We start from the raw sequence: 54358 nt of genomic DNA, 5'->3' as shown, positions 1-54358 counted from the left end.
CGTGAGATCCCGGCGGCCTCCGAGGGCCGGGGCGCGCTGCCGCCCGGCGGAGCCGCCGGAGGGGTGAACGGCCTGGACGGCGTGCCGCGGGGCGACGCGGACGCCGTTCCGAGAGGCGGCACCGAGGGGCGTGAGGCGTGAAGCTGCTGCGACGCAGGACCACGGTCTCCCTGGACGACCGGCTGGACGCGCTGGCCGAGGCGGCCGACCTCGCCGACGGACGGCTGGCCCCCGTCGCGGTCGCCGGGGCCCGCTCGGTGGTCGCCCGCGCCGGGGTACGGCGCAGCCTGTCGGTCGACCACACCGCGGTCGCGCTGGCCGGCGCCACCGGAAGCGGCAAGTCCTCGCTGTTCAACCTGCTGTCCGGTACGACGCTCGCCACGGTCGGGGTCACCCGGCCGACCACCTCGGCCGCGCAGGCGGCCCTGTGGGAGGGGGCGGGCGCGGGGCCGCTGCTCGACTGGCTGGAGATCCCCCGCCGCCACGAGGTGGACGCCGGGGCCACCGGTGACGCCGTCACCGGCGGCTGGGCGAGCGGGGAGGTCCCCGGGCTGGTCCTGCTCGACCTGCCCGATCACGACTCGATCGAGGCGGCGCACCGGCTGGAGGTGGACCGGCTGGTCGAGCTGGTCGACCTGCTGGTGTGGGTGCTGGACCCGCAGAAGTACGCCGACGCCGCCGTGCACGACCGCTACCTGCGCCCGCTGTCCCGCCACCGCGACGTCACGGTGGTCGTCCTCAACCAGATCGACCGCCTGTCCCCGGCCGCCGTGGAACGCTGCCTGAAGGACCTGCGGCGGCTCCTCGACGACGACGGCCTGACCGGGGTGCCGCTGGTCGCGGTCTCGGCGCGCACCGGGGAGGGCGTGGACGAGCTGCGTTCCCTGCTCGTCTCGCGCGTCGCGAGCCGGCGCTCGTGGGCCGCCCGTCTGGCCGCCGACGTCGGCACGGCCTCGGACGCGCTCGCCCTGGCCTCCAGCGGCGCCGGTCTCCACGACGGGGAGTCCGTCATGGCCGGCGGGGCTCCCTACGGCGGCTCCGCGCCCGGCCCCGGCGCGGCGGCCCGCGAGAGGAGGTCCGGATCCGGCGCGACGGCTGGGAAGGAGACGTCCGGGCCCGGTTCGGCGGCCCGGGACGGGACGCCCGGCCCCGGCGCGACGACGCGTCCCGGAGGGGGCGGCGCGGGCCCGGCCTTCGGGGTGGTGCGCGACGCCGGCGCCTCGGCCGTCGGTCAGGTCGAGGTCGCCCCGCCGCCGGAGGTCCCCCTGGACGACCTCGCGGGGCCGCTGACCGGCGCGTTGTCGCAGGCGGCGGGGGTCCCGACGGTGGTCGCCGCGGTGGCCAAGTCCCACCGGCACCGTTCCGTCGCCGCGACCGGCTGGCCGCCGACCCGCTGGATCCGCCGGCTGCGGCCCGACCCGCTGCGCCGCCTCCGCCTCGGCACTCCCGTCCCGTCCTCGACCCGGGAGGCCGGGGCCACGCCGGGAGAGGGTGGTGGGCCCGTGGGCCGTACGTCCATCCCGGTCACGTCCGCCGTGCAGCGCTCGCGGATGGACACCGCCGTCCGTGAGGCCGCCGGAACCGCCTCGGAGGGACTGCCCGAGCCGTGGGCGGCGGCCGTACGGCAGGCCGCCCGGTCGCGCGCGGACGAGCTGGAGGACGGCCTCGACCGCGCCGTGGCGACCACCTCGCTCGGCGCGTCGGGACGGCCCGCGTGGTGGAAGGCGGCGGGGCTGGCGCAGTGGCTGGTGCTGCTGGTGGCGCTCTCCGGGGCGCTCTGGCTGCTCGGCCTGATCGTCCTCGACTATCTCCGGCTTCCCCGGCCCTACATGCCGACCGCCGGAGAGCTGCCCTGGCCCACCGCGCTGCTGCTCGGCGGGGTGCTCCTCGGGCTGGTGACCGCGCTGCTCTGCCGGGTGGCCGCGTGGCTGGGCGGGCGCCGCCGGGCGCGCCGGGCGTCCCGGGCGCTGCGGGCGAGCGTGGGGCAGGTGGCCCGGGAGTTCGTGCTGGACCCGGTGGGGGAGGAGCTGACCCGCTACCGCCGGTTCGCCGAGGTGATCACGGTGGCCAGGGGCACGTCCCGCTGAACCGGCCGGCCGGGGACTCCGGCGCTCGGCGGATCGGAGGGGCGCCTCCCGCCGGGGCACGGGACCGGCGGCCGTGCGCGGGTCGGCGTGCGGGGCGCTAGGTTGATGCTGCCTCGCCGAACGGCGCCGCCCGGCATGACGGGCGGTGAAGCCGCGGGGCGGAACCCAGGAGGAGGATCGTGAACCGCAAAAGGCTCGATATCGGCGTGCCCCTCGTCTTCGCCGTCGCGATCGTGCTGACCTCGCTCTTCGGCGCGGAGGGGACCACCGTCGGGATGGTGGCGCTGGTGGGCGCCATCGCCATCGGGTTCTACTTCGCCGCGCTGCGCAAGAACATCGAGCCCTAGCCGGCGTCGGCGGGTGGCTTCGGGGTGAGCGCCTCCCGGTCGGAGGGGGACGGATCAGCGGAAGAGACCGGGGTCCGGACGGACCTCGGAGCCGTCTCCCAGGAGGCGCTCAAGGGGGCTTCCTCACCGCGATGCCGACCGGCGGTGCCGGGGCGGCGCCCGGTGAGGGGCCTCGTCAGGCGACGAGGTTCACGTAGTAGCGGGAGTAACCGTTCATGTCGACCAGGCGGGTGCCGACGAGCCTGGCGGCGGTGCTGCCGATGTTGAGGCAGGAGTCGAAGGCGGTCTGGTAGACGTACATCGGGCCGTAGGGGCCGGTCCAGACGGCTCCGTTGGCGGCTTCGGCGTAGAAGGCGGCGTAGCGGTTGTCGGTGTTGAGGACGAACGCCTCGCCGCCCGGGTCGATGGCCCACCAGCCACGGGTGCCCCACTGACCGTAGTCACGGCAGGTGACGGGGCTGTAGAACATGATCGAGACCCACACCCTGGACACGTAGCGGTTGCGGAAGTGCAGCTCCACGGCCTACTCCTCCGGTTCCGTGAATCGCAGGGTCAGCGGCCGGTCGTCCAGCGCCTGCTCGGCCAGGGGCGGGAGGTGCTCGTCGGCGGCCGCCGTGATGACGGCGCGGTCGGCCGTCCCGGGACGCTCGTTGCGCTCCCCGGCGTTGGCCTCCGCCGCGCTCGCGAACGCCACCCGTGGGTCGGGAGGGCGTTCGCTGCCGTTTTCGGGCATGGTCTCACCTACATTCCTTGAATGCACAGGGTGATTTGATGACAACGTACAGTCATGTCAAAGGGCTGTAAAGGCTTCTCTTCCCCTGGTCAAGGCGTAAATGATCGAAAGAGCGCGTCGTGGGTGGAAAAACCTGGAAAAGGCAGGAAATGACGAACAGCCGGGACGTCCCGCCCGTTCGACACCGCCGGCGCCGGAGGGTGGCGGTCACCCCTCGGCGACGACGCGGACGCTCTCGACCTTCGGATCCGCCGCGTCCGGCACGACCATCCCGGCGTCCACCCCGGTGCGCAGGTAGTCCAGCATCGCCTCGGTGAGCCGCTCACCGGGTACCGCCGCGGGGATGCCCGGCGGGTACGGCGTGAGCATCTCCGCCGATACCCGGCCCGCGGCCTCCCGCCACGGCGCCTGCTCGACGCGGCCGAAGAACGCGTCCCGCGGCAGCATGACCTGCTCCAGCCGCAGCTCCCGCGGGTCGGGGACGACCATCGACGGGCCCGGGGGCAGCTCGCCGGCGTGCTCGGCCAGGTCCCTCAGCCCGGTGAGCAGCCTGGCGGCGGACTGCTCGTCGTCGGCGTGGGTGAGCTGGACGCTGATCCGGCGGTGGTCGGAAAGGTGCAGGTTGAGCCGGTGGTGCTCGCGGAGCCAGTCGGACGCGTGATAGCCGTTCGGGCCCAGCCCGGAGATGTCGATGATGATCTGGAGCGGGTCCATGTCGGACGCCCGGCCGGGCCCGCAGAAGTCGTCCCGGGTGTGGACGTGCATGCCCTTGATCCCGGCGATCCGCTCGCGCAGGCTCCCGGCCAGCGCCAGCGCGCGGTCGTACAGCTCGCGGCCCTGCTCGGCCATCTGCCGCCGCCAGCCGTCCAGGGCGGCGTAGACCAGCACCGACGGGCTGGTGGTGCTCAGCAGGTCGGCGCGCGACTTGAGCGCCTCCGGGTCGACGAGGTCGCCCTGGAGGTGGAAGACGGAGCTCTGTTCCAGCCCTGACCCCATCTTGTGGACGGAGGTGACGCAGACGTCGGCGCCCGCGTCCATCGCCCAGATCGGCAGGTCGGGGTGGAAGGGCAGGTGCGCGCCCCACGCCTCGTCCACCAGCAGGGGCCTGCCCCGCTCGTGGCACATCCGGGCGAGCCCGGCCAGGTCGCCGCAGGTGCCGTACGGCGTCGGGCTGGTCACCAGCGCGCCCTTGGCGTCGGGATGCTCGTCGAAGGCCGCGGTGAACGCCTCGACCGACGGCGGGTGGGCCAGGTGCAGGTCCGGGTCGAAGTTCGGGTCCACCCAGACCGGCCGGACGCCGGACAGGATCAGCCCGGCCACCATGGACTTGTGCGCGTCCCTGCCGAGGATCAGCTTCTCGTGCGGGCCGGCCACCGCCAGCATGGCGGCCTTGACCGACAGGGAGCTGCCGCAGGTGGAGAAGAAGGTGTGGTCCGCGCCGACGGCGTCGGCCAGGAGCTCCTGGGCCCGCTGCAGGATCCCCTTGGAGGAGGTGCGGTCGTCCAGGCCGTTGACGGAGAGGACGTCGGAGTGGAAGACGGCGTCCCCCAGCACGGCGCGGACCCTCGGATCGGCGCCGCGCCCCTGCTTGTGCCCCGGCGGGGTGAACGGCAGTTGCTTCTCGGCGTGGTAGGCGGCGAGCGCCTCCAGCACCGGTGCTTCTGAATGGTCCATCCCTGCTGGTTGCCCGGGTGGGAGAGGGGAAAACGACCGCCTTCCCCGCGTCGCGGTCCGCGGTCGCGGCGCGGGGCCGTCCTACTGGCTGAGGCCGCCCATGACCTGTTCGAACCGGGCCCGGGCCTGTACGGGGTCGAAGCCGTCCAGGCCTTCACGCATCAGCTCGTGGATCCGCCGTTCGGCGTCGCTCCGCGCCTCGCCGACGGCGGCCAGCACCTCCTCGGCCAGTGTCCGGCTGTCCAGCCGCAGGGCGCGGGGGTCGAACACGACCTCCAGCACCGTCCCGTCCGGTCCGACCGACGCCCTGACGTGGCCGGACGGGCCTTCGCCCGTTCCCACGACCTCGTCGAGCTCGTTCTGTGCCTCTTCGATCCACGCCATCATCCGCTGTGAGCGTCTCAACTCCTCATCGAGATCCTCGTCACGGATGTTGCCCGGATCCACGCGAAAGTCGTCCAACCTTCCACCCCCAGGGAAAGAATCCACGTCGGCCGTCGGCCGCTCAGAACAGTTCGCGAGCCACCTGCTCGACCCGGTCGCGGATGAAGGTCTCGTCCAGCGGTTCCGGCATGGACGCGGCGAGGGCCCGCACCTCATCCAGGATCTCCTGCGAACGCCGCCCCGCCGCCTGCTGGGCCTGCTGGAGCGCCGCCGTCACCTCCCGGCCGAGAGCGACGTGACCGAGCCGCAGTGCGCGTGGGTCGAGGTGGAGCGTCAGGATGCCGCCCCGCCCGTCGGCGGCGGCCCTCACCAGCCCGTCGGCGGCCTCGCCCTCCTCGGCGAGACCGCTGATCCTCTCCTCGCTCTCCTCCAACGTCCTCATCGCCTGGAGGGCGTGGCGCAGCGCCTCGTCCAGGTAGTGAAGATCGTCTCCCGGTGCTGGCGTCGGCGGCATGTCGTACTCCCGGAAGTGACCAGAGGGCGGGCGACGGCCAGTCTAGACGGAACTCAGAAGCCGTTAGGCAGCTATATGTAGCTATATGTAGATATGAAGGCGGCGCTAAGTAGCTATAGGGAACTTTGCGCGAATTTCTGGTGGTTTGCGTTAAGGTCACCGCCATGACTTTCGGGTTTGAGATCGCTCCTGATGCCACAGGGCAGGACGCCTCCCGGATACGAACTCACGGGGAAGAGTACGACGCCGCGGTGCAGCGGCTGCGGGACCGCGGCGTGGGCGGCGGGTCCTGGGGTGACGACGGTCTGCTCGGGCCGCTCACCGGCGTGTACGCCGACTGCTCCGCGGCGGCGGTCGAAGCCTTGACCGGCCTTTCCAACGTGATCACCGGGGTCGGCGACGGCCTGCGGGCCGTGGCGGCCAACAGCGCGACGACGGAGACCGACCGGACGAGGGAGATCGGCACGTTGGGCGACACGTCATGGGCGTGACGCTCCCGCCCGAGGTCGCGGGAATCGTGTCGATCTTCGCACCGTGGCCGAACGTCGATGAGGACGAGATCAGGAAGGACGCGGACGCCTGGCGCACCGTGCTCGCGGGCGCCCAGCCGGCGGGCGAGGCGGCCGACGGGAAGGTACGGCGGACGCAGGACCACTACCGGGGAGACTCGGCGACCGAGCTGGCGGGTCTCTGGCAGGAGAGCGGCGGCGACGGAGGGCATCTGAGCACCGCCGCAGGCGCCGCCCGGTTCGCTCCGGCGGTGCTCGACGGCACCGCGATGGTGGTGACGGCCACGAAGGTGGCGGTGGCCACACAGGCCGTAAGGGCCATCGTCATGATGCGGGCCCAGATGCTGGCGGGCGGAGCGTTCGGCGTCGGCGCGGCGGCCGCGACGATGTACGCCACCCGTCACGCGACGGGCCGGATCCTGCGCGAGACCACCGAAGGCGCCGGCCGGGTGCTGGCCCCGGCGGTCAGCCGCCGGGTCACCCAGCCGCTCCGGCAGGTCATCGAGAAGTTGCGTGGTCCCGGAGGCGGTGGCGGGCCGGTGCTGGCCGGGGCCGGCGGCCCCCGGGTGCCGATGGGACGGTCCCCCTTCCCACGGGCCGCCGGCCGGGCCGACGAGCCGCCGGGCATGATGCTCTTCGGGAGGAAGAAGGGCGGGGGCGGTTCCTCCGGTGGGGGCGGTTCCTCCGGCGGCAAGGACGGCAAGGACGGCAAGAACCCGCTCAACCAGGCGGGCAGGAAGCCCCACGAGTCGGGGGGCAAGAGCAAGTCCACGAAGGACAAGCACGAGAACGCCGCGAGCCACGGGGGCCGCCGGAACATCCCGCCGAATCCCAACAAGCGCAAGAAGAGTTGACGGCGTCGTCGTCGACGGTTGACGTACCCCGGGGAGGAAGTGCCTGATGAGTGCCGACGAGAGGCTCGACCGGGCCAACCGGCTGGCCGCGCTCGGCCTGCACGAGGAGGCGGCGGAACTGTACGAGCAGGCCGTTCGGGAGCGAGTGCCCGGAGCGGCGGTGCGGTACGGCCGGATGCTGTTCCTTGAGGACGACCACCCGGCGGCGGAACGGGTGCTGCGCGTGGCCCTGGCCGACGGGGACACCGACGCCTATGGCTGGCTCTCCGACACCCTGGTCGCCGTCGGACGTCCCGAGGAGGCGGCCCGCCTCATGGAGACGGCCGCCGGCCAGGGGATCCCGGGGAGCGTGCTGCGGGCGGCGACCATCTGGGCCGACGCCGTGGGAGATCGCCCCAGGGCGGAGGAGTGGTACCGGAAGGCGGTCGAGCGGGACGAGCCCGGTGCGGTCAACGACTACGGGGTCTTCCTCTCGGAGGACGATGACCGCCAGGAGGAGGCCGAGCGGTTGCTCCGGAGGGCGGCCGACGAGGGGGACACCCTGGCGTTCGGCAACCTCGGGGGGATGGAGCTGGACCGGGGAGACCCGGAGGCGGCGATCGACTGGCTGCGGCAGGGGCTGGAGGCCGGGAGCGAGCCCGGATCGTCGGCGATGCTGCACCTCGCCGTCGCCGAGGAACAGCTGGGACGCTTCGACGAAGCGCGTACCCATTTCGACCGCGCCGTCCAGGCGGGCGTCCCTGGCGCCCTCGTCAAGAGAGCCCAGTTCCTGGCCGACCACGGCGCCATCGAGGAGCGGGCCGCCGCCGAGGCCGACTTCCGGGCCGCCGTCGACAACGATGAGGAGGGCGCCCTGTACTACTACGCGGTGTTCCTCGATCGCGAGGGCCGTACCGACGAGGCGGCCGACCACTACCTGAGGGCGATCGAGGCCGGCTCCGACGGCGCGTACGAGGATCTCGCCCTCATCGAGCGGGAACGGGGGAACACCGGGCTCGCGGAGGAGTACCTCAGGGAGAGCATCGCCGCCGGCTGGCTGAGCGCCGTGTTCTCCTACGCGGAGCTCCTCCGGGAGTCGGGCCGGGGCTCCGAGATCGCCGCGCTGGTGCCGCGGGCCGAGTCGCTGGGCGCCACCGCCGAACAGCTGCGGACCCTGACGGACGGTCCGGAGCAGGACCAGGGGGAACAGGGCGCGACGGAGCAGGGCGCTACGGAGCAGGACCAGGTGGTGCAGGACCAGGTGGAGCAGGACCGCCGGACCGGCTCAGGCCGCCAGGCCCTCCCCGAGTGAGGCGATGACCTGCGGCCCGTAGCCGCTCGCGGTCAGTGGGGCGCGGATGTCGCGCTCCAGGTTCGGCAGGTAGCCGACCAGCAGGTCGGCCGGCCCGGTGACCCGTACCAGGCCGAGGGCGGCGGGCAGCAGCAGCGTCCGCGCCGGTCCGAGGACCTCGCACCATCCGCCGGCCTCGACCGCCACCGGGGCGCCGACGTTGCTCACCACGAGCGCGGTGTCGAACCGGCACGCCGGTGTCACGCCGGCCGCCACCCGCCAGCGTTCCAGGGCGAAGTACGGCCCGGCGCAGCAGATCACCCGCTCGACGTCCTCGCCCGCGGGGACGCGCAGACCCGGCTGGAAGTCGGGCCGCGGCTCCGGCCGCCACTCCTCCAGCAGCCGTTCGATGCCGGCGTGCCATTCGTCGGTCTCCAGGGCGGAGCCGTCCTCCATGCGCCAGGGCATGGCGTGCTGCTGGATGTCGGAGGTCTGCTCGATCTCGTAGACGAGGGTGCCGGGACCGAAGCCGTGCAGCGTCCCGCCGGGCACGTACACCGTCTCGCCCGGCCGCACCGGGAGCCGCCGCATCACCGCGTCGAAGTCCTGCTCCAGGAGGGCCGCGCGCAGCTCGTCCCGGCCCACGCCCTCCTTGACGCCGACCAGGGCGGTGGCGCCGGGGACGGCGTCCAGGACGTGCCACGCCTCGGTCCTGCCGTGTGGCTGGGCCTGCAGCCGCCGCGCGGTCGCGTCGTCGGCGTGCAGGTGCACCGGCAGCATGCCGGTGGCGTCGACGAACTTCGTGAGCACCGGGAAGTGCGGCCCGCTCCAGCCGCGGCACACCAGCTCGCCCGGTCGGTCCTCGACGAGCTCCCGCAGCGTGCAGCCGGCCAGGGGGCCGTTGCTCACCACCGCGCTGTCACCCTCCAGGTCGCTCACCTCCCACGTCTCTGCGACGGGCCCGTCGGGAAGGCCGGTACGGCCCAGCCGCTCGGCGATGGCCCGGCCACCGAAGACGTGGTCGCGGATCGGGCTGCTGAGACGCAGTGGATACCAGTTCATCGGAAACCTCCGGGAAGCCCCCGCCTCCGGGCGGGGGCCGGAGTCGTCAGGTGGCCTTCCGGAACGGCGTCCGGTCGAGCCCCTCGATCAGGTCGGGGATCGACTCGAAGACGTGGGCGGCGCCGGCCTCGCGCAGCTCCTCGGGTGAGAACCCGCCGGTGCGGACCGCGACGCCGGGCAGGTCCAGCTTGCCCGCGGCGAGGAAGTCCCAGGTGGAGTCGCCGACCGCCACACCGGACGCGCCCTCGGCCTTGGCGAGCGCCACCTTCATCAGGTCGGGCGCGGGCTTGGTCTTCTCGACGTCCTCGGAAGTGGTCCACGCCTTGCAGTGCTCGCGGCCGTCGATGAGGTCGAGGAAGCGCTCCACGTGCTGCGGCTTGCCGGAGGAGGCCAGGACCACGGCGAACCCGCGCCGGCCCAGCTCGGCCAGCAGCTCGGTCGCGCCCTCGAAGGGCCGCACCTCGTCGATCATCTTGTCGAACTCCTCGGTCCACGCCTCCCGCAGCGCGTCGCCGTGCTCCCGCTCGACCTCGTCCCCGGCGAGGGCGGCCACGATCTGGTCGCCTCCCATGCCGATGTGCCGGTGGATGCGCCACACCGGCAACACCACGTCATAGCGGATGAAGGCCCGGTACCACGCGAGCGCGTGCTGGTAGTTGGTGTCGACCAGGGTGCCGTCGACGTCGATGATGGCGGTGTCGGCCATGCGGTCCTCCTTCGGCGGTGCGGACGGGCGCCCGTACCACGGCGGTGCGGGCGGGTGCCCGTACTCCGGCGGTGCGGACGGCCGTCCGGACCTCGCTGGTGCGGACGGGCGCCCGTACCCCGGCGGTGCGGACCGGCCGCCCGGACCTCGGCGGTGCGGGCGGGTGCCCGGACTTCTGCGGTGCGGGCGGATGCCTGGAAGGACCCTGCCCCCGTGCGCGGCGCTCATCCCCGGCGGAGCCGGTCCGCCCCCTCGCGGGCCCCCACCGGGGACGGACGGCTCCTCCCTCGTTCCTCACCGCCTCCCACCTGCCGAAACCCCTTCCGCCCGCCGGCGAGCCCCTTCCGCCTGCCGGTGGATCCTTTCCGCCCGCCGGTGAACCCCTTCCGCGCGGCCCGCGTGCCCCGCGGTACGCCTCGCGGACCGTACGGCGGGACCCGCCCGGCCCCGGACGGCGTCAGCCGACGTCGCGGCGACGGAAGCCGTAGAGGCCGGCGGCCACGAGTGCGGCGGCGATCGCGGTCAGCGCGAGCAGCGGCGTCGCCGTCACCTCCCCGCCGGGGAGCTTGGGCAGGTGGCTGAACGGCGAGAGGTCCAGCGCCGCGGGCGGCAGGTTCAGCAGCGCGCCGACCTGGCCGAGCAGCAGGAACAGCGCGAGGGCCGCCCATGCCAGCGCGGTCAGGCGCGGCAGCAGGCCGGACAGCGCCGCCGCGAGCGCGGCCAGCGCCCACACCGCCGGGAGCTGGGAGAGCGCAGCGCCCGTCACCCTGGGCAGCTGCCCGGCGAGGTCGCCGCTGCTCGCCCCGTAGGCGGCGCCGACCGCGAGCCCCATGACCGCCAGCACCACGGCCGGGCCGAGCAGCGCGAACACCAGGTGGCTCGCCATCCAGCCGATCCTGCTCACCGCGCCGCTCAGTACCGGCTCGGCGCGGCCGAGGGTCTCCTCCCCGCGTGACCGCAGCGCCGCCTGCACGGCGTAGCCCGACACCGCGATGCCGAAGATGCTCACCACGCTCGCGATGAAGACGTCTGAGACGTTCGACCCGCCGCCCAGCCTGGCCATCATCTCCATCAGCTGCGCGTTCCCGGCCATCGCGTCGGCGGCGCCCTTCGCCGCCCCGCCGACCACCGCGCCGAAGAGGGCGAAGCCCACGCTCCAGCCGAGCAGCGCCCCCCGGTGCAGCCGCCAGGCCAGCGCGAGCGGCGACCCGAATCCGGGGGCGGCCTCCGCCGGGCCGAGGCGCGGCGGCAGTACGCCCACCGCGACGTCCCTGCGCCCGGCCAGGGCGTAGGCGACGGCCGACAGCAGCGCGGCCACCACGACCGCCAGGACCGCCGGCCACCAGACCTCGCCGGCGAAGGGACGCATCCGCTGCCCCCAGGCGATCGGCGACAGCCAGGACAGCCACGAGGCGCCGGTCGAGTCGCCCGCCATCCGCAGCAGGTACGCGCCGCCGAGTGCCGAGAGCGCGATCGCCCTGGCCCCGCCCGCGCTCTCGGTGAGCTGTGCGGCGACCGCGCCCACGGCGGCGAACACCGTGCCCACCACGGCGTAGCCCAGGCCGAGGGCCGACGCGCCGGCCAGGCCGTACCCCTGCCCGGCGAAGGAGACCACGAGGATCAGCGCCACCGCCAGGTTCGCCGCCACGGTCACGGCCAGGGCCGCGGTGAGCCCCGCGTTCCTGCCGACCACGGTCGAGCCGATCAGCTCGCGGCGGCCGGTCTCCTCCTCCACCCGGGTGTGCCGGATCACGGTGAGCAGGCTCGCCAGGGCCAGCAACACGGGGGTGAACCCCGCCCGCCACACGCCCATCGCAGCGGCGTTCCAGTGCGTGACCGGGCCGTAGAGCGCCTCCAGCGCCGGGTTGGCTCCGAAGGAGGCGGCGAACCGCCGCAGCCCCTGCTCGGTGGGGTAGAGCTCGGCGATGCCGGTGGTCTGGGTGATCGGCAGCACGGCGAGCACCAGCACCCACAGCGGCATGATCAGCCGGTCCCGGCGCAGCACGAGCCGGGCGAGCGAGCCGGCGCCGGTCATCGCGCGTCTCCGCTCATCGTCCGGGCGTCTCCGTCCGGCTGCCGGGAGTCTCCGCCCGCCTGGGCGTCCCCGTCCGCCCGCCGGGCGCCGCCGTCGGCCGTACGGGCGTCCCCGCTCGCCGTACCGGCGCGCTCGTCCCGGTAGTGGCGCAGGAACAGCTCCTCCAGGGTCGGGGGCCGGCTGGTGAGCGAGCGCACGCCGACGGCCGACAGCCGCCGCAGCGCGTCGTCCAGCCGGTCGTTGTCGACCTCGAAGGCCACCCGGTCGCCGTCGGCCCGCAGGTCGTGGACGCCGGGCGCGTCGCGCAGCCCGTCGGGCGGGGCGGCCAGCTCGGCGGTGATCGACGTGCGGGTCAGGTGGCGCAGCTCGGCCAGTGTGCCGGTCTCGACGGTGCGGCCGTCGCGGATGATGCTCACCCGGTCGCACAGCTTCTCGACCTCGGCGAGGATGTGGCTGGACAGCAGCACCGTACGGCCCCGCTCCCGCGCCTCGGTGACGCAGTCGGTGAAGACCGCCTCCATCAGCGGGTCGAGCCCGGAGGTCGGCTCGTCCAGCAGCAGCAGCTCCGCGTCGGAGGCGAGCGCGGCGACGAGGGCGACCTTCTGCCGGTTGCCCTTGGAGTAGGCCCGTCCCTTCTTGCGCGGGTCGAGGTCGAACCGCTCGATCAGCTCCTTCTTACGGGCCCGGTCGAGACCGCCGCGCAGCCGGCCGAGCAGGTCGATGACCTCGCCGCCGGACAGGTTGGGCCACAGCGTGACGTCGCCGGGTACGTAGGCCAGACGGCGGTGGAGCTCGACGGCGTCCTTCCAGGGGTCGCCGCCCAGCAGGCGGACCGTGCCCGAGTCGGCGCGCAGCAGGCCGAGCAGGACGCGGATCGTGGTCGACTTCCCGGCGCCGTTCGGGCCGAGGAAGCCGTGCACCTCACCGGCCCGGACCTCCAGGTCCAGGCCGTCCAGCGCGCGGGTCCGGCCGAATCGCTTCGTGACGCCGGACACCGAGATGACGTTACTCATACTTTAGAATGTACAGAGCCTTCAGAGAAAAATGAAAGTACCTGCCCGGGTCCTTGACGCTGGAGAATGCCGGAGAGAACCGGAGGGGGAGAGATGCGCGACGAGGAGGCCGTACGCCGGTTCGTGGAGCGGATGGGCCGGATGCTGGCCGCCATGGGCGTCCCGCCGATGGCGGCCCGCGTGCTGCTCACCGTGATGACCGCCGAGGAGGACGCGCTCAGCGCCGCCGACCTCGCCGAACGGCTCGGCGCCAGCTCCGGCGCCATCTCGGGCGCCGTGCGCTACCTCGTGGACATGGATCTCCTCCGCCGGGAGCCGGTCCCGGGCTCCCGGCGCGACCTGTACCTCCTGAGCGGCAAGAGCTGGTGGGAGGCGACGATGAGCAAGATGAACCGGCTTCAGCTCATCGCCGACACCGTCGACGAGGGCATAGCCGCGGTCGGCGGCACCGACAGCCGTCCGGGGCACGGCATGGCCGAGATGCGCGACTTCTTCGCCTTCTGCCACGACGAGATCCTGCTCATGATGGACCGCTGGGAGCAGCGCAAACCCACCCGCGACTGACCCGCCGTACGCCCGCCCGTCAACGGCCGCCCGGAGTCCACCGCCGTTTCAGGTGCCGCCGGGCAGTACCGGCAGTCATGATCTGACCCGTGGCACCCCGCCCCGGCGGCCGATGGAGAACGCGACGCGATAGACGTCCGGGAGGTCGATGCGGCCATCCTTGCGGCGTCGCATCACGCCCAACTCGATGAGCTCCTGAACGAGCTCCGGATAACGGTCGGGAGAACGCGGGCCGGTCCGGACCTTCTCGTCCTCGACGAAACGGGTGACCTGCCGCTGCAACACCTCGGTGAGACGGTGCTCGGTCCACAGGTCGATCACGGTGCTCTCGTCGATCGGTACCTGCTGACCGGCGAGGGGGGCGATGACGGCCTGCACCCAGGGCAGGTCTTCCCTGATCTCCCCCACCCGGGTGGTGGAGGCCGCCTGCACGCCCCGTCGGATGCCCTCGTAGTGGATGGGGTACCGGTGCGTGGCGTACTGCGCGGTCGTCTCCTCCGCCGCCTTGGCCAGGGCACTGAGAAAACTGCGTGGACTGACCTGCTCGGCCCCGTCCATCAGATGGTTGGGCAGCCAGGTGTAGGTGTGCCCCTTGCGGAAGTTGGCGCCCATGTACGGTCCGGCGATCTCCGCGAACAGCTCCGCCTGCCGCGTCTCGTCACCGAGAAGGGACGGTGGAGGAAGATGGCGGCCGGGCGTGGGCTCGGTCCACCCCGGTACAGCTTCGCGGAATCGTTCGGCCGGCGGCGACGGGTGATTGCCGAGATGGTGGAAGAGCAACCCGTACAGGTTGGGAGGCGACCACCTGAGACTCGCCGCGTTGGAGACGAGTTTCGATGCGTCGGGGAAGGAGAGCAGCGCCCCGTCCAGCATGTCCGGCCGAATGAATATCTTGAAGCGGACGGTGCGGGTGCTGAGCCGGGTTTCCAGGGCGAGTTGCAGGATTCCGGCGACGAGTTGGTCGGCCTGACGGCGATCGCGGTGGAGGTGCTCAAGAGCGTCGAAGAGGATCAGCTGCGCTGTGCCCGCGTCCCTGCCTCGCCGGTCGGCTTCGGCGATGGCCCTGTCCCGCTCACCGGGATGGTCGCGTACCCATTGGATACGGTCCTTCCAGGTGGGCATTTCGCTGATCTCCGGTGTTCCCAGTGCGACGAGCAGAACCGTGTTCCACAGATCCAGGGGAGTCGCACCACCGTCCACGAGGCTGCGCAGCTCCGCTGAGCCTGGATAGCTTCGGGGGGCGTTGTCGGCGCCGTAACCGGAACGGACGGTCATACGGGTGAGCCGGCCGATGCGGTATTCGTTGGCCGCCACCGTCCGCAGCCGGTCGTCGAGCAACGAGCGGAACCAGAACGTCTTGCCCACCCCGCGCCCGCCCTTGACGACCGTGGCGTCCACATCCAGCGCGAGACGATGACTGTCCGGAGTGAAGAGCGTGTTCACCGTCGGCTCGATGGTGTCGGCGTCCTGCGCGCCGGGCAGCGCGTCATGGAGCAGGGTACGGAGATCCTCCACATCGAGGGCGATCGTCATCACACCCCTTCGACGATGAGACGGGCGGCGGTGTCCAGGAACTCTCCGTATGCGGCCTGTACAAACCTCCGGTCGCTCCACCCCGGGCTCGTCGCCCCGTCGAGGCCGACGAGCTCGTGGGTGAAGAGTATGGGAATGGGAGAGTGCGGAGCGGAGACGTCGTCGGGGCTCGGATTGAAACCCGTCAGGTCGTCGGCCGTCAGGTCGTCGTAGAGCACGGAGAAACAGGTCCAGGAATGCTCGCGGAACGATGCCAGGTAGTCGGAACGATGCTCGTCCGGAACCATCGAGGCGACCATCCGTAGTTTCTCGCGGATCGCGGCCCCCTGACCGGAGGCGCGCCACGCGGTGAACAGGTCGCGGTAGCCGTGCCACGTCTGACCGCTGTCGGAACCGAAGAGCAGGGCGAGGTCGCACAGCCGCGAGATGGCGATGGCGGCGATGTCGTGGATGCCGGCCCGGCTGTCGAGCAGGACGATGTCGGGTCGGCGGCTCCGTTCGGCGACGGCCGACTCGCAGGCGGCGACCGCCGCCTCCAGTCGGTCGGCGAAGGTGGAGGGCGCGATACCCGGAACGTCGGCGTAGACACGGTTGAGCTTGCCGACGTATGCGTACGGGACGCCTTCCCGCCCCCGCCCCCGTGCCGGGGCGACCCACAGCTCGCCGTTGCCGAGGCTGGGGACGGACGCCCGTGCCACCAGGTCCAGCCCTTCGGCGTTGTCCAGGGCGGATTCGACGAGATGGTCGATCAGGCCGTACTGCGGCGTGGCGTCCTCGCCCAGGAGAAGGGGACCCGAGCCCGGTGATTCCAGGTCGAGGTCGACGACGAGGACGCAGTGTCCCCGGTCCGCCAGGTGTTTTCCGAGCATGAACGTGGCCGTGGACCGGCCGACGCCACCTTTGAACCCGTAGAGCACGGTGCGCGTGGCTCCGGTGGCGGACGTCCTGGCCGGTGAGACGGTGACATGGGCCCAGTCCTCGCCCACCACGGTGTTGTCGAGTGCGAGGATGCGCCCTCGACCCGGAGCGCTCTCCCATCCGGGTTCGTCGACCGCATGGGGGGAGCCGAAGACGGCTTCCGCCGCGAAGAGCTCGCGGGCCAGCAGCACCGGCTCCGGGGCGGCGTATCGCCCGAGGCGTCCGGCCAGCTCCTCCCGCCACCGGGTGACGGTGTCGGCCGGTAATTCCCGCTGCCGGTCGTCGAGAACCAGGGACAGCCGTCCGAGAATGTCTCGCACCACCACGCAGTCGACGCCCTCTTCCGCCACCTCCTGGGCGATTTCGAGAGCTGGTGGGCGCGCATCATCAAAACGGACGATATTGGAAGAAACACTCACTGAAGGACTCCGTTGATGAGCGCCTGCTCATGGAGAGCGAGGATGAGATGGGCCGCTGTTTTACGTTCGCTCATTATGGTGGCGCTCAGTGGCGGGTTTCCATGGTAATGGTGGGTGACATCCCAGGTTCCGAAGGGTTCGGCCGCATTGAGCGCGGTCATCAGGGCGCTTCCGGACCGTCCTCGAAGGAGGATCCTGACGTCGGCCCACAACCCCGGGAGGTGCCCGTACTGTTTCGTGCCTTCAGGCCCGGACGTCGACGGCTTGCCGTTGCCTGCCAGCGTCGCGTTCAGGAACGTCAGCAGAACGCTCTTCAGTGCGCATTCCACCGCGAAGCCGTAGTGATGGTCGGCGTTGGGCAACCGGCCGTCGTCGTGCAGATATACGGCGTCCGCGTAGTGGCGGCGAGCGGCTCCGGTGAAATCCTGATTCTGGGGGGATGTCGAGGGCACGCCCGGATCTTATGGGCTCGGTGCGGCCTGAATAGGGGATCCCTGAGAAAATATGGGTTTCCCGCCCTCCATTGCCCGAGTCGCCTGACGCGCTCCTTTCTCCGATGGTTGCTACTGCCCATGATGAAAAGCGAGAAATGATGAAATGGGCAAGAGGGGGGTGCCGCATTCGTGGTTACGGTGGGGGCGGGTCACCGCATCGTCGACGGCGGCTGATCGGATCGTGGGTCTGACGGGGTCCGGAAACGGAGCCTTCCCCGTCGGGGGTGAGGAGCCTGCTCGGGAGTCGACGGCGAGGCGCTCCGGATAGGCTCTGGCGAAGGTCGGAAACCACGAGGAACGGGGACGCCGCGATGCCGGTGCTCATCGACAAGGTGGCCTGGATCAGGCTGGAGGGCGGCAGGGTCCTCAGCACGCGCTCCCGGGGCAAGGACGCCTACTACTTCCCCGGCGGCAAGCGTGAGGCCGGGGAGAGCGACGCGCAGACCCTGGCCCGCGAGGTCACCGAGGAGCTCACCGTGGCGGTCCTCCCCGGGACCGTCGCACTCCTCGGCGTCTACGAGGCCCAGGCGCATGGCCACCCGGAGGGGACGGTGGTCCGCATGACCTGCTACACCGGTGACTACCGCGGCACCCTCGCCGCGGCGGCCGAGATCGAGGAGGTCGCCTGGCTGTCATACGCCGACCGCGACCGCGTCTCCCCGGTGGACCAGCTCATCTTCGACGACCTGAAGGCCGCGGGCCGGCTGCTCTGATCGCGCGCCGGCCGGGCGCTCCGGCTCGGCGGCGGTCAGTGGAGCTCGGAAGCCGTCACGGCGTCGACCTCCCCGGGGGACGACCCGGACGGTCAGGCCCAGCCCTCAGTAGTAGCCCTCCACCGGGACGCGGGCCTCGTCGAACAGGGCCGGGCCCTCCTCGGAGAAGGAGAAGACGACCGGCACGGCGTCGGGTGACTTGAGGCTCGCGAGCTGCTCGGGGGAGAGCGCGTAGACGACGCGGCCCAGGCCGGACCGCTCGATGGCGCCCGCGCACATGCCGCACGGCCGGCAGCTGGTGTACATGGTGGTGGCGGCCGCGACGGCCCGGTCCAGCTCCCGGGCCGCCCACCTGGCCAGCTTCAGCTCGGGGTGGGCGGTGATGTCGGCGTCGGTGAGGCTCGTGTTGCGCTCCTCCACGAGGATCTCGCCGCCCGGCCCCGCCAGCAGCGATCCGAACGGCGGGTTCCCGCCCGCCCTGGCCTCGGCGGCCAGCTCGACGGCCCTGCGGAGCAGCCGCTCGTCGTCACCCGTCATGATCACTCCGTTCCCGTGTGTGTGATGGTGTTCTCCGTCGTGAGCGTCCGCCGCAGGTCGGCGACGGCCGCGAGCGCCCGCCATGCCACCTCGGGGTGGAGGGTCTCGGCGGGGTCGCCGCCGAACGGGTCCAGTACGACGGTCCCGGCGCCGAGCAGGCGCAGCCGCTCCAGGTCCTCGGTGATCTGGTCGATCGTCCCCTCGCCGGCGAGCCGGTCCGGCCCGGTGACCGGCGCCTCGGTGAGCCGGAGGACCATGCGGGGGACCAACGCGGGCGCGGGCCGTCCCTCCTCGGCGGCGACGGCCTTCAGCCGGTGCACCGCCTCGGTCAGCCAGGGAAGGGTGAACCGCAGCGGGTGCCAGGCGTCGCCGAGCCGTACGGCGCGGCGCATCGCGGCGGCGCTGTGCCCGCCGACCCAGAACGGTATGTGCCCGGCGCGGTAGTCGTCGTCGTCCTCCCAGGCGGCGCGGATCGCCCGCAGATGGTCGTCGGTGAGCTTCCCGCGCCGCTCGAACGGCACGCCGAGCGCCTCGAACTCCTGGCGCGCCCAGCCGGCCGCCACCCCGAGGACCAGCCGTCCCCCGCTGAGCCGGTTGAGGTTGGCGGCCATCCGGGCGACGAGCAGCGGGTGCCGGTAGGGAACGATCAGCACCGTGGTGCCGAGCCGGATCCCGTCGGTGACGCCGGCCAGCCAGGAGAGCGTGGTGAACGGCTCGTAGAAGGGGGCCGGGTACTGCTCGGCGACATCCGGGGTCACCGCGACATGGTCGGAGACCATCAGCAGGTCGAAGCCCAGCCCTTCCACCGTCCGTGCCCAGCGGCGCAGCGTGTCCGGGTCGGTGCCCGGCCCGAAATTCGGGACATTGACTCCTATTTCCACCTGTTCGAGGCTAGTTGTCCAGGCGGTTCGTCCGGAAGGGAGTCCTCCCGGCATGACGGGGGATTCGCCGGGGATGTGACGGTATTTTTGGCGAATGGCCGAGAATCTTGACCAGACCGACTGGGCGATCCTCGCCGAGCTCCAGCGGGACGGCCGGGTTCCGCTCACCGAGCTGGCGCGGCGGGTGAGCCTCAGCGCCTCGGCGACGACCGAGCGGGTCAGGCGGCTGGAGTCGATGGGCGTCATCACCGGCTACCGGGCCGAGGTCGATCTGGAGAAGGCGGGCTTCCCGGTGCTCGCCGTGGTGCGCCTGAAGTATCCCGGCAACCGGCACGAGCCGCTGCGCCGGTTGTTCGGGGAGCGCCCGGAGATCCTGGAGTGCCTGCGCACCACGGGCGAGGACTGCTACGTGCTGAAGGTCGCCGCGACGTCCATGCCCCACCTGGAGCAGGTCGTCAACGAGCTGACGGCGTTCGGCAGCACCACCACCAACATCGTCTACAGCCGCACCCTGCCCTACCGCGGCCCCGGCGGTCCCTTCACCGCTGATTCGTAGGATCCGGCTCCGGCGAGCCGTCCCTCATGCCCCGTCCCCCTCCGTCCTTGCCGTGCGCGTCGAATCCGGATACCTTCATCATCTGAATGTTGAAGAAATCTGAACTGGAGAGTGCGATGGCCGACTCCGGCCCCGACATGAACGGCGTCCCCGAGATCGATCTCACCGATCCCGAGGTGATCCGCGATCCCTTCACCGCGTACGGCGACGCCCGGGAGCGCTCACCGCTGGCGCGGCTGCTCATCCCCGGCATGCCGATGTGGGCCGTCACCCGGCACGAGGACGCCCGCGCGCTGCTCGCCGACCCGCGGTTCGAGATCACCGAGAGCAGCTTCATGCGGCCCGACGTGCCCGCCGACTGCCTGCCGTACATGCGGACGATGAGTGAGACGGAGGGGCGGGAGCACGTGCGGCTGCGGCGGCTGGTGGCGCCCGCGTTCACCGCGCGCCGCGCCGCCGCGTTCCGGCCCCGGATCGAGCGGATCGTCGAGGGCCTGCTCGACGAGCTTCCCGCCCACGCCGAGGACGGCTCGGTGGACCTGCTGTGGCACTTCGCCCGCCCGCTGCCGATGGACGTCATCTGCGAGCTGGTCGGCATTCCCGAGGCCGACCGCCCGAGCTGGCGCGAGTACGGCGCGACCATCGCCTCCGGCGCGGGACAGGCGTTCGCCGCGGCGATCCCGGCCATCATGCGGGGCGCCGAGGCGGCGGTGGCGCGGCGGCGCGAGGAGCCCGGCGACGACCTGCTCTCCGACCTCGTCCGCGTCCGGGACGAGGACGGCGACCGGCTCAGCGAGATCGAGCTGGTCATGCTGGTCTGGCAGCTCGTGCTGTCCGGTCAGACGCCGACCAACCTCATCACCAACGCCGTGGCGGCCCTCCTGGACCATCCGGAGCAGCTCGCCGCGCTGCGCGAGGACCCGGCGCTCACGCCGCGCGCCGTCGAGGAGCTGATCCGCTGGTGCGGCCCGACGCTGCTGACGATCCCCCGCCACGCCCGGGAGGACACCGAGCTGTACGGCGTGCCGATCGGCAAGGGGGAGCCCGTCACCGTCGCGGTCGCCGCCGCCAACCGCGACCCGCGCGTGTTCGCCGACCCGGACCGGCTCGACGTCACCCGGGTCCCCGGCACCCCCGGTACGGCGAGCCACCTGGGCTTCTCCCACGGGCCGCACTTCTGCGTCGGGGCGTCGCTGGCCCGCGTGCAGACCGAGGCCGCGCTCACCGCCCTGCTGCGCCGCTTCCCCGGCCTGACGCCGGCCGCGCCGCCGGCCGGGCTGCGAGCCCCCGACCCGGGCACCTGGCGGCTGACCGCGCTGCCCGTGACCGCCTGACCTTCCCACCGCGAGGGCCCTCGGCCTGGGCCCTCGCGCTTTCCGGGGTCCACCGGCTTTTCAGTCCCCGCATTCGGGGAGTCCGCGCGGCCGTCGTTCAGCCCAGGGCGTCGGTTCTGAGGGCGTCGGCGAAGGCGGTCCACTGGGCTGGGGTGAGGGTGAGGGTGGGGCCGGTGCGGTCCTTGCTGTCGCGTACGGCGCGGCGTCCGCCGGCCAGGGTGGCGATCTCGACGCAGTTGCTGCCGTCGTCGCCCGAGAGGGAGGACTTGCGCCACCGGACGTTGGAGGGTTCGCAGGTCACGTGGTCCATCTCTGCACCGTCTCCTTGATCATTGAGAGTGACTCGTGTCGTGGCAGGGCGTCCGTTCGGATCATTTCGTACCTAAATGCTAGACCTTTCACCTCTTCTGATCGATCGGTTACTCGGTCTTCAGTGCTCTGCGAGTCGATGTAGGCAACAGAGGGAGCATTCCGTGGCATTTCGGCGATGACGAAACCACCCATGAGACCGAGGACGCTGCATGCTCGGTAGGGAAGTATCTGAAGAGAAATATGGGGATTATCCGCCGAGTGGAGAAGGTGCTCGAACTGCGCCCTCATGATCTCCGATCCTGCGATAGGTCGATGGAGGACGCTCTCCTCCAAGACGATCCAGAGCATCGGAGGCGTTGGCCGTCGAAGAATGGCCTGTCGATCCATCCGGGCTGTGACGTTTTCCTCTGCCTGCTCGGGGCCGACGCCGGGGCTGCGGCTGAGGATGGCTCGCGCGTAGCCCTCGGTCTGGAGAAGGCCGGGGACCATCAGCGGCTCCCACATTCGCAGGGCCTCTGCCTCGCGTTCGAAGTCGAGCCATGGGCGGAACCAGCGAGGCAACTGGGCCGCCGCGCGGTTCAGCCGATCGAGCAGGCCGGTGAGGGCGGTCCCGAGCCCCAGGACCTCGTCCACCCGCTGCGCCAGGTCCAGGGTCGGCGCCCGGTGGCCGTTCTCGATCATGCTGACCTGACTGTCCGACAGGTGGACCGCTTCGCCGAGCTTCTTCTGGGTGAACCCTGCAGTAAGCCGGAATTTGCGTAATTCCGTCCCGAATTGTATGTGCGAGGATATGGACGGGTCGGGCTCCAGAGGGGGAATCATTTCCGGCTCCTCCCGGTGAACGGCGATGGATGGGCCTGATTGTCGCCATTCTTTCCCGGTCCTGCCAGGGGGTTCACAGGTCTGTGGACAAAGGGTGGAGGCCGTTCGTCGTTCCCGGCGCGCGTTTCTTTGCGACCGTATGAGGGCCGCGCCGTCGTGGCGCGGATTTCGCGACGGCACCTCGCGCGAAACGTCGAGAAGGAAACGGGAATCCAGCCGGATCGGATCGGGAAAGGCGGGCCAATGAAGCCGGACACGTTACGGGAGTCACGTCTGCCGGGCGGCCCCGAGTCCGCCTCACGCGCCCGCGCCGAGGTGCGCGCCTGGCTCGGGGACGGCCACCCCGCCTACGAACCCGTACGGCTGGCCGTCTCGGAGCTGGTGACCAACGCCGTCCGGCACGCCCGCCACGGCGTCGCCGGATGCCGCACCTGTCCCGGACGGTGCGGATGTCACGGTGGGGACGCCGCCGAGCCGCCGCTGCTGCTCCGGCTGTCGGTGCGCGGTGACCGGCTCCGCGTCGAGGTGGCGGACGCGGGCCTGGCCGTCGGCGATCCCCGCGTCCGCGCCGACCCGATCTCCGCCCTCGTGGAGGGCGGCCGGGGACTGGCGATCGTGAATCTGATCTCGGGCGGGTGCTGGGGCTTCCACTCTCATCCCGGACGACCCGGCCGGACGGTGTGGTGCGAGATCCCGGCCGATCCCTCCCCGGAGGACGACGTGTTCTCCAAGGCGTCCGCCTCACCCCGCTCGCCCGGGTGAGATGACGCGCCGTTCCCGGTGCGGCCCGGGGACCCTTCGACCGCCCCCGGCGGGAACGCCGCGGTGCCCGGTTCGTCCCCCGCGAACCCCGGCACCCGTGCCGCCCCGTGCTCTCCGTCCCCCGTGGGAGCGCCCCGCCGGGGGCTTCGCCGTACTTCCGTACGGAGGCACGGCGAGAAACGCGACACGCCATGCCTGAAGGCGGCGACAAGGGGCATTGTCGGTGTGAAACAAGGGATATAGTCTGTCGCGTGTGGTAGAACGAGACGACTACGCGGCCATCCGTGACCGGCTCGTGGTCCTCGCGCGTATCCACGGGCTGCGCTGCGACTGGGCCGAGACGAGCAGGCGGCAGCGCTTCCTGCTGTTGTGGGACCCGGCCGGGCGCGTCGTGGCGCGCGCGATCGTCCCGCTCTACCCGGGTGAGACACCCGAACTCGTGGCAGCCCTCGAACGCGGGCTCGCCGCCCTGTTCGGTGACGACTGGCTGGAGGACTGATGGCCGACGACAGCGTTGACGTTCACGTCACCAAGAACGGCACGCTGTGGCTCGCCGCCGTGGACGGCGTCGCCGGCGGCATGTCCGCCCGCTCGCTGAAGGAGCTGCACGCCGACGTCGCCGAGGGGCTGCCGTTCCTGTTCGGCGACCGCGCCGAGCCGCCGGCGCCCGTCTTCCACTACACGCTGCCCGGCCTGACCGGGGAGGATCTCAGCGCCTTCGCCGAGCTGCAGCGCCGGGCCGCCGCGATCGCCGAGGACTACAGCCGGACCGCCAGGGCGCGCGTCGAGCACCTGTCGAGCCTCGGGTTGTCCGACGCCGACATCGGCGAGCTGCTCGGCCTGACCAAGCAGCGCATCCAGCAGATCCGCACCAGCAACGCCGAGGCCCGCCAGAGCGCCTGAGCTCCTGGCCGCCGGGGTGCTTCGGCAAAAGACCCCGACGGCCACCTCGCCGGCCTCCGTCTACGCGGAGCCGTCCTGTGGATCCGGAACCTTCAGGTCAGGTGAGGATCCGTACTCCTTACCGGCCCTGGAACGGCTCAGCCGCAGTGCCTGCGGTAGTACGTGGCGCCGTTGCCGCCGATCTTTCCTTCGATGTCGATGCACTTGCCCGGAGCGGAGACGTAGACCGGGCCCGCGTACTCGTTGAAGGTCCCCGCGTCGACGGTCCACTTCAAGGTGCCCGAGCGGCGGAGTTTCACGGCCTTGTAGCCGCGCTTGGCGGGCGTGGCGTAGGTGACGGCGCAGTTCTTCTTGGTGGACCTGGAGTAGTAGAGATGAGTGCGGCCGACCGTCTTGCCCGCGAGGTTACTGATGCTGTACACGTCGATCTGGTAGTAGCCGCCACCGCAGGGGCCGGCCGCGCTCGCCGGCGTGGCGCCGGCCACCAGGCAGGTGGAAACCATCGCGGCCCCCGCCACTGCCGCGAACTTGGTCCGAATGTTCATGCCCTTCCTTTCACTGAGCAACACCGTCCCCACAGAACCCCGTAACGCCTGTGAAGGATGGGGAGATTGTTACGATTCATGATCGTACAGGCGATCATGCTCCACGCTTTCGGGGGATGGGCGGGTCGCCGAGTCATCGCCACACCTGCCCGGGTCGCCATCCGGGCCGCGGGAGAAGACCGTCGAGTGCGGCTGGAACCCGCCCCTGGGGGAGGTTCCACACTGGTCGCATGATGAGCATCGGCGAATTCGCGGGGCTGACCCGCCTGCGCCAGATCGGGCTGATGGAGCAGGGGGAGAGCGTGGGGATGGAGGTCGCCCTGGCCGTCCGTTAGGGGACTTCACTTTTTGTGGGTTTCGGGTATTGAGGTATACGCCGTCCCTGCGGGATCATCATGTTTCCGCGCCGTGTACGGCCCGGCCGTGTGTACGCACGGCCGGGCCGTACGCATGTACGGACGTACGGCTCGCCCGGAGGGTCTCCCCGGCCGCGGTGCCCCCGTCCCGCCGTCCCCGGACGATCCCGTACGGTCGCGGTGACGCGCGGGTCAGTCCACGTCGACGTTGTCGAGGTAGGCGAGCATCGCCGTGAGGACCCGCACGCAGCCCGTCACGTCGGCGTCGGTCAGGCCCCCGCCGACCTGGCCCAGCAGGGCGTACTCGCGCGTCATCACCGCGGTGATGACGGCCCCGCCGTCGTCCGTCAGCCGGATCAGCGAGGACCGCTGGTGGGCGGGGTTCGGGATGCTCTCGACCAGTCGCAGCGCCGCGGCGTCGTTGACCATGCGCTGTACGAACTGCCGGCTCAGCGCCTGCGCGCGGCCCATCTGCGGAACGGTCATGGGCCCGTTCCGGTGGAGCAGGTTCAGTACGGCGCGCACCCCGACGGACAGCCCTTCGATCGGCACGCCCTCCTCCACCTTGCGCTGCGCGCGCCGGTACAGGGGTCCGACGAGGTCGAACACCTCGGTGAGCCGGTGGGCGAGGTCGTCGGGCCCGAGAGGGCGTTCGGTATCGGTCACCACACCATGATGACACCTTAGTTGTCATATCACTGCAAAGATGGCACCTTGGTTGTCATGACCGTTACTTCCGACACATTCTCGTTCGCGGACGGCGAGGGCCGTCTCTCCTACCGCGAGGCCGGAGCGGGGCGGCCGGTGGTGCTGCTGCACGGCGGCTTCCTGAACAGCGACATGTGGGATGACCAGCTTCCGGTTCTCGCGAAGAACCACCGGGTGATCGCACCGGACGCCCGCGGCCACGGCGGGTCCTCGAACGCGGCCGGGCCGTTCCGCCACACCGACGACCTAGCCGCGCTGCTGCGCCGTCTCGACACCGGTCCCGCCGTCCTCGTCGGGGTGTCGATGGGCGGGGCCGTCGCGGTCGACACCGCGCTGGAACACCCCGAACTGGTGCGCGCCCTGGTCGTCAGCGGCGCCGGGACCAGCGAACCGGAGTTCCGCGACCCCTGGATCGAGAGCGTCCAGGCCGAGCAGGCCCGCGCCATGACCGCCGGTGACGTCCGCGGCTGGGTCGAGGCATTCACGCTGTTCGCGGCCGGTCCGCACCGCACCCTCGACGACGTCGACCCGGACGTCGTACGACGGCTGCGGGAGATGACCATGCGGACCGTCGCCAAGCACACCGGCGCCGAGCCCGACTGGCAGGTGCCCGTGACCGACACCTGGGCGCGGACGGCGAAGATCGCCGTCCCGGTGCTGGCCGTCAGCGGCGACCTCGATTCGAGCGACCACATCGGCATGGCCGGCCGTCTCGCGCGCACCGTCGCCGACGGCCGCGAGGCCACCGTCGACGGCACCGCGCACTACCCCAACATGGAACGCCCGGACGCCTTCAACGAGATCCTCGGCGACTTCCTTCGCGCCCTGCCCGCCTGACCGGAACCGGCGGTCTCACTTCGCTCTCCTGAGCCGGAGCGCGGACGGGTCCCATGGGAGACGAGGGCGATCCCCCGGGGAACGGCCGGACGGGACCCGGCCTCCCGGATCCGGCTCTCCCAGAGCCGGCCCTTTCGCCGGTGCGGGATCCTGCTCTTCCGGACCCGGTCCTTTCACCGGTGCGGGATCCGGCGCAGGGCCGTCGCGGCGTCGGTGAGGGCGTCCAGCAGGGGGACCAGCAGGGGGTGCCGCTCGGCGCCGCGCCGTACCGCGGCGAAGACCCGGCGCTCCGGGCCCGCGACCGGGCGGACCACCACGCCGGACAGGTCGGCCGTGCGCAACGCCAGGCGCGGCACCATCGCCACGCCCGCCCCGGCCGCCGCCAGGGCGATCACCGCGTCGAAGTCGTCGGAGGAGTGGGCGAACTCCGGGGTGAACCCGGCGTGCTCGCAGGCCAGCGCGATCACGTCGTGGCAGGGGTTGCCGGGATAGGGGCCGATCCACGTCTCCCCGGCCAGGTCGGCCATGGCCACCTCCCGCCCCGCCGCACCGGCCTCGCCGGGATCCCCCCACTCCCCGGATCCGTGGGCGAGACGGTGGTCGCCGGGCAGCACCACGTCGAACGGCTCCGAGTAGAGCGGGATGCGCGACAGCCGGCGGTCGTCCTCGGCCGGGGCCCCGCGGTACTCGACGGCCACGGCGACGTCCACCGCGCCGTCCAGGACCATGGTGAGGCTCTGGTCGCCCTCGGCGTCGAGGACGCGGACCTGGATGCCCGGCTCCTTGCTCCGCAGCGCGCCCACCGCCGGAGCCACGACGAGACCGATCGCGGTGGCGAAGGAGGCCGCCTTCACCTCGCCCGCCGTACCGGTGGTGTAGGCGGCGATGTCGGCCTCGGCGCGCTCCAGCTGGGCGAGCACCTCGTTGGTGTGGCCGAGCAGGATGCGGCCGACGGCGGTCAGCCGCACGCCCCGGCCGTCGCGCTCCAGCAACCGGTGCCCCACCTCGTGCTCCAGGGCGACGAGCTGCTGGGAGACCGCGGACGGCGTCAGGTGCAGGGCCGCCGCGGCGGCGGTGACCGTACGGTGGTCGGCCACGGCGCGCAGGGTCCGGAGCCGCCGGGTGTCTATCACCCGCCCATTCTCACCGAGGCCGCCCCGTGGCCGGGACGTGCTCCAGGCGGCCGGGGCGCCGTCCGTTCTCCAAGGTCGTCCGCGTGCGAGGAACCCGGGCCGGGGCCCTTCGGGGCGAGGAGCTCCGGGGCGAGGAGCAAGGGACGAAGGGGTCGGGGCGAGGGGCGAGAGGGCCGGGAGTGAGAGGTTCGGGGCGGGAGGCCCGGGGTGGGAGGAAGGTCACGCCAGGAACGACGCGACCGTCGCCACGAACCGGCCGGCGTCGTCGAGCCACGGGAAGTGGCCCGCGTCCGGCTGGACGACGAGCTCGGCGTCCGGGAACAGCCCGGCGTACTCCGTCACGATGTCCGGGGGCGTGTTCGGGTCGGCCTCTCCGGCGAGCAGCAGCACCGGCGCGCCGAACGCCCCGAGTGCCGCGCGGGTGGCGGGCGGATCGAAAGCGCCCTCGGAGGCGAAGACGGCCGCTGCCTCTCCGTTCCGGCGGTCGTCCTGAGCGGCCTGGTGGGCCCGCGCCGCCGCGTCCCACCGGCCGTAGAAGAAGGGGTCGATGGCCTTCCAGTCGTCGTCGGCGGCGTTGCCCGCCACGATCGACTCGAAGGCGGCGTAGGCCGCCGGGAACCATGATTCGCCCTCATGGAGCCGTGCGGCCTTGAGCCTGGACTCCCCGGTGACCGTGATGCCGACGGCGTGGAGGCTCGGGGTGACCAGAACGAGCCTGCCGACGCGTTCCGGATGCCGGGCCGCGTACAGCACCGCGAGGTTCGTGCCGGCCGAGTGCCCGAGCAGGTCGATCCGGTCCAGGCCGAGGTGCTCACGCAGGGCTTCGACGTCGTCGACGAGCCGGTCGCAACGGTAGGAGGCGGAGTCCGCGGGCACCGCGGACCGGCCCGTCCCCCGGGGATCCGCCATGATCAACCGCCGGCGCGCCGACAGGCCGCCGAGCTCACCGAGGTAGGCGGAGTCCTGCATCGGGCCGCCCGGCAGGCAGATCAGCGGCACGCCTTCCCCGAACACGTGGTAGGCGAGTTCGGTCCCGTCATGTGCGGAGAACGTCGGCATGGCGAAGATCCTGCCAGTGATGTCCCGGCCGGGACAACGGCGCCCCGCCGGTCATACCGGCGGGGCGCCGTACGGCCGGCCGGGCCGGGCGGCATCCGGTGCGCGGGCTCGGCGGACCGGCCCGATCAGTGGACCGGCCCGATCAGTGGACCGGCCCGATCAGCGGGTCAGCCCGATCAGCGGGTCAGCCCGATCAGCGGGTCAGCCCGATCAGTGGATCGGCCCGGCCAGTGGACCAGATCGATCAGCGGACCAGGCTGAAGCCGCCTCTGCTGAGGGAGATGGTCTCGGGGCCGACGGTGCCCTGGTCGAGGGGGGCGCGGGTGTCGCTCGCCAGCGTGGCGACGACGTACGCCTTCCCCTTGGCGGTGCGCCCGAGGAACGTCATGTCGAAGACCCCGACCTCGGAGCCGCCCTTGTACCAGACCTCGGGCCACGTGGCGCGGTCGAGGCCGAGCCCGGCGTCGTTGGCCGAGAGCACCTCGCTGAGGCGCTTGTCGCTCCGCTTGAGCAGCCCGGCGTAGGCGCGGCAGACGTCGCGGGGGGAGCCGAACCACTCGATGGTGTCGAGCTCGCGGGGCTTCTCCCAGACCTTGATCTGCGACAGGGACAGGCCGGCGACGACGTCGCGGAGGTAGGCACGGCGCCCCTGCGTGTCACGCGCGAGATAGGCGCGGGCGTGCCGGGGGTAGTCGACGCCCTTCAACAGGAACAGCTCGCGCGTGGTGATGAGGGGGAGGTTCCGCTCGGCGTGGCCGGACCACTGGCGGACCTTCTTCTCCACGGCCTTGCGGCCGACCGTCTTGAGCAGCAGATCGGCGGCGGTGTTGTCGCTGATCGAGATCATCAGCTTGGCCGCCTCGTGGACCGTGACGGTGCTGCCGTCCGGCCGGGCCCCGAGACCGTCCGCGGCGGGGATCTTCACCCCGGGCGTGACGGTGAGCTTCGTCTCCCAGCTGAGCCCGCCCGCGTGGATCCGGTCCGCCACCGCTCCCAGCACGTAGAGCTTGAAGACCGACCCCAGCGGGCGGGCGGTGTCCGCGCCGACGCCGTGGACGGTCTCGCACCGGCCCCGCCGGTCGATCTCGGCGGCGAGGAAACCGGTCCGGGGGGCGAGCTCGCGGAGCCTGGCGTCGAGCTCGGACCAGCTCTTGGGGGCGGGCGGGAGCGACGGCTTCACCAGCAGGCCGTCGATCTTCCCTGAGGCGTCCACGGTGAGCTGGACGTCGGTCTTCTGCCCGGCGACGGTGGCCGTGCCGGCCAGGAAGCCCGGGTCGGTCCGGGTCAGTTCGTCGAGCCGGATGCCGGCCAGGCCCTTGAGGAACTGGTTGAAGCCGTCGGCGGTCACCTGCTTGAGGAAGTCGGCGCTCAGGTGCTGCCCGATCTCGTCTGCGCTGAGCGGCACTCGCCCGGTGGCGTCCAGGAACCAGCGGAGCTGCCGCCCGGCCGGAGTATCGGGGATCTCGGGGGCGGTGGTGGCGGTGGGGGTGGGAGCGGCCTCCGTGGAGGCGGTGGGGGCGGCCTCCACGGCGGTCTGCCGTACCGGTGCGACGGCCGTGGTGGCCTGCCGTACCGGTGCGGCGGCGGGCCGTGCGGTGTCCGCGGTGGGGTTCATGATGTCCGCGGCGGCCGGGAGCGTTCCGCCGAGGGCCAGGGGAACGGCCACGGCGATGGCGGCCAGGGCCGGTGCGCCGGTCGTTCGGGGGCGGAGGTTCATGGATATCTCCTTCGTCGTCCTGTGTCTGCTCGGCGGGGCCTTCTCGGCTTGTGCCTGTTCGGCGGGGTCTCCTTGACGGGCTGCTTCAAAGGCCGTGGTCCACCGCCACTTCGGCGGTGGCGGCCGGGTTCTCCACGCTAGGAAGAGCGCGGCGGGCGGGGTATCCGGCGAGCCGCCGCCTTCCGGGGTGCGGCCGTCCCCCGGCGGATGTGCGGTCAACCTCATAGACGCAGGTCGCCCGGGGGGACCACACTGCCTTCTGTGCTTCCCCCGACCTCGTCCCGAGTCCTCGCCGCGTCCATGGCGGCGGTGGCGATCCTCGGCAGCGCGGTCGGCACGGTGCTGGCGGGCGGAGCACCGTTCAACCAGCTGACGTTCAACGTGCTGGCGCTGCCGCTGCCCGCGCTGGGCTGGCTCGTCGCCCACCGGCGGCCGGGCAACCTCTACGGCTGGCTGCTCCTGGCCACCGCGGACTGCCTGGGCGTGGGCAATCTGGGGGCCGGGCTCCTCGTCACCGCGGACGCGGGATGGCCTGTGCCGCTGCTCGTTCTCGCCGCCCTGATGGCTTCGGTCTTCGCCCCTTTCTATGGGCTCTCCTGGGTTTTCGTCCCGCTGTTCTACCCGGACGGAAGGCTTCCCTCGCGACGCTGGCGCGTGGGGGGCTGGATCGCCGGAGCGGCGATCACCGTGCACTGGCTGGGGGTACTGCTGTTCCCCGACGACGCCTCCCCCCTCCTGCCACACGACAACCCGCTCGCCCTCACCGGGCCCGCCGCGCTGGTCATGGCGGGCCTGGCCGGGCTGGGACAGCTCGTCGTCTTCGGCACGGCGCTGGTGGTGCTGGGCTCGCTCGTGGCGCGCACCCGCCGCGCCTCCGGACCCGAGCGCCGCCGGCTCGGCTGGATGACCGCCGCGCTCGCCGTCACCCTCGGCGGGTTCCCGATAGCGGCGTTCTTCCTCCTCACGGGGTCACCGGCGGCGGCCTGGATCCCCTTCATGCCCATGCTGAGCGCGCTGCCCGCCGCGATCGGGGTGGCCGTCTTCCGGCACAACCTGCTCGACATCCGGGTGGGCGTCCGCGGATCGCGCTTCTTCCTCGTCTTCGACCTGCGGCCCACGGTGGACGAGCTGCTCTCCGAGCTGGCTCCCGATCTGGAGGAGGCGGAGCCGGGCGAGCTGCTCGGGCGGCTGGCCGAGGCGGTGCGGGCCGGCCTGGACGTCCGGTGGGCGGCCGTCACGCTCGCCGACGGCACCCGGGTCGTGGCGGGTGAGGAGAAGGGCGAGCCGGAGCTGACCGTCCCCGCCGGGCAGGGGTGCATCGCCTGCGGGCCCCGGGACGGCGGTCTCACCCGCGACGACCGGCGGCTGCTGCGTGCGCTGGCCGTACCGGTCGGGCTGGCGATCCAGAGCGCGGGGCTGGCCGCCCGGCTGGTCAACGCGCAGGAGGCCGAGCGGCGGCGGATCGAGCGCAACATCCACGACGGCGTGCAGCAGGAGATCGTCGCGCTCATCGCCGGACTGGAGCTGGCCAGGGCCACCGGGGCGGACACCGAGACGATGACGCTCCTGCGTGACCAGGCCAGGCAGACCCTCGACGACCTGCGGGAGCTGGCGGCGGGCATCCACCCGTCGGTGCTCAGCCAGGGCGGGCTGGCCGAGGCGCTGGAGGAGCGCTGCTCGCGCCTGCCGGTGGCCTCGAAAGTGCGTGCCGACCCGGAGTCGCGGGCGAGACGCTTTCCCGACGAGGTCGAGGGCGCGCTGTACTTCACCGTGAGCGAGGCGCTCGCCAACGCGCTCAAGCACGCGCGGGCCTCCTCCGTGGACGTACGGTTGACGCTGTCCGGCGGACGGGTGGGAGTCACGGTCTCCGACGACGGAGCGGGTTTCGACCCCGGGGCGGTCGCCCGGCGCGGGCTGATGGCCCTCGCCGACCGGCTGGCCGCGCTCGGCGGCGGTCTCGACGTGGCGAGCGCGAAGGGGGAGGGGACGACGGTGAGAGCCTGGGTGCCGGTCCATGACTGAGTCTCCGCCGACGATGCCGGGAACGCCGAAGCGGCCGCGCGTCGTCATCGCCGACGACCACTACCTGGTCCGCGAGGGCGTCCGGAGGCTGCTGGAGACGTCCGGGGAGGCGGCCGTCGCCGGGGCCGTGGGCAGCGCCGGGGAGCTGCTGGACGCCGTGCGCAGGCTCCGGCCGGACGTGGTCATCACCGACATCCGCATGCCGGGCGGCCCGTTCCGGCCGGGTTTCGAGGGCATCGACGCGGCCCATCGGATCCGCGCCGACCACCCGGCGACCGGCGTCGTGGTGCTCTCCCAGTTCTCCGACGCGCTCTACGCCTTCGAAGTGTTCAAGCACGGGGCTGAGGGCTTCGCCTACCTGCTGAAGGACCGCGTCGGAGACCTGGAGGAGCTGCTCGGCGCGGTACGGGCGGTGTCCGGCGGCGGTTCGGTCATCGACCCCAAGGTCGTGGAGGCCCTGATGGCCCGCCGCGCCGTGCGGGGCGACCGGGGGGAGGAGCTGACCCCGCGCGAGCGCGACGTGCTGCGCGGGATGGCCCACGGCAGGTCCAACGGCGGCATCGCCCGCGCGCTCCACCTGTCGGTCTCCGCCGTCGAGAAGAACGTCAACTCGATCTTCATGAAGCTGGGGCTGGAGAACAGCCCCGACATCCACCGGCGGGTCGCGGCGGTCCTGGCCTATCTCGGCACGTGATCGGCCGTTTCCCCTGGCCGGCCGTCCTTCGCCGTTCCGGAACGCCGGTCACGGCCTGCCCACGGCTCCGGCCTGAAGCCCGTTCCCGAACCGGGGCGCGGAAACGGGCCGGGGCGCGGAAACGGGCCGGCCGCAGGTCAGCCGCGGGCGGCGACGAACGCCTCGACCGCGCGGTCCACGTCCTCGGCCGAGTGGGACGCCGAGAGCTGGACCCTGATGCGGGCCTGGCCCTGCGGCACCACCGGATAGGAGAACCCGATCACGTAGATGCCCCGCTCCAGCAGCCGTTCGGCCATCGCCGCGGCCTCGGAGGCGTCGCCGATCATCACCGGGACGATGGGGTGGTCGCCGGGCAGGATGTCGAAGCCCGCCTCGGTCATCTTCGTGCGGAACCGCGTCGTGTTGGCGCGCAGCCGGTCCCGGGCGTCGCTGTCACCGCTGATCATGTCGAGGATGCGCAGCGAGGTGGCGGTGATCACCGGGGCGAGGGAGTTGGAGAAGAGGTAGGGGCGCGAACGCTGGCGCAGCAGCGCGCAGATCTCGCGGCGGGCGGCGACGTAGCCGCCGCTGGCCCCGCCGAGCGCCTTGCCGAGGGTGCCGGTGATGATGTCCACCCGGTCCATCACGCCGTGCAGCTCGGGGGTGCCCCGGCCGCCGGGGCCGACGAAGCCGACCGCGTGGGAGTCGTCCACCATGACCATGGCGCCGTACTTCTCGGCCAGGTCGCAGATCTCCCGCAGCGGGGCGACGTAGCCGTCCATGGAGAAGACGCCGTCGGTGACGACCAGCTTGCGCCGGGCGTCGGACGCCTCCTTCAGCCGGGCCTCCAGCTCGGCCATGTCGCGGTTGGCGTAGCGCAGGCGGCGGGCCTTGCACAGCCGGATGCCGTCGATGATGCTCGCGTGGTTGAGCGCGTCGGAGATCACCGCGTCGCGGTCGTCGAGCAGCGTCTCGAACACGCCGCCGTTGGCGTCGAAGCACGAGCTGTACAGGACGGTGTCCTCCTGGCCGAGGAACTCCGACAGCCGCGCCTCCAGCTCCTTGTGCACCTCCTGGGTGCCGCAGATGAAGCGGACCGACGCCATGCCGAAGCCCCAGCGGTCGAGCGCGTCCTTGGCGGCGGCGACCACCTCGGGGTGGTCGGCCAGGCCGAGGTAGTTGTTGGCGCAGAAGTTCAGCACCTCGCCGCCCCCGGCGACGGCGATGCCGGAGCTCTGCGGGGTGGTGATGACCCGCTCGGGCTTGAGCAGCCCGGCGGAGGCGATCTCGTCGAGGGTCGCGCGCAGGTCGTCGCGGACGTTGTCGAACATCAGGCGGTCCAATCCAGGATGATCTTGCCGGTCTTGCCGCTGGCGGCGGTGTCGAAGGCCGCGTCGAAGTCGCGGTGGGAGAAGCGGTCGGTGATCACGGGGGAGAGGTCGAGGCCCTTCTCCAGCAGCACGGACATGGCGTACCACGTCTCGTACATCTCCCGGCCGTAGACGCCCTTGAGGGTGATCATCGAGGTCACGATGGTCGCGAAGTCGACGGAGAACTCCTCGGCGGGCAGCCCGAGCATGGCGATCTTCCCGCCGTGCGTCATGTTGGCGATCATGTCGCGGAGCGCCTGCGGGTGGCCCGACATCTCCAGGCCCACGTCGAAGCCCTCGCGCATGCCGAGCCGCCGCACGCCCTCGGCGATCGGGGTCTGGGCGACGTTCAGCGCGAGGGAGACGCCGAGCTTGCGGGCCAGCTCCAGCCGCTCGGGACTGAGGTCGGTGACGACCACGTTGCGGGCGCCCACATGGGTCGCCACCGCCGCGGCCATCAGGCCGATCGGCCCGGCTCCGGTGATCAGGACGTCCTCGCCGACCATGGGGAACGTCAGGGCGGTGTGCACGGCGTTGCCGAACGGGTCGAAGATCGCCGCGACGTCCGGGTCGACCGGCGTGCGGTGCACCCAGACGTTGGACGCGGGGAGCGTCAGGTACTCGGCGAACGCGCCGTCGCGGTTCACGCCCAGTCCGACGGTGTTGCGGCACAGGTGGCGCCGCCCGGCCATGCAGTTGCGGCACCTGCCGCAGACCAGGTGGCCCTCGCCGCTGACGAAGTCGCCGACCGCGACGTCCTCGACCCCGGGCGCCACCTCGACGACCTCGCCGCAGAACTCGTGCCCGACGATCAGCGGGGTGCGCAGCGTCTGCCGCGCCCAGGCGTCGAAGCTCCGGATGTGCAGGTCGGTGCCGCAGATGCCGGTGCGCAGCACCCTGATCAGCACCTCGCCCGGCCCCACCTCGGGCACGGGTACGTCCATCAACCACAGTCCGGGCTCGGCCTCCGCCTTGACCAGCGCTTTCATACGGATCCCCCCTCGGTTACGACCTTACGCACTGTGCCCGGCCGGCTCCGGAGGTGTCCATCGCGCTTTTCTTAAACCCGCTCACAGCGCTGCTTCACGCTCGGAGAAGACGGGGTCTCCCTGCCCGGTGTCGCCCCGGCCATTCCCGCCCGCCGCCCGCGCCCGCCGCGCGCTCGCCGTGCGCGCCCCGCAGGCCGCGCCGGCCACCGTACGCGCCCGCCGTACGGCACCGCCCGCCGTACGGCGCTGCGGTGCCGTACGGCGGGCGGGAACCCGGAGAGGGGAGAGGGGCGGGCGCGGGATCAGACGCCGGGGCCGGCGGGACCGGTCTGACCTCCGGTGCCGTTGGCGCCGGTCCCGTCGGTCCCCCCGCCGTCGCGGCGGACGGCGGCGGCCGGACGCTCCTCGTTCAGCCCGGTCAGCGGGTCGGCGGCTGCCGGGGCGCCGGGGCCGAGCTGGCGGGGACCGGTGTCGGCCTCGGACGCCTCCGCGACCGCCTCGGCGGCGGCCTTCTGCGCCTCGGCCATCTCCCGTTCGGCGGCCTCGTTGACGGCCGGGGCCTGCCGGGTGGCGGACGACTGCGGCAGCGCCTCGGTGAACGCCTTCGACACGCCCTGCAGGGCGGACGTCACCTCGCTGGGGATCACCCAGAACGTGTTGCTGTCGCCCTTGGCCAGCTCGGGAAGCACCTGGAGGTACTGGTAGGCCAGCAGCTTGGGGTCGGGGTCGTTGCGGTGGACCGCCTGGAAGACCTCGTCGATGGCCTGCGACTGTCCCTGGGCCTTGAGGATCGCCGCACTGCGCTCACCTTCGGCGCGCAGGATCGCGCTCTGCTTGTCACCCTCGGCGGTGAGGATCTGCGACTGCCGCTGGCCTTCGGCGGTGAGGATCGCGGCGCGCTTGTCCCGCTCGGCGCGCATCTGCTTCTCCATCGCGTCCTTGATGGTCTTGGGCGGATCGATCGCCTTGATCTCGACCCGGTTGACCCGGATGCCCCACTTTCCGGTGGCCTCGTCCAGCACGCCGCGGAGCTGGCTGTTGATCGTGTCGCGGGAGGTCAGCGTCATCTCCAGGTCCATGGAGCCGATGACGTTACGCAGGGTCGTCACGGTGAGCTGCTCGATCGCCTGGATGTAGTTGGCGATCTCGTAGGCGGCGGCCCGCGGGTCGGTGACCTGGAAGTACAGGACCGTGTCGATCTCGACGACCAGGTTGTCCTCGGTGATCACGGGCTGCGGGCGGAAGGAGACCACCTGCTCGCGCAGGTCGATCATCGGGTAGACGCGGTCGATGTACGGGATGACGAAGTTCAGACCCGGCTTGAGAGTGGTCTGGTATCGGCCGAGCCGTTCCACGTTGCGGGCTCTGGCCTGCGGGACGATGCGCACCGAGCGGGCCACGGTGAACACCACGAACAGGACGATGAGAAGGCCGACGAGCAACAATGGGTCCATGGTCACATCCGGGAATCTGAGTCGGTCAGAGGATCACTCTCGGGGATAGACGAGTGCGGTCGCGCCCTCGATCTCGATGACGTCCACGACCGCCCCCTGTGGGATCACCAGTGTCTCGTCGTAGGCCCTGGCCGACCACTCCTCACCGCCGATCCGCACCCGGCCGTCCCGGCCGCTCACCTCACGCAGGACGTAGGCGGTCTTACCCACGAGGGCCTGGACCCCGAACCGCTGGCTCGGGGGGAGCTGCCGGAGATGGCGTCTGGCGATCGGGCGGACTCCCAGCAGCCCCGCACCGGAGGCGGCCGCGAAGACCAGGAGCTGGAGGGCCACCGGCAGGCCGAGCCCCGCGGCGGCGGCGGTGAAGAGGGCGGCGGCGCCGAGCAGGCCGAGGACGGTGGTCAGAGTGAAGATCTCGGCGATGCCCAGCACCACCGCGAGGATCAACCAGATGGTCCACTCGTCCATACGCCAGCCCTCCTACCTGTTACAACGCCTGGGACGCCCGAGAGGTTCCTTCATTTACGGTATGACGAGCCTTTACGGTATGACGAGACCGACGGATCGTCAGGACCGTGATCGCTGGAAAATCCCACGTGGGCGGCGATCGGGGCGTGCCGCCGGAAGGACCCGATCCGGGCGCGAACCTGCGGGTACGGCCGTCCGGCCGGGCGGGTCGTCAGGAGTCCCTGTTGCGGGCGCGGAACGCCGCCGTCTTGACGCGGTTCTGGCAGGCGGTGCCGCAGAACCGGCGGGTGCCGTTGCGGGAGACGTCCACGTAGACCCGGTCGCAGTGCGGCGCCGTGCAGACGCCGAGACGGTCGTGGAACTCGCCGCCCAGCACGATCGCGAGGCCGGTGGCGCAGCTCGCCCCCCAGTCTCCGGCCACGGTGCCGCCGGGACCGTGGAAGTGCAGGTGCCACGGCTCACCGTCGTGCCGCTGGAGCAGCGGCCGGGCGCGGGTCTCCTCCAGCAGGGCGTTGACCTGCCGGGCCGCGGCGTCGATGTCGCCCGCCGCGACGGCGACGAAGACCTCGCGCAGCCGGGCGGCGATCCCGGCCAGTTCGGCGGCCTCGGCCTCGGTGACCTCGCGGTGGCCCGGGTGACCGGTGCGCACGCCCTCGGTGGCGGCGGCGGCAGCGGCGGCGGGATCGGCGGGTGCCGGGTGGGGGCGGCCCCGTGCCTCCCCGGGGGTCAGCGCGTTGACCAGCCCCACGGCCACCCGGACGATCGCATCTGTGTGACTGTTGAAATCCAATTGACGCCGCCCGGACCACCGCGGGCGCCGGCCACCACGGCTCGGAGTCCTCCCTGCTGTCGGAGCACGCCGGCGCCCTGCGGGACGCGGGCTTCACCGAGGTCGGCACCCTCTGGCAGCGCGGCCACAACCGCCTCGTCTGCGCCGTCCGCGGCTGAACCCGCCCCCTGTCCGCCGGGCGCCTGCCCGGACCTGCCGGGGGCCTACCGGGCCGGCCGGATCGTGCCCGACACCTCTCCGAGCGAGATCGCCTCGCCGCCCGGCCCCGGGGCGGTCGCGGAGATCGTGACCGTGTCGCCGTCCTCCAGGAACGAGCGGACCGAGCCGTCGGCCAGCTTGAGCGGCTCGGCGCCGTTCCAGGTCAGCTCGATGAGCGACCCCCGCTGGTCCGGCTCCGCCCCGGAGACCGTGCCGCTGGCGTACAGGTCGCCGGTGCGCAGGCTCGCGCCGTTCACGGTCATGTGGGCGAGCATCTGGTCGGGCGTCCAGTACATCTCCCGGTACGGCGGGCGGGAGACGACCTCGCCGTTCAGCCGGACCTCCAGCGTCAGGTCCAGTCCCCAGGGCCGCTCGCGGCGCAGGTAGTCCAGGGGCTCGGGGTCCTGCTCCCTCCCGGCGACCCGGGCCTCCGACAGCGCCTCCAGCGGGGTGATCCACGGCGAGATCGAGGTGGCGAAGGACTTGCCGAGGAACGGGCCCAGCGGGACGTACTCCCACGCCTGGATGTCGCGGGCGCTCCAGTCGTTGACCAGCGTCACGCCGAACACATGGTCCTCGAAGCGCCCCGCCCGCTCGCCCATGCCGGTCGGCGTTCCGACGACGAACCCGAGCTCCGCCTCGATGTCCAGCCGCGCCGAGGGACCGAACACCCCGGCGCCGCGCTGGCCGGAGGGCCGCACGACCGGGGTGCCGGACGGCACGACGGTCCCGGCGCGGCCGTGGTAGCCGACCGGCAGGTGCCGCCAGTTCGGCTTCAGCGGCTCGTCGTCCGGGCGGAAGATCCGGCCGAGGTTGGAGGCGTGCTCCAGCGAGCAGTAGAAGTCGACGTAGTCGGCCACCTCGAACGGCAGGTGCATCCGCACCTCCGCGAGCGGGACGAGGTAGGCGTTGACCGCCGGGTCGTCGCTCAGCCGGTTCTGGATCAGCGCCCGGGTCTCGCGCCAGGCGGTGACGCCGCGGGCCATGAACGCGTTGAGCGACCCGGTGGCGAACACCTCGTCGTGCAGGGCCGCGGCGAGGTCCAGCACGTGGTCGCCGTACCGCACGCCGACGCGCGGGGTCTCGCCCTCCCTCCGGGTGAAGACCCCGTAGGGCAGGTTGGAAAGGCCCCAGGACATTACGCTTTCTCCTTTTCCTTCGTCATCGGACCCGTTTCCTTCGTCATCGGACCCTTTTCGTCGTCGGACCGGCGGTCGCCGTCGTCGGATCGGCGGCCGCGCCGGCCGTTCCTCCGTCGCCGGCCATCCCGGTCCCGTACCCCGTCGCGGCCGGTGACGCGCCGATGAGCCCCAGGGCGGTCAGGTCGTCGATCGGTGTGCCCGTGCTGCACGAACCGTAGGAGACCAGCAGCCTCCGGGCGCGCTCGGCGGTGCCGTCCGGTACGGCCAGCGCGAGCCGTACCAGCTCGCCCACGTCGGTCGAGGTCAGCACCGGGACCGGGTCACGGCCCTCGGCCGCCGCGCAGACCCCGAGCACCAGGTTGAGGAAGCCGTGCCGGTCGACGCCCAGCGCCGGGTCGAAGTGGCGGACCGCGTTGTGCAGGCCCGCCGTCGCCTTGAACGGGATGCCGCGCTCGGCGCAGTGGGTGATGAAGGCGCCCAGCTCCTGCGGGGTGGGGAAGGCCGCCGCCGTCGCGCCGCCGCACCTGATCTTCAGCCCGACCCCGGGAGGCGGTTCGATCGGCGGCTGCGCGGCGGTGACCTCGACGAACTGCCGCGCCGGGATGTCCAGGGCGACCGGTCGGCCGCCCGGCACCTCGACCAGTTCGACGGTGAGTCCGTCGAGGCCGTCGTGCGGCGGGACCTCCGGGACGTCCAGGATCAGCCCGAGCCGGATCGGCTCCGTCGCCGGTTCCGCCCGCTCGGCCTGGTCCGCCCGCTCGGCCTGGTCCGTCCGTCCGGCCTGGTCCGCCTGCCCGGACGGACCCGCCCGCCCCGGCCGGTCCGTCGGCTCGGCCCGGTCCGCCCGCCCGGTTCCGCCCGCCGGGGAGCCCGCGGCGGGGAACCCCGCCCCCTCCAGATGGGCGCGCAGCTCGGCGAGGCGGCTCGCCGGGCACAGGAACCGGTGGGTGAGCACCGGACTGCCCGCGGCCAGGTCGTCGCGGTGCCGCCGGAGCGCGTCGGCCATCGGCAGCGCCGTGGGCGGGAACAGTCCCGCGTCGTCGACGAGGTCCGCGAAGAGCCTCATCGCGCCCAGGTCCACGCGTAGGCCGGATCCTCGACCGACAGGGCGGCCGGGCCCAGGTCGAGGGGACGGAAGGTGTCGACCATCACGGCCAGCTCGCTGGTCCGGGTGTGGCCCTGCCGTACGGCCTCGATGACGGCCTCGACGGCGCCCGGCTGCGGGCCATGGGTGAACCCGGCCGGATGCAGCGAGATCGAGCCGACGTCGATGCCCGAGCCACGGCGCGCGGTGTAGTCGCCGCCCGCGTAGAACATCAGCTCGTCGGAGTCGACGTTGTGGTGGTTGTAGGGGATCGGGACGGCCTCGGGGTGGAAGTCCAGCGGCCGCGGGCAGAACGAGCAGATCACGAAGTTCGGGCCCTCGAACGTCTGGTGCACCGGCGGCGGGGCGTGGATGCCCTTCACGATGGGCTCGAAGTCGTTGATGTTGAACGCGTACGGGTACAGGCAGCCGTCCCAGCCGACCACGTCGAACGGGTGGTTGCGGTAGACCAGCCGGGTCAGCCCGCCGCGGGTGCGGACCAGAACCGGCACCTCCTCACCCTCGACGATCAGAGGCTCCCGCGGGCCGCGCAGGTCGCGTTCGCAGTAGGGGGCGTGCTCCAGGAACTGCCCGTGCTTCGACAGGTAGCGCTTGGGCGGCCGGATGTGCCCGGCGGCCTCGATGGTGAAGGCCGTGACCCGGCCCTCGGGGACCCAGCGGTGGATGGTCCCGGTCGGGACGACGACGTAGTCGCCCTCGCCCGCCTCGATGACGCCGTAGGTCGACTCGAACCGGACCCGGCCGCTCGCGATGTAGACGCACTCGTCGCCCATGGAATTGCGGTACAGCTCGCTGGGAGTCTCGGTCGCGACGTACGACATGCGGACGTCGGCGTTGCCGGCCAGCAGCCCGCGCCCGGTCACCAGGTCGCCGCCCACCGGGAGGTCCTGGGTGCGGAAGTGCCGGGGCGACAGCGGCAGGTTGGGCGCGAGCGCCGTCGCCGCCGTGGGCTCGACCGCCTCGGACTTGAGGATCGCCGTGGGCAGGTGGCGGTGGTAGAGCAGGGACGAGTCGCTGGAGAAGCCCTCCTCGCCCATCAGCTCCTCGGCGTACAGTCCGCCGTCGGGCCGCCGGAACTGCACGTGTCGCTTGCGGGGAACCTCTCCCACCATGCGGTAGTACGGCATGCGCCTCTCCGAGCCTGCAGAGGGTGACACAGAATGTCCGCTTATCGGACACTACTGTCCTTTATACGTACAACCTTCCGTCACCCGGCCGGGCCCTGTCAAACATCCCCGCCGCACCCGGGGATCCCCGCCCGGCCGGGGTGTCACCGGGCCTCCCCATGGGAGCCGGCCGTATCACCATGACCGACGGCAGGGCACGGGCGAGGCGCTCGATCGTGGGTGGTGGCCCCCGGCGGGGGAGGCCGGTGCCGTAAGGACGTGTTCCCCAAGTTTCCGGACCCGTCGCGCCGCCGGGTGCGGACGGGAACGCGCCGCGTCCCATCGTCGAACCGTGACGGAACACACCTACGGCAACACCCCGGTCACGGCCCCGGAACCGGTCCGTGAGCCGGATCCGCCCTCGGCCCGGGAACCGGCCCCCGGACAGGAACCCGGCACCGACCGGCCCGCCCCCGGAGCCGCCGGGTCCGCGCCCAGGGTCGGCGGGTCCGCGCCCGGGACCGATCGGCCCGCCTCCGGAGCCGCCGGGTCCGCGCCCGGGACCGATCGGCCCGCCTCCGGAGCCGCCAGGTCCGCGCCCGGGACCGATCGGCCCGCCTCCGGAGCCGCCAGGTCCGCGCCCGGGACCGGCCGGCCCGCGCGCGGCCCCCTCGCCCGCGCGGCGGCGGCGTTCGCGCGACGCTGGCCCACCTGGCTGGCGATCGCCGTGGCGGCGGTCCTCGTCTCCGACCTCGGGGACGGAAGCGAGTTCTCGGTGATCCTGCCCCTGCTGGCGGCGGGGTACCTGACCGTCACCGTGATCGGCCGCCCCGGCCTCACCTGGAGCGTGATCATCGCCTTCACGGCCGTGGTGGTGCTGACGCGGATGATCGGCGTCGACCCCCGGCCGGTTCTGATCGCCGCCGCTTTCCTGGCCGCCGCGGCGGGCCTGGCGAACGGACGGCTGCGCGGCACGGGACTGCGCGCCGCGCAGCTGCCCGTGGCGCTCGGCTGCGTCGCGGTCGCGCTGGGCGCCGCGTACCTCTCCCCGGATCTCGGCCTGTTCCTGATGGCGGCCGGCCTGCTCGGCCACGGCGTCGGGGACGCGTTCCTCTGGCGGGACGGGCGGGTGGTGGCGCGGTCGCTCGCCGAGTGGTGCGTCGTCTTCGACGTCATCGTCGGGACGGCCGGGCTGTGGGCCGCCCTGCGGTGAGGCCCGCCGGCGGTGGACCCGGCCGAGCGGTGCGGGAAGGGCGTGCGGTGGAGCCGACGGCCGGGTGACAACGGTTCCGGCGATCCGGAGGTGGCGGGGTGGCGCGTCGCCGCCTTCAGCGCGGCGGGTCCGGCTCGCCGTGCGCCCGCCGTACGGCCTGTGCTGCCAGGGCGCCGGCCAGCTCGGTGGCGGATGCCTCGGTGAGGGGGGCGTGCCCGACGAGGATCCGGTACCAGAGCACGCCGAACGCCTGGTCCACCAGCAGGTCGGGGTCGCCGCCCGGGGCGGCCTCACCGCGTTCGGCGGCCCGCTCGAACAGGCCGCGCAGCGCGCTCCGCCGCCGGGCGAGGAAGGCTCGCGTCGCCTCGCCCATCTGGGGGTCGAGCTGCGCCTCCACCATCACCTTGCGTAGCAGGCGAGCCATCGTCGCCTGCCCGGCGAGACGGAACGTGGCGCGCAGGAACGCCTCCAGGTCGCCGGCGAGCGTCCCGGTGTCGGGTGGTGGGATGTCCAGGTCGGCGCGCTCGGTCATCGCCTCCAGTAGGACGGCCCCTTTGGAGGGCCACCAGCGGTAGATGGTCTGCTTCCCCACCCCGGCCGCCGCCGCGATCGTGTCGATCGTCACCGGCGCGTCGTCGTCCCGCCCGATGAGGTCCACGACGACGTCGAGGATCGCCCGCCGTGCCGCCTCGTTGCGCCGCCGCCCGGTGTGCGGGCGGCGGGTGGTCTGGTCACTGCCGCCGGTCTGCATGCCCCGATCCTACTTGACGAGACTTGTAGTCTCGGTAATTATTTGTCGAGACGATGAGTATCGACAAATAAAGGGGGCGACCCATGTCGCTGTCCGGACGACGTTCACTGGTCATGGGGGGCAGCTCGGGGATCGGCGAGGCCGTCGCCAGGCTCTTCGCCGAGCGGGATGCCGAGGTGGTCATCACCGGCCGCGATGCCGACCGGCTCGGCGCGGCGGCCGGGCGGATCGGCGGCAAGGTCACCGCGCGGCGGGTGGACGGCTGCTCGCCCGAGGAGGTGGCCGACTTCTTCGCCGAGGACGTCCGATACGACCACCTGGTGCTGGCCCTCAGCGGCGGTTCCGGCGCGGGGCCGTTCGCCTCCCTCGATCTGGACGGCCTGCGCGACGGGTTCGAGCGGAAGGTCTGGCCGCATCTGCGGATCCTCCAGGCGGCGCTGCCCCGGATGACCGAGGACGGCTCGGTCACCCTCCTCACCGCGTCCTCGGCGCGGGCGGCCCTGCCCGGCACCGCCGGCCTGGCCGCGATCAACGGCGCGCTGGAGGCGATGGTCCCGCCGCTGGCCGTCGAGCTGGCCCCGCTGCGGGTCAACGCCGTCTCACCCGGCGTGATCGACACCCCGTGGTGGTACGGGCTGCCGGGGGAGCAGCGGGCGGCCATGTTCGCCGAGCACGCCGCGGCCCTGCCGGTGGGGCGCGTCGGACGGCCCGAGGACGTCGCCGAGGCCGTCCTGCTCGTCGCGACCAACGGGTTCATGACCGGCGAGGTCGTCCCGGTCAACGGCGGCCTCGGCCTGGCGACCGGCCGCTGACCCCGGGCATCACCCGTCCCCCTCGCCGATCATGACGACATCGCGGGAGAACGCGCGGAAGCCGCCCGTATCGTCATGATCGTCAAGGGTCATCCGGCGGACGGGCCGGGGCGGCGCGGGTGAGGCGGGCGGCCGCGGCGCGGACGCGGTCGGCCAGCTCGGGCGGGTCCAGCACCTCGAAATCGACGCCGATGAGGATCAGGTGGGCGATCATGGCGTCCAGGGAGTCCGATCCGGTGGTCAGGAGGCACGTGCCGTCGGCGAGGTCATCCAGGACGCCGACCGTCGGCGGCACGCGCCCGGCGACGGCGTCCGCCGGGGCGGCGAGCCGTACCCGGGCGGTGAACGCGTAGGGGCCGGTGGACACGGAGGCGGCGACGAACGCGGCGGCGTCGGGAGGGTCACGCGGGACGAAACGGGCGCCCGTCGGCCGCAGCGCGTCCATCCGGTCGACCCGGAAGGTCCGCCAGTCGTCGCGCAGCAGGTCCAGGGCGACGAGATACCAGCGCTGCCCGGCGTGGACGAGCCGGTACGGCTCCACCGTACGGTCACCGGCCGCGCCGGAGGCGTCGCGGTAGGCGAACCGCAGCCGCTCCCGGTCCCGGCAGGCGCCGGCGAGCGTCGACAGCGCCGCGGAGTCCACCGCCGCGGCCCGGCCCGGCAGGTGCACGGTCGCGGCGTGCAGCGCGGTCAGACGACGGCGCAACCGCGCCGGGAGCAGCTGCTCCAGCTTGACCAGCGCCCGTACCGAGGTCTCCTCCAGCCCGGTGACGGCGCCGCCGGCCGCCAGGCGCAGCCCGATCGCCACGGCGACGGCCTCCTCGTCGTCGAGCAGCAGCGGCGGCAGCGTGGCCCCGGCCTCCAGCCGGTATCCGCCCGCCACCCCCGGTGTGGCGCTGACCGGGTAGCCGAGCAGGCGCAGCCGTTCCACGTCGCGCCGGACGGTGCGGCGGGTGACGCCCAGCCGCGCGGCGAGCTCGGCGCCCGGCCAGTCCCGGCGCGACCACAGCAGGGACAGCAGCTTCAGCAGCCTGGCGGAGGTGTCGAGCGCCGGTGTGTGGGACATGGGCCGAGATTGCCAGAGATCGAGGACCGATACGGTCCCCGATCGTTTCTATCGTCCTGCCATGACCCATTCCGGTACGACCACTCATCCCGATACGACCCCGGACTGGAACGACCTGCTCCTCGACCAGCTCGAATGGCACTGGCGTCACCACCTCCGGCCCCGTCTCGACGGTCTGACCGATGAGGAGTACCTCTGGGAGCCGGTCGCCGGCTGCTGGAGCGTACGGCCCCGCGCAGCCGCCGCCGCCCCCGGCGCCACCGGAGGTGCGCGTCCCCACGGTGACGGCGCCGCGGCCGGCGTCGTCGGAAACGTGTCCGGCGCGGTCGGGAACAGGGACTTCACGATCGACCTCGCGATCCCCGAGCCGAGTCCGCCGCCGGTGACGACGATCGCCTGGCGCCTCGCCCACATCATCGTGGGCGTCCTGGGGGCGCGCACCGCCGCGCACTTCGGGGGCCCCGCCGCCGAGTACGCGACCTTCCCCTACGCCGGTACGGCGGGCGAGGCCCTGAGGCAGCTCGACGAGGCGTACGCCGCCTGGGCGGACGGCGTGCGGGCGCTCGGCGCCGAGGGCCTGGCCCGGCCCTGCGGCCCGGCCGAGGGGCCGTTCGCCGACTACCCCATGGCCGCGCTGGTGCTGCACATCAACCGCGAGGTCATCCACCACGGCGCGGAGGCGTTGCTCCTGCGCGACCTCTACCGCCACCGCGACACCTTGGGGGCTCCGGCACCCTCCTGACCCCGAAGAACCGACGACCTCGGAGCGACGACCGGGCGGGGCGGTGGATGGCGGAGCGATCCAGGACAAAGTAGCTTGATGTCAAGATACTTTCAGGGAGTCGTGATGCTGCACCACGTCCAGCTCGCCTGCCCACCGGGGAGCGAGCCCGTCCTGCGGGACTTCTACGAGGGAGTGCTCGGTCTGGCCGAGATCCCCAAGCCTCCCGTCCTGGCCGCGCGGGGCGGCTGCTGGTTCCGCGGGCACGGCATCGAGCTGCATCTCGGCGTCGAGGAGGACTTCCGCCCGGCACGCAAGGCGCACCCCGGCCTGCTGGTCCACGATCTCGACGGGTGGGCCCGGCGTCTGACGGAGGCGGGTCACCCGGTGACCTTCGACGACGACTTCCCGGGGATGCGGCGCTTCTACAGCGAGGATCCCCACGGAAACCGCCTTGAGTTCCTCGAACCGATCGCCTGATCCGGACGGGCCGCCGCACCCGGGCTTCCGCGATGTGGGGCGCGGTAGCGGGTGCGCGGCCCGTTCGGGGCGCGCACCCGCTCGGCCGCGACGGGGCGGGGATCAGGCGGGGAAGTCCTTGGGGCTGATGTGCCTCGCGCGGGCGTTGCCGCCCCTGACCGGGTTGAGGGTCAGGGTCCAGCTGGTCGCGCTGGTCGAGGTCGTGGTGAACTTCAGCCGGCTGTCGAAGCGCTGGTAGGAGGCGCCCCGGGTGAACCTGCCCTTGGAGACGCTGAACCGGTAGCCGGTCGTGAAGTAGACCCGGTAGGTGCCGTCCTCGACCACGCTGGTCTTCGCGGTGGACCTGGCGCGGACGTAGAGGCTGATCGCCTTGGTCCTGCCGCGGACGAGGGTGACGACCCCGTCCCGCGTGGTGCCGTTCTTGATCTTCAGGACGCCCCGGCCGTCGCTGAGGCGGGCGTAGAGGAGCTTGCCGTTGGACGGCCGGGCCGTCGCGCCGGTGGGCGCGAGCGCGGACACGGCGGACGCGGCGGGGAGGGTGGCGATCGCGGGGGTCGCGGGGACCGGCGTGGCGGCGGCGGTGGCCGCGGTGGTGACGGAACCGGCCAGCAGGACGGAGGCGAGAACCGCTCCGGCGAGGGGACGAGATCGGATCATTGCGACAATATGACAAATCTTCTTTATCCGGTCAATGGAATTGCGGGATAATAACATGTTCCTATAAGCCGTCTGGCCCGTGTCTTTTGCTGCGGTGAACGGCTTTCCGTGCGGAGAATTCTTGGCGGAAAGGGCATTCACCCTGGGGATCACCGTCCCCTGGGAAGGATCCGGGGGATCGGCCGACAGGTCAGCGGGCCCCGTGTGGGTCTCACTGATCTCACGGATCCCACGGATTCCGCCGGCCCGCCACGTTCCGACATGCGTCCCGCCGCGTTTCTCAGGCGAGGGTGCGGCCCAGTTCGGCGGCCGCGGCGGCGACACGGGGGCCGACGGCCTCCGGATCGAGCGGAGTGAAGGCGACGACCCCGACGGACGCCTCCAGCCAGGGCAGACCGGTGACGGGCGCCGCCACGCCGCGGGCACCCTCCTGGAGCTGTCCCTCGGTGACGACATAGCCGGTACGGCCCTGCCGCAGGGCGAGGATGGCGTGCCCGGCCGCGCCCCGGCTGAGCGGGTGGCGGGATCCCTCGCGGTAGGCGACGTGCATGTCGGTCCAGGAGGGCTCCACCACCGCCACCGCGAGGCCGTCGTCCCCCTCGGCCACGGTCAGGTGCGCCGTCGCGCCCACCTCCTCGGCGAGTCCGCGCAGCGTCGGCAGCGCGCCCTCGCGGAGCAGCGGCTGTACGGCCCGCGCCAGCACGAGCACGCCGAACCCCAGGTGGACCCGGCCGTCACCGCCCCGGCGGACGAAACCCTCGTTCTGGAGCGTGGTGAGCAGGCGGTAGACCACCGGGCGGCTCAGCTCCAGCTCGGCCGCCAGTTCGGTGGGGGTGCGGCCGCGCCGGCCGTCGGCCAGCAGGCGGAGCAGCCGGAGCCCGCGCTCCAGGGTCTGCGAGGACTCGGCCGCCATCAGCGGGCCCGCCGTACGGAGATCATGCTTCGATTATCGATACCCCGTCGCCGGGCGGCGGGCGCGGGGCGAGGCGGTGCGGCGGGAGAACGGCCCGAACCGGCCGGACGGCCCGGACGGTTCAGCGGTGCGGGACGGGTTCGGTGGGGTGCGGGGGGACCTGGGGGAACTCTATGAGTTCCTGACAAAGCCTGTTGAGACAAGGATGATCCGGATAGAGTGCCAAACGATCGTTTTGACCGGCTTTACCCGGGAGCTTAAAGAATGCGACTCACTCTGCGGCGAACCCTGGCCGTCGGCGCCGTGCTCACGGTCATCGGGGCGGTGACCCCCGCGGTCGCCGCCTACTCCCAGGACGATCCCCGGAGCTGCAACGATCTGATGAGCGCCGACGCCCCGGCGTACGTGGTGTGCCACTGGCTGGCCAAGCCGGACGAGGCCCTCGACGTCGCGAGGTTCTGGATGAACAACGACAACGCCAACCTCAAGGACGCCACCCCGCTGCAGGGCAAGTTCATCGACTGCTCGGCCCCCGGCAACTACTGCGCGGAGCTCCAGGGAGACGGCGCGGTCGGCGACGACGGCTCCCCCCTTCCCGAGGACGCCGAGGACGGCGGGGCCCCCGAGTGCGAGAGCGGCCAGCAGTGCTCGACCGACGGGCACGGGATCGGCGGTGACGGCAGCGTGACCGGCCCCGACGACGGCAGCTTCACCGGCCCCGGCGGCACCGGCGCGAAGACGACGGCCGCCACCCCGGCGACCACCCAGGGCGCCCAGGGCACCCAGCCCGCCGTGCAGGCTCCCACCGCCCAGGAGGTGACCGCGGCCGCGCAGACCCCCACCGGTCAGGCGGTGACCGCCGCCCGGGGCGGCGGGCTGCGCGTCTGGCTCGACACCGAGCTGGCCGACGACTGGAAGGCGGGCCCGGCGAACTTCGCCGCGGCCGTCAAGCGCGTCGCGGCGCTGGCCGCGCGGCCCGAGGTGACCGGGATCCGCTTCACCTCGCAGCTCGGCTACAACAAGACGTTCGCGACGGACGCCGAGGTCAGCGCCTTCGTCACCGGCGCGTCGGCCGCGCTGCGCCAGGCGGCCCCGGGCAAGCGGCTGGGCGTTCACACGGTCGTCCCCGAGCTCGCCTGCGGCGCCGACGCCGCCTGCAAGACCGAGATGACCAAGCGGTACCCGCTGCTCGCCCCCGAGAAGGTCGAGGGCTACGTGAACGCGGCGCGGATCGACCAGATCTCCCTGGACACCGGCCTGCTGTACGGCGGCTACCAGACCTGGAAGATCGACGCCGCGCAGGCGCACCGCAACCAGTGGATCCAGGTCCGCGCCCGCGCCTGGGACGTCCTGACCCAGGTGGCCGCGGAGGAGACCGGCCTCGTCGGCCAGGTCGCTCCCGAGCAGGTCGCGACGCGGGTGTCCGCGCCGGTCAAGGACGGCGCCGCCCAGCAGGTGAATCTCTGGACCCGCGTCCGGACCGCCCAGGGCGCGGTGAACCGGCTGACCGCCTGGGACGAGCTGAAGAAGCTCGGCCCGATCCAGCGCCGCATCGCGGCCGTCTACGACCCGGCCACGCCGGAGACCGACGCGGCCGGGGACCTGAAGAAGCTCGCCGAGGTCGTCAGCCAGGTGTATCTCACCACCGCCTGACGACCACCCGGTCACCGTCCGGGCGCCGTTCCGGTGGACCCCCGGACGGCTGATCCGGACGATGGGCCGGCGGTCGATCCACGACCGATCCGCGACCGATCAGAGAATGATCCGCGACGCCTCGCCGGTTCTCCGGCGGGGCGTCCGTCATGCGGGGCCCAAACCCCTCCTTGCCATCATGTTCCCGCACAAGCGAGACCCGTCCGGCCGCCTCCGTCCATCGCCCCCACCGGGGGCGAATAGGCGAGCCTGCCGAGCAACACAGGCAATCTCCCCCCTTGCGCCCGGGTCGGGCGCGGGTCATTCCTGCGGCCGGGCCAAAAAAGCGTCAACCTTCCGCCGGGCCGATCGGCGCGATCGGCCCGTGGAGGTCGGAACGGGGTCGACCGGCCGTCATCGGAGCATTCGGCGGCCGCCGGGGCTACCCGCGTCCGGTCCAGGAGATCTCCCTGATCGTTCATCATTCGTCCTGGTTCCGTGGTCGTTCGCGGGATTTCCCGGGCACGCCGACGCTCCGGGGGGCGTCGGCGCCCGGATCTACCCTTGGAGTCGTTTGAGTGCTACGGCGGGGCGGCCATTTCACGGCCGGCCGTGCCGAGATACCGGTCGATCCGGGTGAATTCAGGAAGAAGGCGTTCCCAGGTGCGCGCGAATTCGGAGAGAATACTCGTTGTCGGGGCCGGTGTAAGCGGATTGACGACCGCCCTGTGTCTGGCCAGAGAGGGTTTCCGGGTCACCGTCGTCGCGGACAGATTCGCGCCCGACATCGTGTCGGTCGTCGCGGGGGCTTTGTGGGAGTGGCCGCCGGCGGTGTGCGGTTACCATCACGACGAGATATCGCTCGCCCGGTCCAAGGACTGGTGCGTCACCTCGTACCGGATGTTCGACGAGATGGCCCGTGCCAAGGTGCCAGGAGTGGCCATGCGAAGGTCCAATTTCTATTTCCGGCACCGTGTCGAGGAGAACCCGCATGATCTGCACAAGATGCGGGAGCTCGCCGGGAAGGTCCGCGGTTTCCTCCGCGACCCGGCGCTCGCCGGGCGCAACGGCGTGAGCCCCGGCTACGGCGTGGTCGACGCCTACTCCCACCTGGCACCCGTGATCGACACCGACCAGTACATGGCGTGGCTGATGCGCGAGGTCGTCCGTCACGGCGTACGGGTGGTGCGGCACCGCGTCGATGGCCCGCTGGCGGCCCGGCAGGCCGAGCTGTGCGAGCGGTTCGGCGCCGGACTGGTCGTCTGCTGCGCGGGTCTCGGCACCGCCGAGCTGCGTGGCGTCCCCATGTACCCGCTGCGCGGCGCGCTCGTCCGGGTCCGCAACGGGGGCCTGCGCGGTCCCCGGATCGAGGAGGCCCACTGCGTCTCCCACGACGAGCGCCACGACGAGCAGGACATCGTCTTCATCGTTCCGCGTAACCAGGATCTCCTCGTTCTCGGCGGGCTGGCGGAAAAAGACGAGTGGGACACCGGAATCGATCTGGAGAACCACGCCCCCATCCGTGAGATGTACGAGCGGTGCCTCGCGTTCATGCCCGCGCTGCGCCGCGCCAGGATCGATCCCGACGAGCCGGTTCGGGTCGGACTGCGCCCGTTCCGCGGCGAGAACGTCTGCCTGGAATGGGACGAGGAAGACCAGGTCGTTTACAACTTCGCGCACGGCGGCGCCGGATTCAGCTTTTCCTGGGGATGTGCCCGGGAGGCCGTCGGACTGGTGCGCATGGCCGTGGAGGAGCGGCGGTACTCGCGCTCCTTCTGAGCGTTCTCCCCCTTAGCGTGGATGGGCGTGGAAAATGCGAAAGACCATCAACTGTCTGCTGACGGTGAATGCGACTCTCCTGCTGACGGCGGTCCTGCCGTTCCGGCTCGCACCCGGCGACGTCGCGACGGCGCGTCCTCCGGTGCCCGGGAGCTCCGCGGGGCCCCCGGGTCCCGCGAGCACCACGGGTTCACCGGTCGCCCCGGGCGCCCTGGCGGCCCCGCCGGGACGGCCGGTGAATCCGGGGCGACCGCCCTCCGGCCGCGGGCGCGCCGCCGTGAGGCTCCCGGTCCTGCGGTTCGGGGCGGAGGGGACGATCGTCCTCGCGGTCCAGCGGAGGCTGAGCCGGCTGGGGTTCGCCGCGGGGCCGCCCGGCTCCACGTACGGCCCCGCCATGCGCGCGGCCGTGTGGGCCTTCCAGAAGGCGAACGGGCTGCCCCCGGTCGACGAGGTGGACGGCCCCACCTGGCGCGCGCTCGCCCACCCCGCACGGATCAGGCCGCTGGTGCCGTCCGGCGGTCCCACGCGGGTGGAGATCGACCTGCGCCGCCAGTTGCTGACCGTATGGCGGAACGGCAGGCCCGAGCTGGTCACCCACATCTCCACCGGCAACGGCGAGCACTACTGCGAGAAGGGCCACTGTGGGGTGGCGGTCACGCCGACCGGCGACTTCCGCGCCTGGCTGCGAACGCCCGGGTGGACCAGCGGGCCGCTGGGCGACCAGTTCTACACGGTCTACTTCAACGGCCAGATCGGCTTCCACGGTTCCGAGAAGGTGCCCCGGCACCCGGCGTCGCACGGATGCATCCGCGTTCCACTCCACAACGCCAGGCCGATCTACGACATGATCCGGCCCGGGGACCCCGTCTACGTCCGCAGGCCCGAGCTCGCGCGTGAACGGCCGAAAAGCGGGCGCACCTGAAAACGGCTGATGGAAATTTCCGAGAAAGAGATGAAACGGGCGTGCCGCCGCCGACGGACGGTGATTCCGGCAGGTGTCACGGCCCGGAGGGCCGGGAATGGACCTGACCTGCGTCCGGTCCGTGGCTGGCCCGTCGTGGCCTGCAAGGGGGATCCACGGGCCGGGCGCTCATCCGCGCCCGGCACGGCCGGTGGAGAGCGGGGTGGGACGGCGCGTCCGCCCGCCCTACCGGAGGTATCCGGCGAACTCCTCGAGCGAGATGCGTCCGTCGCCGTCCTGGTCGAGTTTGGCGATGGCGGCACGGGCCGCCTCGGGGGTGACCGGCTGGCCGAGCACCTCCATGAGGCGGGTGAACTCCTCAACCGAGATCAGGCCGTCGCCGTCGACGTCGATGATCTTAAAAGTCGTCGCGTAGTCGTCCGTCATGGGCGCGTCCGCCTTTCGGTAGCGGGGGATCGGGCGTCAAGCACATTAGCGGGCGGCCGCGGCTCTGGGGAGAGCGCGGTCCCCGGTCCACTCCCCGGAGGATCCGCCGGAAAACCCACCGGAAGCCTCTGGGAGAAGCCTCCGGGGGGACTTCCCCCGGAGAGCCTCGGGAGAGTCCCTCGGGGGCCCCGCCGAGAGGCCCTCCCGCCGGGGACGCCGGTGCTCCCCCTGCTTCTCCGGTTACCTTTCACTTTGGAATGATGTACGGCTTTCCGCCTTTTTAGCTGCTTCATCGATGTTGTCGGCATCGAGCGTGATAAGGCATTTGGCGGTGCTGTTGGGATGTTAAGGACATCTGCTTTTATTCGACGTTTTGTGGGGGTGATGGGTAAAGAAACGCGCTCTCCTCGTCAGGTGCGTCAAACGATTCCGGGGGGCACTGTTTCCTGATTCCCCGCCATGATTCAAAAGTGCCCGTACCGGGTTTTTTGCGAGCGTGGGAAGAGTAGAGAAGACGTCGTGGCTACCCTTATGAAAAGCGTCCTGGCGAGCGGTGCACTCGCCGGGGCCGTCCTCACTCAGGCGTCCGCTCCGGCGTTCGCCGACACCACAGCACCCAGGCAGGTGCCGAAGCAGGTGCAGAGCAGCAAGGCGGATCCTGACCCCTTCTGCGGCGACAGCCCGCTCATGGTGACCTTCCACACGTTCTGTATTCCGTCGGGGGGAACGGCGGTGCCTCTTCCCGCCCCCACCCCGCCGACGGTCGCTCCCACTCCGCCCGTGGCGGCAGGCAACTACATCCTGCTGTGCAGGTGGCTTCGCCTTCCCGAATCGCTCTGTGCCGTTCCCCCCGGTCCTCCCGGACCCCAGGGCCCGGCCGGTCCGCAGGGCCCGCCCGGACCGGTGGGGCCGCAGGGCCCGGTCGGTGCGCAGGGTGACACCGGTCTGCAGGGTCCGGCGGGCCCGCAGGGTCCGGCCGGCCCGGTCGGCCCGGCGGGTGCGGTCGGTCCGCAGGGCGGCGTCGGTCCGCAGGGTCCGGCCGGTCCGCAGGGTCCGGAAGGCCCGCAGGGTGCGCAGGGCGAGCCCGGACCGGAGGGTCTGCCCGGACTTCCGGGTCCGCAGGGCGAGCCCGGTCTCCCCGGCCCGGCCGGCCCCGAGGGCCCGATGGGTCCGATGGGCATGACGGGTCCGCAGGGTGAGCCCGGTCTGCCCGGTGCGCCGGGTGAGCCCGGTCCGGCTGGTCCGCAGGGTCCGGAGGGCCCGGCTGGTCCGGCTGGTCCGGCTGGTCCGCAGGGTCTGCCCGGTGACGTCGGCCCGGCGGGTCCGCAGGGTCCGGCGGGTGACACGGGTCCGGCCGGTCCGCAGGGTCCGGAGGGAC

58 protein-coding genes (1 of these 58 running past the window's edge) are annotated in these 54358 nt (G+C 72.2%); 24 read left to right on the top strand and 34 right to left on the bottom strand.

Translation table 11 applies throughout. The annotated features are described in order from the left end of the window. The 3 genes from ACFYSC_RS06920 to ACFYSC_RS06910 form a co-directional block, all read left to right on the top strand. On the top strand, window positions 1-141 hold the final stretch of the coding sequence (locus tag ACFYSC_RS06920; protein ID WP_389957785.1) for an ABC transporter. It extends 1707 nt beyond the left edge of the window; the window shows 141 of its 1848 coding nt (coding positions 1708-1848); the start codon falls outside the window, past its left edge; its stop codon occupies window positions 139-141. After that, window positions 138-2087 (top strand): GTPase, encoded by a 1950-nt coding sequence (locus tag ACFYSC_RS06915; RefSeq protein WP_389957782.1) that lies wholly within the window; start codon window positions 138-140, stop codon window positions 2085-2087. Before ACFYSC_RS06920 ends, ACFYSC_RS06915 begins: the two co-directional genes overlap by 4 nt. 179 nt (window positions 2088-2266) lie before the next feature. Next, entirely contained in the window at window positions 2267-2434 is a 168-nt protein-coding gene (locus ACFYSC_RS06910) for a hypothetical protein (RefSeq protein WP_179826102.1), read from the top strand. A gap of 175 nt (window positions 2435-2609) precedes the next feature. Here the strand turns inward: ACFYSC_RS06910 and ACFYSC_RS06905 are convergent, their stop codons facing one another. From ACFYSC_RS06905 to ACFYSC_RS06885, 5 genes are all read right to left on the bottom strand, one after another. Further along, window positions 2610-2954 carry a DUF1036 domain-containing protein gene (locus tag ACFYSC_RS06905; RefSeq protein ID WP_362931378.1) on the bottom strand — a complete coding sequence of 115 codons (345 nt, stop codon included), beginning with the start codon at window positions 2952-2954 and terminating at the stop codon, window positions 2610-2612. Between the two features lie 3 nt (window positions 2955-2957). Then, the gene (locus tag ACFYSC_RS06900; RefSeq protein WP_362931380.1) at window positions 2958-3167 is read right to left on the bottom strand and encodes a hypothetical protein; all 210 of its coding nucleotides are present in this window, start codon (window positions 3165-3167) and stop codon (window positions 2958-2960) included. Between the two features lie 207 nt (window positions 3168-3374). Beyond that, entirely contained in the window at window positions 3375-4841 is a 1467-nt protein-coding gene (locus ACFYSC_RS06895) for an aminotransferase class I/II-fold pyridoxal phosphate-dependent enzyme (protein WP_389957777.1), read from the bottom strand. 81 nt (window positions 4842-4922) lie between these two features. Beyond that, window positions 4923-5303, bottom strand: coding sequence for a YbaB/EbfC family nucleoid-associated protein (locus ACFYSC_RS06890; RefSeq protein ID WP_389957774.1), 381 nt, complete (start codon window positions 5301-5303; stop codon window positions 4923-4925). A gap of 43 nt (window positions 5304-5346) precedes the next feature. After that, window positions 5347-5739: a YbaB/EbfC family nucleoid-associated protein gene (locus ACFYSC_RS06885; protein WP_389957772.1), complete on the bottom strand. Its 393-nt coding sequence runs from the start codon at window positions 5737-5739 to the stop codon at window positions 5347-5349. Between the two features lie 164 nt (window positions 5740-5903). On the opposite strand from ACFYSC_RS06885, the gene ACFYSC_RS06880 reads away from it, so the two are divergent. From ACFYSC_RS06880 to ACFYSC_RS06870, 3 genes are read left to right on the top strand one after another with little or no spacing between them, the layout of a single operon-like run. After that, window positions 5904-6230 (top strand): hypothetical protein, encoded by a 327-nt coding sequence (locus ACFYSC_RS06880; RefSeq protein ID WP_389957769.1) that lies wholly within the window; start codon window positions 5904-5906, stop codon window positions 6228-6230. Further along, the gene (locus ACFYSC_RS06875) at window positions 6221-7102 is read left to right on the top strand and encodes a hypothetical protein (RefSeq protein WP_389957766.1); all 882 of its coding nucleotides are present in this window, start codon (window positions 6221-6223) and stop codon (window positions 7100-7102) included. Before ACFYSC_RS06880 ends, ACFYSC_RS06875 begins: the two co-directional genes overlap by 10 nt. Window positions 7103-7148: 46 nt before the next feature. After that, window positions 7149-8393: a tetratricopeptide repeat protein gene (locus ACFYSC_RS06870; protein ID WP_389957763.1), complete on the top strand. Its 1245-nt coding sequence runs from the start codon at window positions 7149-7151 to the stop codon at window positions 8391-8393. Here ACFYSC_RS06870 and ACFYSC_RS06865 read toward each other — a convergent pair. From ACFYSC_RS06865 to ACFYSC_RS06850, 4 genes are all read right to left on the bottom strand, one after another. Continuing rightward, window positions 8367-9434 carry a type I phosphomannose isomerase catalytic subunit gene (locus tag ACFYSC_RS06865; protein ID WP_389957760.1) on the bottom strand — a complete coding sequence of 356 codons (1068 nt, stop codon included), beginning with the start codon at window positions 9432-9434 and terminating at the stop codon, window positions 8367-8369. The genes ACFYSC_RS06870 and ACFYSC_RS06865 overlap by 27 nt on opposite strands. 46 nt (window positions 9435-9480) lie before the next feature. Next, window positions 9481-10140 carry an HAD family hydrolase gene (locus ACFYSC_RS06860; RefSeq protein WP_389957757.1) on the bottom strand — a complete coding sequence of 220 codons (660 nt, stop codon included), beginning with the start codon at window positions 10138-10140 and terminating at the stop codon, window positions 9481-9483. A 457-nt stretch (window positions 10141-10597) separates the two neighbouring features. Then, complete coding sequence (locus tag ACFYSC_RS06855) at window positions 10598-12175, bottom strand: ABC transporter permease (RefSeq protein ID WP_389957755.1); 1578 nt, start codon at window positions 12173-12175, stop codon at window positions 10598-10600. Further along, entirely contained in the window at window positions 12172-13188 is a 1017-nt protein-coding gene (locus ACFYSC_RS06850; RefSeq protein WP_389957752.1) for an ATP-binding cassette domain-containing protein, read from the bottom strand. Before ACFYSC_RS06850 ends, ACFYSC_RS06855 begins: the two co-directional genes overlap by 4 nt. A 93-nt stretch (window positions 13189-13281) precedes the next feature. Between ACFYSC_RS06850 and ACFYSC_RS06845 the strand changes: the two genes are divergently transcribed. Continuing rightward, window positions 13282-13752: a GbsR/MarR family transcriptional regulator gene (locus tag ACFYSC_RS06845; protein WP_389957749.1), complete on the top strand. Its 471-nt coding sequence runs from the start codon at window positions 13282-13284 to the stop codon at window positions 13750-13752. Window positions 13753-13827: 75 nt separating this feature from the next. Here the strand turns inward: ACFYSC_RS06845 and ACFYSC_RS06840 are convergent, their stop codons facing one another. The 3 genes from ACFYSC_RS06840 to ACFYSC_RS06830 all read right to left on the bottom strand — a co-directional run bounded on the left by ACFYSC_RS06840 (window position 13828) and on the right by ACFYSC_RS06830 (window position 17074). Next, on the bottom strand, window positions 13828-15285 hold the full coding sequence (locus tag ACFYSC_RS06840) for a hypothetical protein (RefSeq protein WP_389957746.1): 1458 nt from the start codon (window positions 15283-15285) through the stop codon (window positions 13828-13830). After that, complete coding sequence (locus tag ACFYSC_RS06835) at window positions 15285-16523, bottom strand: ParA family protein (RefSeq protein WP_389957744.1); 1239 nt, start codon at window positions 16521-16523, stop codon at window positions 15285-15287. The genes ACFYSC_RS06840 and ACFYSC_RS06835 overlap by 1 nt, the downstream gene beginning before the upstream one ends. Before the next feature lie 95 nt (window positions 16524-16618). Further along, window positions 16619-17074, bottom strand: coding sequence for a hypothetical protein (locus ACFYSC_RS06830; RefSeq protein WP_389957741.1), 456 nt, complete (start codon window positions 17072-17074; stop codon window positions 16619-16621). Window positions 17075-17427: 353 nt separating this feature from the next. Between ACFYSC_RS06830 and ACFYSC_RS06825 the strand changes: the two genes are divergently transcribed. Next, window positions 17428-17829, top strand: coding sequence for an NUDIX domain-containing protein (locus tag ACFYSC_RS06825; RefSeq protein ID WP_389957738.1), 402 nt, complete (start codon window positions 17428-17430; stop codon window positions 17827-17829). A 105-nt stretch (window positions 17830-17934) separates the two neighbouring features. Here the strand turns inward: ACFYSC_RS06825 and ACFYSC_RS06820 are convergent, their stop codons facing one another. Further along, window positions 17935-18366, bottom strand: coding sequence for a nucleoside deaminase (locus ACFYSC_RS06820; RefSeq protein ID WP_389957736.1), 432 nt, complete (start codon window positions 18364-18366; stop codon window positions 17935-17937). A gap of 2 nt (window positions 18367-18368) precedes the next feature. Beyond that, window positions 18369-19247 carry an LLM class flavin-dependent oxidoreductase gene (locus ACFYSC_RS06815; RefSeq protein ID WP_389957733.1) on the bottom strand — a complete coding sequence of 293 codons (879 nt, stop codon included), beginning with the start codon at window positions 19245-19247 and terminating at the stop codon, window positions 18369-18371. 94 nt (window positions 19248-19341) lie between these two features. Here ACFYSC_RS06815 and ACFYSC_RS06810 point away from each other — a divergent pair, with 94 nt between their 5' ends. Continuing rightward, window positions 19342-19803 carry an Lrp/AsnC family transcriptional regulator gene (locus ACFYSC_RS06810; RefSeq protein ID WP_389957730.1) on the top strand — a complete coding sequence of 154 codons (462 nt, stop codon included), beginning with the start codon at window positions 19342-19344 and terminating at the stop codon, window positions 19801-19803. A gap of 86 nt (window positions 19804-19889) precedes the next feature. Beyond that, window positions 19890-21137, top strand: coding sequence for a cytochrome P450 (locus tag ACFYSC_RS06805; RefSeq protein WP_389957727.1), 1248 nt, complete (start codon window positions 19890-19892; stop codon window positions 21135-21137). 97 nt (window positions 21138-21234) lie between these two features. Here the strand turns inward: ACFYSC_RS06805 and ACFYSC_RS06800 are convergent, their stop codons facing one another. Next, window positions 21235-21447, bottom strand: coding sequence for a DUF397 domain-containing protein (locus ACFYSC_RS06800; protein WP_389957724.1), 213 nt, complete (start codon window positions 21445-21447; stop codon window positions 21235-21237). Further along, on the bottom strand, window positions 21435-22271 hold the full coding sequence (locus ACFYSC_RS06795; protein ID WP_389957721.1) for a helix-turn-helix transcriptional regulator: 837 nt from the start codon (window positions 22269-22271) through the stop codon (window positions 21435-21437). The genes ACFYSC_RS06800 and ACFYSC_RS06795 overlap by 13 nt, the downstream gene beginning before the upstream one ends. A gap of 243 nt (window positions 22272-22514) precedes the next feature. On the opposite strand from ACFYSC_RS06795, the gene ACFYSC_RS06790 reads away from it, so the two are divergent. The 3 genes from ACFYSC_RS06790 (at window position 22515) to ACFYSC_RS06780 (ending at window position 23936) form a co-directional block, all read left to right on the top strand. Next, window positions 22515-23033 carry an ATP-binding protein gene (locus ACFYSC_RS06790; protein WP_389957718.1) on the top strand — a complete coding sequence of 173 codons (519 nt, stop codon included), beginning with the start codon at window positions 22515-22517 and terminating at the stop codon, window positions 23031-23033. 253 nt (window positions 23034-23286) lie between these two features. Further along, entirely contained in the window at window positions 23287-23532 is a 246-nt protein-coding gene (locus tag ACFYSC_RS06785; protein ID WP_389957715.1) for a hypothetical protein, read from the top strand. Further along, a complete protein-coding gene (locus ACFYSC_RS06780) occupies window positions 23532-23936 on the top strand; it encodes a hypothetical protein (protein ID WP_189246205.1) in 405 nt (134 codons plus the stop codon). Before ACFYSC_RS06785 ends, ACFYSC_RS06780 begins: the two co-directional genes overlap by 1 nt. A gap of 137 nt (window positions 23937-24073) precedes the next feature. Here ACFYSC_RS06780 and ACFYSC_RS06775 read toward each other — a convergent pair whose 3' ends face one another. Beyond that, window positions 24074-24481 carry a spore-associated protein A gene (locus ACFYSC_RS06775; protein WP_389957712.1) on the bottom strand — a complete coding sequence of 136 codons (408 nt, stop codon included), beginning with the start codon at window positions 24479-24481 and terminating at the stop codon, window positions 24074-24076. A gap of 548 nt (window positions 24482-25029) precedes the next feature. After that, entirely contained in the window at window positions 25030-25503 is a 474-nt protein-coding gene (locus tag ACFYSC_RS06770; protein WP_389957709.1) for a MarR family winged helix-turn-helix transcriptional regulator, read from the bottom strand. Between the two features lie 57 nt (window positions 25504-25560). On the opposite strand from ACFYSC_RS06770, the gene ACFYSC_RS06765 reads away from it, so the two are divergent. Next, the gene (locus tag ACFYSC_RS06765; RefSeq protein ID WP_389957706.1) at window positions 25561-26382 is read left to right on the top strand and encodes an alpha/beta fold hydrolase; all 822 of its coding nucleotides are present in this window, start codon (window positions 25561-25563) and stop codon (window positions 26380-26382) included. Window positions 26383-26555: 173 nt separating this feature from the next. On the opposite strand, the gene ACFYSC_RS06760 is transcribed toward ACFYSC_RS06765, so the two are convergent. The 3 genes from ACFYSC_RS06760 to ACFYSC_RS06750 form a co-directional block, all read right to left on the bottom strand. Then, window positions 26556-27515 carry a LysR family transcriptional regulator gene (locus ACFYSC_RS06760; protein WP_389957703.1) on the bottom strand — a complete coding sequence of 320 codons (960 nt, stop codon included), beginning with the start codon at window positions 27513-27515 and terminating at the stop codon, window positions 26556-26558. Between the two features lie 219 nt (window positions 27516-27734). Next, window positions 27735-28574: an alpha/beta fold hydrolase gene (locus ACFYSC_RS06755; RefSeq protein ID WP_389957700.1), complete on the bottom strand. Its 840-nt coding sequence runs from the start codon at window positions 28572-28574 to the stop codon at window positions 27735-27737. A 244-nt stretch (window positions 28575-28818) separates the two neighbouring features. Next, window positions 28819-30291: a serine hydrolase gene (locus tag ACFYSC_RS06750; protein ID WP_389957697.1), complete on the bottom strand. Its 1473-nt coding sequence runs from the start codon at window positions 30289-30291 to the stop codon at window positions 28819-28821. A gap of 261 nt (window positions 30292-30552) precedes the next feature. Here ACFYSC_RS06750 and ACFYSC_RS06745 point away from each other — a divergent pair, with 261 nt between their 5' ends. Beyond that, the gene (locus ACFYSC_RS06745) at window positions 30553-32313 is read left to right on the top strand and encodes an ATP-binding protein (RefSeq protein WP_389957694.1); all 1761 of its coding nucleotides are present in this window, start codon (window positions 30553-30555) and stop codon (window positions 32311-32313) included. Beyond that, window positions 32306-33007: a response regulator gene (locus ACFYSC_RS06740; protein ID WP_389957691.1), complete on the top strand. Its 702-nt coding sequence runs from the start codon at window positions 32306-32308 to the stop codon at window positions 33005-33007. The genes ACFYSC_RS06745 and ACFYSC_RS06740 overlap by 8 nt, the downstream gene beginning before the upstream one ends. A 137-nt stretch (window positions 33008-33144) precedes the next feature. On the opposite strand, the gene ACFYSC_RS06735 is transcribed toward ACFYSC_RS06740, so the two are convergent. The 8 genes from ACFYSC_RS06735 to ACFYSC_RS06700 form a co-directional block, all read right to left on the bottom strand. Continuing rightward, entirely contained in the window at window positions 33145-34317 is a 1173-nt protein-coding gene (locus ACFYSC_RS06735) for a glycine C-acetyltransferase (RefSeq protein WP_389957955.1), read from the bottom strand. Next, window positions 34317-35345 carry an L-threonine 3-dehydrogenase gene (tdh, locus tag ACFYSC_RS06730; protein WP_362931440.1) on the bottom strand — a complete coding sequence of 343 codons (1029 nt, stop codon included), beginning with the start codon at window positions 35343-35345 and terminating at the stop codon, window positions 34317-34319. The genes ACFYSC_RS06735 and tdh overlap by 1 nt, the downstream gene beginning before the upstream one ends. A gap of 302 nt (window positions 35346-35647) precedes the next feature. Next, window positions 35648-36799 carry an SPFH domain-containing protein gene (locus ACFYSC_RS06725; RefSeq protein WP_389957687.1) on the bottom strand — a complete coding sequence of 384 codons (1152 nt, stop codon included), beginning with the start codon at window positions 36797-36799 and terminating at the stop codon, window positions 35648-35650. Window positions 36800-36832: 33 nt separating this feature from the next. Then, the gene (locus ACFYSC_RS06720; protein ID WP_362931444.1) at window positions 36833-37267 is read right to left on the bottom strand and encodes an NfeD family protein; all 435 of its coding nucleotides are present in this window, start codon (window positions 37265-37267) and stop codon (window positions 36833-36835) included. A 211-nt stretch (window positions 37268-37478) separates the two neighbouring features. Further along, complete coding sequence (locus tag ACFYSC_RS06715; RefSeq protein WP_389957682.1) at window positions 37479-38021, bottom strand: CGNR zinc finger domain-containing protein; 543 nt, start codon at window positions 38019-38021, stop codon at window positions 37479-37481. A gap of 239 nt (window positions 38022-38260) precedes the next feature. Then, entirely contained in the window at window positions 38261-39394 is a 1134-nt protein-coding gene (gene fahA, locus ACFYSC_RS06710; protein ID WP_362931450.1) for a fumarylacetoacetase, read from the bottom strand. 43 nt (window positions 39395-39437) lie between these two features. After that, window positions 39438-40478 carry a hypothetical protein gene (locus tag ACFYSC_RS06705; protein ID WP_389957679.1) on the bottom strand — a complete coding sequence of 347 codons (1041 nt, stop codon included), beginning with the start codon at window positions 40476-40478 and terminating at the stop codon, window positions 39438-39440. Then, window positions 40460-41629 (bottom strand): homogentisate 1,2-dioxygenase, encoded by a 1170-nt coding sequence (locus tag ACFYSC_RS06700; protein WP_389957677.1) that lies wholly within the window; start codon window positions 41627-41629, stop codon window positions 40460-40462. The genes ACFYSC_RS06705 and ACFYSC_RS06700 overlap by 19 nt, the downstream gene beginning before the upstream one ends. Window positions 41630-41960: 331 nt before the next feature. Between ACFYSC_RS06700 and ACFYSC_RS06695 the strand changes: the two genes are divergently transcribed. Then, window positions 41961-42821, top strand: a complete 861-nt coding sequence (locus ACFYSC_RS06695) for a hypothetical protein (RefSeq protein ID WP_389957674.1) — start codon at window positions 41961-41963, stop codon at window positions 42819-42821. Between the two features lie 115 nt (window positions 42822-42936). Here the strand turns inward: ACFYSC_RS06695 and ACFYSC_RS06690 are convergent, their stop codons facing one another. Further along, window positions 42937-43572 carry a TetR/AcrR family transcriptional regulator gene (locus tag ACFYSC_RS06690; RefSeq protein ID WP_389957671.1) on the bottom strand — a complete coding sequence of 212 codons (636 nt, stop codon included), beginning with the start codon at window positions 43570-43572 and terminating at the stop codon, window positions 42937-42939. Between the two features lie 83 nt (window positions 43573-43655). Here ACFYSC_RS06690 and ACFYSC_RS06685 point away from each other — a divergent pair, with 83 nt between their 5' ends. Then, complete coding sequence (locus tag ACFYSC_RS06685; protein ID WP_389957668.1) at window positions 43656-44384, top strand: SDR family oxidoreductase; 729 nt, start codon at window positions 43656-43658, stop codon at window positions 44382-44384. A gap of 82 nt (window positions 44385-44466) precedes the next feature. Here ACFYSC_RS06685 and ACFYSC_RS06680 read toward each other — a convergent pair whose 3' ends face one another. Continuing rightward, window positions 44467-45450: a helix-turn-helix transcriptional regulator gene (locus ACFYSC_RS06680; RefSeq protein WP_389957665.1), complete on the bottom strand. Its 984-nt coding sequence runs from the start codon at window positions 45448-45450 to the stop codon at window positions 44467-44469. 61 nt (window positions 45451-45511) lie between these two features. On the opposite strand from ACFYSC_RS06680, the gene ACFYSC_RS06675 reads away from it, so the two are divergent. Continuing rightward, window positions 45512-46192 carry a DinB family protein gene (locus tag ACFYSC_RS06675; protein WP_389957662.1) on the top strand — a complete coding sequence of 227 codons (681 nt, stop codon included), beginning with the start codon at window positions 45512-45514 and terminating at the stop codon, window positions 46190-46192. A 78-nt stretch (window positions 46193-46270) separates the two neighbouring features. Then, window positions 46271-46651 carry a VOC family protein gene (locus tag ACFYSC_RS06670; RefSeq protein WP_389957659.1) on the top strand — a complete coding sequence of 127 codons (381 nt, stop codon included), beginning with the start codon at window positions 46271-46273 and terminating at the stop codon, window positions 46649-46651. A gap of 102 nt (window positions 46652-46753) precedes the next feature. On the opposite strand, the gene ACFYSC_RS06665 is transcribed toward ACFYSC_RS06670, so the two are convergent. Next, window positions 46754-47308 (bottom strand): hypothetical protein, encoded by a 555-nt coding sequence (locus ACFYSC_RS06665; RefSeq protein ID WP_389957656.1) that lies wholly within the window; start codon window positions 47306-47308, stop codon window positions 46754-46756. A gap of 280 nt (window positions 47309-47588) precedes the next feature. Further along, entirely contained in the window at window positions 47589-48221 is a 633-nt protein-coding gene (locus ACFYSC_RS06660) for an IclR family transcriptional regulator (protein ID WP_389957653.1), read from the bottom strand. A gap of 264 nt (window positions 48222-48485) precedes the next feature. Here ACFYSC_RS06660 and ACFYSC_RS06655 point away from each other — a divergent pair, with 264 nt between their 5' ends. From ACFYSC_RS06655 to ACFYSC_RS06645, 3 genes are all read left to right on the top strand, one after another. Next, on the top strand, window positions 48486-49874 hold the full coding sequence (locus tag ACFYSC_RS06655; protein WP_389957651.1) for a hypothetical protein: 1389 nt from the start codon (window positions 48486-48488) through the stop codon (window positions 49872-49874). Between the two features lie 591 nt (window positions 49875-50465). Continuing rightward, the gene (locus ACFYSC_RS06650) at window positions 50466-51632 is read left to right on the top strand and encodes an FAD-dependent oxidoreductase (RefSeq protein WP_389957647.1); all 1167 of its coding nucleotides are present in this window, start codon (window positions 50466-50468) and stop codon (window positions 51630-51632) included. Window positions 51633-51909: 277 nt separating this feature from the next. Continuing rightward, window positions 51910-52554, top strand: coding sequence for a L,D-transpeptidase family protein (locus tag ACFYSC_RS06645; RefSeq protein ID WP_389957644.1), 645 nt, complete (start codon window positions 51910-51912; stop codon window positions 52552-52554). A 225-nt stretch (window positions 52555-52779) separates the two neighbouring features. Here the strand turns inward: ACFYSC_RS06645 and ACFYSC_RS06640 are convergent, their stop codons facing one another. Continuing rightward, entirely contained in the window at window positions 52780-52980 is a 201-nt protein-coding gene (locus tag ACFYSC_RS06640) for an EF-hand domain-containing protein (protein ID WP_362931472.1), read from the bottom strand. A gap of 1195 nt (window positions 52981-54175) precedes the next feature. Here ACFYSC_RS06640 and ACFYSC_RS06635 point away from each other — a divergent pair. Beyond that, window positions 54176-54358: hypothetical protein (locus ACFYSC_RS06635; protein WP_389957641.1), on the top strand; the 183-nt coding region annotated here is incomplete at its 3' end.

Origin of the sequence: Streptosporangium sp. NPDC004379, from assembly GCF_042873875.1 — a bacterium.
Classification (GTDB): Bacteria; Actinomycetota; Actinomycetes; order Streptosporangiales; family Streptosporangiaceae; genus Streptosporangium.
The sequence above is the reverse complement of the archived record's forward strand: the minus strand, read 5'-3'. Positions and strand labels throughout refer to the sequence as shown.

Coding starts and splice junctions, on each gene's coding strand:
- ACFYSC_RS06880 (WP_389957769.1), top strand. CDS start 5,904: ATGACTTTCGGGTTTGAGATCGCTCCTGATGCCACAGGGCAGGACGCC.
- ACFYSC_RS06665 (WP_389957656.1), bottom strand. CDS start 47,308: ATGATCCGATCTCGTCCCCTCGCCGGAGCGGTTCTCGCCTCCGTCCTG.
- ACFYSC_RS06640 (WP_362931472.1), bottom strand. CDS start 52,980: ATGACGGACGACTACGCGACGACTTTTAAGATCATCGACGTCGACGGC.
- ACFYSC_RS06780 (WP_189246205.1), top strand. CDS start 23,532: ATGGCCGACGACAGCGTTGACGTTCACGTCACCAAGAACGGCACGCTG.
- ACFYSC_RS06875 (WP_389957766.1), top strand. CDS start 6,221: ATGGGCGTGACGCTCCCGCCCGAGGTCGCGGGAATCGTGTCGATCTTC.
- ACFYSC_RS06795 (WP_389957721.1), bottom strand. CDS start 22,271: ATGATTCCCCCTCTGGAGCCCGACCCGTCCATATCCTCGCACATACAA.
- ACFYSC_RS06765 (WP_389957706.1), top strand. CDS start 25,561: ATGACCGTTACTTCCGACACATTCTCGTTCGCGGACGGCGAGGGCCGT.
- ACFYSC_RS06685 (WP_389957668.1), top strand. CDS start 43,656: ATGTCGCTGTCCGGACGACGTTCACTGGTCATGGGGGGCAGCTCGGGG.
- ACFYSC_RS06700 (WP_389957677.1), bottom strand. CDS start 41,629: ATGCCGTACTACCGCATGGTGGGAGAGGTTCCCCGCAAGCGACACGTG.
- ACFYSC_RS06840 (WP_389957746.1), bottom strand. CDS start 15,285: ATGACGATCGCCCTCGATGTGGAGGATCTCCGTACCCTGCTCCATGAC.
- ACFYSC_RS06820 (WP_389957736.1), bottom strand. CDS start 18,366: ATGACGGGTGACGACGAGCGGCTGCTCCGCAGGGCCGTCGAGCTGGCC.
- ACFYSC_RS06895 (WP_389957777.1), bottom strand. CDS start 4,841: ATGGACCATTCAGAAGCACCGGTGCTGGAGGCGCTCGCCGCCTACCAC.
- ACFYSC_RS06870 (WP_389957763.1), top strand. CDS start 7,149: ATGAGTGCCGACGAGAGGCTCGACCGGGCCAACCGGCTGGCCGCGCTC.
- ACFYSC_RS06680 (WP_389957665.1), bottom strand. CDS start 45,450: ATGTCCCACACACCGGCGCTCGACACCTCCGCCAGGCTGCTGAAGCTG.
- ACFYSC_RS06750 (WP_389957697.1), bottom strand. CDS start 30,291: ATGAACCTCCGCCCCCGAACGACCGGCGCACCGGCCCTGGCCGCCATC.
- ACFYSC_RS06775 (WP_389957712.1), bottom strand. CDS start 24,481: ATGAACATTCGGACCAAGTTCGCGGCAGTGGCGGGGGCCGCGATGGTT.
- ACFYSC_RS06885 (WP_389957772.1), bottom strand. CDS start 5,739: ATGCCGCCGACGCCAGCACCGGGAGACGATCTTCACTACCTGGACGAG.
- ACFYSC_RS06845 (WP_389957749.1), top strand. CDS start 13,282: ATGCGCGACGAGGAGGCCGTACGCCGGTTCGTGGAGCGGATGGGCCGG.
- ACFYSC_RS06655 (WP_389957651.1), top strand. CDS start 48,486: ATGCGACTCACTCTGCGGCGAACCCTGGCCGTCGGCGCCGTGCTCACG.
- ACFYSC_RS06860 (WP_389957757.1), bottom strand. CDS start 10,140: ATGGCCGACACCGCCATCATCGACGTCGACGGCACCCTGGTCGACACC.
- ACFYSC_RS06690 (WP_389957671.1), bottom strand. CDS start 43,572: ATGCAGACCGGCGGCAGTGACCAGACCACCCGCCGCCCGCACACCGGG.
- ACFYSC_RS06670 (WP_389957659.1), top strand. CDS start 46,271: ATGTCAAGATACTTTCAGGGAGTCGTGATGCTGCACCACGTCCAGCTC.
- ACFYSC_RS06850 (WP_389957752.1), bottom strand. CDS start 13,188: ATGAGTAACGTCATCTCGGTGTCCGGCGTCACGAAGCGATTCGGCCGG.
- ACFYSC_RS06735 (WP_389957955.1), bottom strand. CDS start 34,317: ATGTTCGACAACGTCCGCGACGACCTGCGCGCGACCCTCGACGAGATC.
- ACFYSC_RS06855 (WP_389957755.1), bottom strand. CDS start 12,175: ATGACCGGCGCCGGCTCGCTCGCCCGGCTCGTGCTGCGCCGGGACCGG.
- ACFYSC_RS06800 (WP_389957724.1), bottom strand. CDS start 21,447: ATGGACCACGTGACCTGCGAACCCTCCAACGTCCGGTGGCGCAAGTCC.
- ACFYSC_RS06790 (WP_389957718.1), top strand. CDS start 22,515: ATGAAGCCGGACACGTTACGGGAGTCACGTCTGCCGGGCGGCCCCGAG.
- ACFYSC_RS06865 (WP_389957760.1), bottom strand. CDS start 9,434: ATGAACTGGTATCCACTGCGTCTCAGCAGCCCGATCCGCGACCACGTC.
- ACFYSC_RS06740 (WP_389957691.1), top strand. CDS start 32,306: ATGACTGAGTCTCCGCCGACGATGCCGGGAACGCCGAAGCGGCCGCGC.
- fahA (WP_362931450.1), bottom strand. CDS start 39,394: ATGTCCTGGGGCCTTTCCAACCTGCCCTACGGGGTCTTCACCCGGAGG.
- ACFYSC_RS06810 (WP_389957730.1), top strand. CDS start 19,342: ATGGCCGAGAATCTTGACCAGACCGACTGGGCGATCCTCGCCGAGCTC.
- tdh (WP_362931440.1), bottom strand. CDS start 35,345: ATGAAAGCGCTGGTCAAGGCGGAGGCCGAGCCCGGACTGTGGTTGATG.
- ACFYSC_RS06675 (WP_389957662.1), top strand. CDS start 45,512: ATGACCCATTCCGGTACGACCACTCATCCCGATACGACCCCGGACTGG.
- ACFYSC_RS06900 (WP_362931380.1), bottom strand. CDS start 3,167: ATGCCCGAAAACGGCAGCGAACGCCCTCCCGACCCACGGGTGGCGTTC.
- ACFYSC_RS06805 (WP_389957727.1), top strand. CDS start 19,890: ATGTTGAAGAAATCTGAACTGGAGAGTGCGATGGCCGACTCCGGCCCC.
- ACFYSC_RS06825 (WP_389957738.1), top strand. CDS start 17,428: ATGCCGGTGCTCATCGACAAGGTGGCCTGGATCAGGCTGGAGGGCGGC.
- ACFYSC_RS06725 (WP_389957687.1), bottom strand. CDS start 36,799: ATGGACCCATTGTTGCTCGTCGGCCTTCTCATCGTCCTGTTCGTGGTG.
- ACFYSC_RS06720 (WP_362931444.1), bottom strand. CDS start 37,267: ATGGACGAGTGGACCATCTGGTTGATCCTCGCGGTGGTGCTGGGCATC.
- ACFYSC_RS06755 (WP_389957700.1), bottom strand. CDS start 28,574: ATGCCGACGTTCTCCGCACATGACGGGACCGAACTCGCCTACCACGTG.
- ACFYSC_RS06660 (WP_389957653.1), bottom strand. CDS start 48,221: ATGGCGGCCGAGTCCTCGCAGACCCTGGAGCGCGGGCTCCGGCTGCTC.